The organism is Deltaproteobacteria bacterium HGW-Deltaproteobacteria-18 (assembly GCA_002841885.1).
Classification (GTDB): Bacteria; Desulfobacterota; Desulfovibrionia; order Desulfovibrionales; family Desulfomicrobiaceae; genus Desulfomicrobium.
The window spans coordinates 344,848-402,518 of the sequence record PHBE01000002.1; the positions used below are offsets into that span (position 1 = coordinate 344,848).

The 57,671-nt window shown below is 53.1% G+C and carries 58 protein-coding genes and 1 tRNA gene (2 of these 59 only partly in view); 16 read left to right on the plus strand and 43 right to left on the minus strand.

What is annotated here, in order from left to right:
• On the plus strand, positions 1-185 hold the final stretch of the coding sequence (locus CVU60_02985) for a cysteine--tRNA ligase (GenBank protein ID PKN43335.1). Its footprint begins 1,285 nt before the window's first position; 185 of the gene's 1,470 nt are visible here — the last part of the coding sequence; the start codon falls outside the window, past its left edge; it ends in the stop codon at positions 183-185.
• Between the two features lie 93 nt (positions 186-278).
• On the opposite strand, the gene CVU60_02990 is transcribed toward CVU60_02985, so the two are convergent.
• From CVU60_02990 to CVU60_03030, 9 genes are all read right to left on the minus strand, one after another.
• Positions 279-2,369: a hypothetical protein gene (locus CVU60_02990; GenBank protein PKN43336.1), complete on the minus strand. Its 2,091-nt coding sequence runs from the start codon at positions 2,367-2,369 to the stop codon at positions 279-281.
• Between the two features lie 178 nt (positions 2,370-2,547).
• Complete coding sequence (locus CVU60_02995) at positions 2,548-3,561, minus strand: FAD:protein FMN transferase (protein ID PKN43337.1); 1,014 nt, start codon at positions 3,559-3,561, stop codon at positions 2,548-2,550.
• A 27-nt stretch (positions 3,562-3,588) separates the two neighbouring features.
• Positions 3,589-4,470 (minus strand): ferredoxin, encoded by an 882-nt coding sequence (locus CVU60_03000; GenBank protein PKN43338.1) that lies wholly within the window; start codon positions 4,468-4,470, stop codon positions 3,589-3,591.
• Between the two features lie 15 nt (positions 4,471-4,485).
• A complete protein-coding gene (locus CVU60_03005) occupies positions 4,486-5,061 on the minus strand; it encodes an electron transport complex subunit RsxA (GenBank protein PKN43339.1) in 576 nt (191 codons plus the stop codon).
• Positions 5,062-5,078: 17 nt separating this feature from the next.
• Positions 5,079-5,798, minus strand: a complete 720-nt coding sequence (locus CVU60_03010; GenBank protein PKN43340.1) for an electron transport complex subunit RsxE — start codon at positions 5,796-5,798, stop codon at positions 5,079-5,081.
• A gap of 31 nt (positions 5,799-5,829) precedes the next feature.
• Positions 5,830-6,411, minus strand: a complete 582-nt coding sequence (locus tag CVU60_03015; protein PKN43341.1) for an electron transporter RnfG — start codon at positions 6,409-6,411, stop codon at positions 5,830-5,832.
• A 6-nt stretch (positions 6,412-6,417) separates the two neighbouring features.
• Positions 6,418-7,374, minus strand: coding sequence for an electron transporter RnfD (locus CVU60_03020; protein PKN43342.1), 957 nt, complete (start codon positions 7,372-7,374; stop codon positions 6,418-6,420).
• Between the two features lie 50 nt (positions 7,375-7,424).
• Entirely contained in the window at positions 7,425-8,621 is a 1,197-nt protein-coding gene (locus CVU60_03025) for an NADH:quinone oxidoreductase subunit RnfC (GenBank protein PKN43343.1), read from the minus strand.
• Between the two features lie 7 nt (positions 8,622-8,628).
• The gene (locus CVU60_03030; protein PKN43344.1) at positions 8,629-9,429 is read right to left on the minus strand and encodes a cytochrome C; all 801 of its coding nucleotides are present in this window, start codon (positions 9,427-9,429) and stop codon (positions 8,629-8,631) included.
• 326 nt (positions 9,430-9,755) lie between these two features.
• Between CVU60_03030 and CVU60_03035 the strand changes: the two genes are divergently transcribed.
• Positions 9,756-10,727, plus strand: a complete 972-nt coding sequence (locus CVU60_03035) for a calcium/sodium antiporter (GenBank protein ID PKN43345.1) — start codon at positions 9,756-9,758, stop codon at positions 10,725-10,727.
• Between the two features lie 64 nt (positions 10,728-10,791).
• On the opposite strand, the gene CVU60_03040 is transcribed toward CVU60_03035, so the two are convergent.
• The 3 genes from CVU60_03040 to CVU60_03050 all read right to left on the minus strand — a co-directional run bounded on the left by CVU60_03040 (position 10,792) and on the right by CVU60_03050 (position 13,188).
• Entirely contained in the window at positions 10,792-11,169 is a 378-nt protein-coding gene (locus CVU60_03040) for a hypothetical protein (GenBank protein PKN43346.1), read from the minus strand.
• Positions 11,170-11,252: 83 nt separating this feature from the next.
• On the minus strand, positions 11,253-12,626 hold the full coding sequence (locus CVU60_03045) for a hypothetical protein (GenBank protein PKN43347.1): 1,374 nt from the start codon (positions 12,624-12,626) through the stop codon (positions 11,253-11,255).
• A gap of 10 nt (positions 12,627-12,636) precedes the next feature.
• Positions 12,637-13,188 (minus strand): amino acid-binding protein, encoded by a 552-nt coding sequence (locus CVU60_03050; protein ID PKN43348.1) that lies wholly within the window; start codon positions 13,186-13,188, stop codon positions 12,637-12,639.
• A 145-nt stretch (positions 13,189-13,333) separates the two neighbouring features.
• Here CVU60_03050 and purT point away from each other — a divergent pair, with 145 nt between their 5' ends.
• Positions 13,334-14,515 carry a phosphoribosylglycinamide formyltransferase 2 gene (purT, locus tag CVU60_03055; GenBank protein ID PKN43349.1) on the plus strand — a complete coding sequence of 394 codons (1,182 nt, stop codon included), beginning with the start codon at positions 13,334-13,336 and terminating at the stop codon, positions 14,513-14,515.
• Positions 14,516-14,754: 239 nt separating this feature from the next.
• Positions 14,755-15,285 (plus strand): hypothetical protein, encoded by a 531-nt coding sequence (locus tag CVU60_03060; GenBank protein ID PKN43350.1) that lies wholly within the window; start codon positions 14,755-14,757, stop codon positions 15,283-15,285.
• 63 nt (positions 15,286-15,348) lie between these two features.
• Here CVU60_03060 and CVU60_03065 read toward each other — a convergent pair whose 3' ends face one another.
• The 4 genes from CVU60_03065 to CVU60_03080 all read right to left on the minus strand — a co-directional run bounded on the left by CVU60_03065 (position 15,349) and on the right by CVU60_03080 (position 19,695).
• A complete protein-coding gene (locus CVU60_03065; protein PKN43351.1) occupies positions 15,349-15,816 on the minus strand; it encodes a hydrogenase in 468 nt (155 codons plus the stop codon).
• Positions 15,817-15,929: 113 nt separating this feature from the next.
• Complete coding sequence (locus CVU60_03070) at positions 15,930-17,474, minus strand: nickel-dependent hydrogenase large subunit (GenBank protein ID PKN43352.1); 1,545 nt, start codon at positions 17,472-17,474, stop codon at positions 15,930-15,932.
• 15 nt (positions 17,475-17,489) lie between these two features.
• Positions 17,490-18,437 carry an iron hydrogenase gene (locus CVU60_03075; protein PKN43353.1) on the minus strand — a complete coding sequence of 316 codons (948 nt, stop codon included), beginning with the start codon at positions 18,435-18,437 and terminating at the stop codon, positions 17,490-17,492.
• 349 nt (positions 18,438-18,786) lie between these two features.
• A complete protein-coding gene (locus CVU60_03080; GenBank protein ID PKN43354.1) occupies positions 18,787-19,695 on the minus strand; it encodes a hypothetical protein in 909 nt (302 codons plus the stop codon).
• Between the two features lie 65 nt (positions 19,696-19,760).
• Between CVU60_03080 and CVU60_03085 the strand changes: the two genes are divergently transcribed.
• From CVU60_03085 to CVU60_03095, 3 genes are all read left to right on the plus strand, one after another.
• Positions 19,761-20,744 carry a hypothetical protein gene (locus CVU60_03085; protein ID PKN43355.1) on the plus strand — a complete coding sequence of 328 codons (984 nt, stop codon included), beginning with the start codon at positions 19,761-19,763 and terminating at the stop codon, positions 20,742-20,744.
• A gap of 95 nt (positions 20,745-20,839) precedes the next feature.
• Positions 20,840-21,430: a hypothetical protein gene (locus tag CVU60_03090; protein PKN43356.1), complete on the plus strand. Its 591-nt coding sequence runs from the start codon at positions 20,840-20,842 to the stop codon at positions 21,428-21,430.
• A gap of 408 nt (positions 21,431-21,838) precedes the next feature.
• Positions 21,839-22,447 carry a hypothetical protein gene (locus CVU60_03095; GenBank protein ID PKN43357.1) on the plus strand — a complete coding sequence of 203 codons (609 nt, stop codon included), beginning with the start codon at positions 21,839-21,841 and terminating at the stop codon, positions 22,445-22,447.
• A 15-nt stretch (positions 22,448-22,462) separates the two neighbouring features.
• Here CVU60_03095 and CVU60_03100 read toward each other — a convergent pair whose 3' ends face one another.
• On the minus strand, positions 22,463-22,762 hold the full coding sequence (locus tag CVU60_03100) for a hypothetical protein (GenBank protein ID PKN43358.1): 300 nt from the start codon (positions 22,760-22,762) through the stop codon (positions 22,463-22,465).
• 146 nt (positions 22,763-22,908) lie between these two features.
• Between CVU60_03100 and CVU60_03105 the strand changes: the two genes are divergently transcribed.
• Complete coding sequence (locus CVU60_03105; protein ID PKN43359.1) at positions 22,909-23,607, plus strand: FadR family transcriptional regulator; 699 nt, start codon at positions 22,909-22,911, stop codon at positions 23,605-23,607.
• Between the two features lie 4 nt (positions 23,608-23,611).
• Positions 23,612-24,628: an alpha-hydroxy-acid oxidizing enzyme gene (locus tag CVU60_03110; protein PKN43360.1), complete on the plus strand. Its 1,017-nt coding sequence runs from the start codon at positions 23,612-23,614 to the stop codon at positions 24,626-24,628.
• 23 nt (positions 24,629-24,651) lie between these two features.
• Here CVU60_03110 and CVU60_03115 read toward each other — a convergent pair whose 3' ends face one another.
• Positions 24,652-25,080, minus strand: a complete 429-nt coding sequence (locus CVU60_03115) for a hypothetical protein (protein PKN43361.1) — start codon at positions 25,078-25,080, stop codon at positions 24,652-24,654.
• A gap of 72 nt (positions 25,081-25,152) precedes the next feature.
• On the opposite strand from CVU60_03115, the gene CVU60_03120 reads away from it, so the two are divergent.
• Positions 25,153-25,229 (plus strand) — tRNA-Met (locus tag CVU60_03120).
• A gap of 177 nt (positions 25,230-25,406) precedes the next feature.
• On the opposite strand, the gene CVU60_03125 is transcribed toward CVU60_03120, so the two are convergent.
• From CVU60_03125 to CVU60_03175, 11 genes are all read right to left on the minus strand, one after another.
• The gene (locus tag CVU60_03125) at positions 25,407-25,751 is read right to left on the minus strand and encodes a hypothetical protein (GenBank protein ID PKN43362.1); all 345 of its coding nucleotides are present in this window, start codon (positions 25,749-25,751) and stop codon (positions 25,407-25,409) included.
• A gap of 513 nt (positions 25,752-26,264) precedes the next feature.
• Positions 26,265-26,795: a hypothetical protein gene (locus CVU60_03130; protein PKN43363.1), complete on the minus strand. Its 531-nt coding sequence runs from the start codon at positions 26,793-26,795 to the stop codon at positions 26,265-26,267.
• 384 nt (positions 26,796-27,179) lie between these two features.
• Positions 27,180-29,540: a hypothetical protein gene (locus CVU60_03135; protein PKN43364.1), complete on the minus strand. Its 2,361-nt coding sequence runs from the start codon at positions 29,538-29,540 to the stop codon at positions 27,180-27,182.
• 16 nt (positions 29,541-29,556) lie between these two features.
• The gene (locus CVU60_03140) at positions 29,557-31,068 is read right to left on the minus strand and encodes a sugar transferase (GenBank protein ID PKN43365.1); all 1,512 of its coding nucleotides are present in this window, start codon (positions 31,066-31,068) and stop codon (positions 29,557-29,559) included.
• The gene (locus CVU60_03145; protein ID PKN43366.1) at positions 30,974-32,536 is read right to left on the minus strand and encodes a hypothetical protein; all 1,563 of its coding nucleotides are present in this window, start codon (positions 32,534-32,536) and stop codon (positions 30,974-30,976) included. The genes CVU60_03140 and CVU60_03145 overlap by 95 nt, the downstream gene beginning before the upstream one ends.
• Before the next feature lie 499 nt (positions 32,537-33,035).
• Positions 33,036-34,154: a hypothetical protein gene (locus CVU60_03150; GenBank protein ID PKN43367.1), complete on the minus strand. Its 1,119-nt coding sequence runs from the start codon at positions 34,152-34,154 to the stop codon at positions 33,036-33,038.
• A 173-nt stretch (positions 34,155-34,327) separates the two neighbouring features.
• A complete protein-coding gene (locus tag CVU60_03155) occupies positions 34,328-35,248 on the minus strand; it encodes a capsular biosynthesis protein (GenBank protein ID PKN43368.1) in 921 nt (306 codons plus the stop codon).
• A gap of 280 nt (positions 35,249-35,528) precedes the next feature.
• A complete protein-coding gene (locus CVU60_03160; GenBank protein PKN43369.1) occupies positions 35,529-37,256 on the minus strand; it encodes a lipopolysaccharide biosynthesis protein in 1,728 nt (575 codons plus the stop codon).
• A gap of 163 nt (positions 37,257-37,419) precedes the next feature.
• The gene (locus CVU60_03165; GenBank protein PKN43370.1) at positions 37,420-38,583 is read right to left on the minus strand and encodes a hypothetical protein; all 1,164 of its coding nucleotides are present in this window, start codon (positions 38,581-38,583) and stop codon (positions 37,420-37,422) included.
• A gap of 8 nt (positions 38,584-38,591) precedes the next feature.
• The gene (locus CVU60_03170; GenBank protein ID PKN43371.1) at positions 38,592-39,146 is read right to left on the minus strand and encodes a sugar transporter; all 555 of its coding nucleotides are present in this window, start codon (positions 39,144-39,146) and stop codon (positions 38,592-38,594) included.
• A 160-nt stretch (positions 39,147-39,306) separates the two neighbouring features.
• Positions 39,307-39,801 carry a hypothetical protein gene (locus tag CVU60_03175; GenBank protein ID PKN43372.1) on the minus strand — a complete coding sequence of 165 codons (495 nt, stop codon included), beginning with the start codon at positions 39,799-39,801 and terminating at the stop codon, positions 39,307-39,309.
• A 391-nt stretch (positions 39,802-40,192) separates the two neighbouring features.
• Between CVU60_03175 and CVU60_03180 the strand changes: the two genes are divergently transcribed.
• Both CVU60_03180 and CVU60_03185 read left to right on the plus strand, forming a co-directional pair.
• Positions 40,193-41,899, plus strand: coding sequence for a sigma-54-dependent Fis family transcriptional regulator (locus CVU60_03180; protein ID PKN43373.1), 1,707 nt, complete (start codon positions 40,193-40,195; stop codon positions 41,897-41,899).
• A gap of 186 nt (positions 41,900-42,085) precedes the next feature.
• Positions 42,086-42,775, plus strand: coding sequence for a hypothetical protein (locus CVU60_03185; protein PKN43374.1), 690 nt, complete (start codon positions 42,086-42,088; stop codon positions 42,773-42,775).
• Positions 42,776-43,123: 348 nt separating this feature from the next.
• On the opposite strand, the gene CVU60_03190 is transcribed toward CVU60_03185, so the two are convergent.
• From CVU60_03190 to CVU60_03205, 4 genes are all read right to left on the minus strand, one after another.
• Entirely contained in the window at positions 43,124-43,720 is a 597-nt protein-coding gene (locus CVU60_03190) for a hypothetical protein (GenBank protein PKN43375.1), read from the minus strand.
• Positions 43,721-43,965: 245 nt separating this feature from the next.
• Positions 43,966-44,511 carry a hypothetical protein gene (locus CVU60_03195; protein PKN43376.1) on the minus strand — a complete coding sequence of 182 codons (546 nt, stop codon included), beginning with the start codon at positions 44,509-44,511 and terminating at the stop codon, positions 43,966-43,968.
• 686 nt (positions 44,512-45,197) lie between these two features.
• Positions 45,198-45,560, minus strand: a complete 363-nt coding sequence (locus CVU60_03200; protein ID PKN43377.1) for a type II toxin-antitoxin system mRNA interferase toxin, RelE/StbE family — start codon at positions 45,558-45,560, stop codon at positions 45,198-45,200.
• A complete protein-coding gene (locus CVU60_03205; GenBank protein ID PKN43378.1) occupies positions 45,424-45,669 on the minus strand; it encodes a CopG family transcriptional regulator in 246 nt (81 codons plus the stop codon). Before CVU60_03205 ends, CVU60_03200 begins: the two co-directional genes overlap by 137 nt.
• Positions 45,670-45,959: 290 nt before the next feature.
• Here CVU60_03205 and CVU60_03210 point away from each other — a divergent pair, with 290 nt between their 5' ends.
• The 4 genes from CVU60_03210 to CVU60_03225 all read left to right on the plus strand — a co-directional run bounded on the left by CVU60_03210 (position 45,960) and on the right by CVU60_03225 (position 47,235).
• Positions 45,960-46,133, plus strand: coding sequence for a hypothetical protein (locus CVU60_03210; protein ID PKN43379.1), 174 nt, complete (start codon positions 45,960-45,962; stop codon positions 46,131-46,133).
• A complete protein-coding gene (locus tag CVU60_03215; GenBank protein PKN43380.1) occupies positions 46,090-46,386 on the plus strand; it encodes an integron cassette protein in 297 nt (98 codons plus the stop codon). The genes CVU60_03210 and CVU60_03215 overlap by 44 nt, the downstream gene beginning before the upstream one ends.
• Before the next feature lie 223 nt (positions 46,387-46,609).
• Positions 46,610-46,864: a type II toxin-antitoxin system RelE/ParE family toxin gene (locus CVU60_03220; protein PKN43381.1), complete on the plus strand. Its 255-nt coding sequence runs from the start codon at positions 46,610-46,612 to the stop codon at positions 46,862-46,864.
• A complete protein-coding gene (locus CVU60_03225; GenBank protein PKN43382.1) occupies positions 46,861-47,235 on the plus strand; it encodes an XRE family transcriptional regulator in 375 nt (124 codons plus the stop codon). The genes CVU60_03220 and CVU60_03225 overlap by 4 nt, the downstream gene beginning before the upstream one ends.
• Positions 47,236-47,420: 185 nt before the next feature.
• Here the strand turns inward: CVU60_03225 and CVU60_03230 are convergent, their stop codons facing one another.
• The 10 genes from CVU60_03230 to CVU60_03275 form a co-directional block, all read right to left on the minus strand.
• On the minus strand, positions 47,421-47,813 hold the full coding sequence (locus tag CVU60_03230; protein ID PKN43383.1) for a VapC toxin family PIN domain ribonuclease: 393 nt from the start codon (positions 47,811-47,813) through the stop codon (positions 47,421-47,423).
• Positions 47,810-48,004 (minus strand): DUF2191 domain-containing protein, encoded by a 195-nt coding sequence (locus CVU60_03235; GenBank protein ID PKN43384.1) that lies wholly within the window; start codon positions 48,002-48,004, stop codon positions 47,810-47,812. The genes CVU60_03230 and CVU60_03235 overlap by 4 nt, the downstream gene beginning before the upstream one ends.
• A gap of 362 nt (positions 48,005-48,366) precedes the next feature.
• Positions 48,367-49,101 (minus strand): glycosyltransferase, encoded by a 735-nt coding sequence (locus CVU60_03240; protein PKN43425.1) that lies wholly within the window; start codon positions 49,099-49,101, stop codon positions 48,367-48,369.
• An 82-nt stretch (positions 49,102-49,183) separates the two neighbouring features.
• Positions 49,184-50,302 (minus strand): UDP-N-acetylglucosamine 2-epimerase (non-hydrolyzing), encoded by a 1,119-nt coding sequence (locus CVU60_03245; GenBank protein PKN43385.1) that lies wholly within the window; start codon positions 50,300-50,302, stop codon positions 49,184-49,186.
• 16 nt (positions 50,303-50,318) lie between these two features.
• The gene (locus CVU60_03250; GenBank protein ID PKN43386.1) at positions 50,319-51,470 is read right to left on the minus strand and encodes a hypothetical protein; all 1,152 of its coding nucleotides are present in this window, start codon (positions 51,468-51,470) and stop codon (positions 50,319-50,321) included.
• On the minus strand, positions 51,471-53,636 hold the full coding sequence (locus tag CVU60_03255; GenBank protein PKN43387.1) for an oxidoreductase: 2,166 nt from the start codon (positions 53,634-53,636) through the stop codon (positions 51,471-51,473).
• A 65-nt stretch (positions 53,637-53,701) separates the two neighbouring features.
• Positions 53,702-54,811, minus strand: coding sequence for a hypothetical protein (locus CVU60_03260; GenBank protein PKN43388.1), 1,110 nt, complete (start codon positions 54,809-54,811; stop codon positions 53,702-53,704).
• A 4-nt stretch (positions 54,812-54,815) separates the two neighbouring features.
• Positions 54,816-55,937, minus strand: a complete 1,122-nt coding sequence (locus tag CVU60_03265; protein ID PKN43389.1) for a hypothetical protein — start codon at positions 55,935-55,937, stop codon at positions 54,816-54,818.
• A 3-nt stretch (positions 55,938-55,940) separates the two neighbouring features.
• Positions 55,941-57,176, minus strand: coding sequence for a hypothetical protein (locus CVU60_03270; GenBank protein ID PKN43390.1), 1,236 nt, complete (start codon positions 57,174-57,176; stop codon positions 55,941-55,943).
• Between the two features lie 5 nt (positions 57,177-57,181).
• Positions 57,182-57,671 carry the 3' portion of a hypothetical protein gene (locus CVU60_03275; protein ID PKN43391.1) on the minus strand. It continues 407 nt past the right edge of the window, so only the last 490 of its 897 coding nucleotides appear in the window; the start codon falls outside the window, past its right edge; it ends in the stop codon at positions 57,182-57,184.

Genomic DNA, 57,671 nt, shown 5'->3' on the forward strand with positions numbered 1-57,671 from the left:
GGGTGCTGCGCAAGAAAATTGACACCGACCTGGTCCAGGCCAAGTTGCAGGAACGCAAGGAAGCGCGTGCGGCCAAGGATTTTGCCCGCTCCGACGCCATCCGCGACGAACTACTCACGCTGGGAGTGACCATTCAGGACACGGCCCAGGGCGTTGAGTGGGATGTGGAATGCGCTGAAAAATAAGGCTCTGACTCCCGCTTGCCTTTAAGCCGGACACGTAAAACGACGAAAGGCCGCGCAATGCGGCCTTTCTTTTTTTGCATACGGGAAAGGATGTCATTTGAAGAGGTTCTTGAGGCCCTCCACCCCCTTGTTCAGGCCCGACCCGACGCCTTTTATGACTTCCTGCACTGCCTGACCGCCACGCAAACCCAAATCACGCAGGACCTTTTCCATATCAGGACTGATGGTCGGCTGGCGAACTGGGCCGCTGATCCGCACCGGGACGCTTTTCAAGCCCAGCGAACCTTCGTCAAAGTTACCCTCGCTGCCCGCAAGTTCGATGAGAAGTCTGAAATCCAGTACCTCTCGAACCAGATCCGTCTGTCCGTTGCCGGTGACACGAAATCGTGGTGCGAGCAGGAAAAGATCGGATGTCGTCTCAACACCCCTGATGATGTTCCCGCTGGCTGAAAGAACGGAAAAAACCGTACGCGGGGGTTCCTGCGGTCCTGGAGGCAGACCTTTGACCTTGCGAATTCCATCGCGCAGCAGTTGCGAGACATTCACTCCGCTCAAGGCACCATCGGAGACCTTGAAATCCACTTTGCCCTTCAGATTGCGCCGCAAATCCAGCGTCGTATGCCCGGTCGTTTCGAGATCGGCGGTGCTCTCCATAGAGCCCGAAAGACTTTCCTTACCATGCAGGTCACGCAGCAATGGCCCGATCTGCAGGCCGGTGATGGAATGCGACCAAAAATAAGCCGGAGTCTGTCGGCGCACATCCAGGGCGCCCGAACCCTTCAAGCTACCGTCATAGAGGCTGGATTCGATCTGCGGCATGTCAAACAGCCCGTCCTTGGCTGTCAGGAGAATGCGCGCGCTTGATGCACTCAGATTGCTTACAGTTAATGAATCCACCGCCAATGCGGCACTCAGATTCAGTTTACGCATCATCGTTACAGGCAAAGCGATCCTTTCTTCCGAAGATTTGGAAGAAACCTCTCTGGCTGCGTCCTCGGAGTGGATGCGGTAGCGGTCCAGATTGAGTGTGTCGATATGCAGATCAAGATCGACGAGCTGATCTTGGCGACTTTGGACTGATACACGGCCCTTGAGCGATTGTCGGTCCAGCACAAGTCTCAAGTCCGTGGCCTCGAAAAGCCCACCACCAGCTGTCCACTTGCACGAAAATGCAGCCTCTTCCAGGGCGGCGGGGTCCGTAAAACTCGGAAGGGAAATTCCAAGACGAGCAAAGGCTTCCTTGGGGTTGAAACTCGCCACATCGAGACCACCAGCGCTCCCACCGCCACTGGAAGGCTGCGCTGAAAAACCGACATCAAGTCCCAGTCCCTGCATGCGAGCGTTGTCGATCCGGCCGTCCGTGGAGAAATAATCCGCCGAAAACGATATGATTTCGGGGCTTTTTGGCAGGCTGGTCCCGGACAAAACTGCCTTCATGACCAGATTCTCGGCAATGAGCTGGTCAAGTTCCAGAATCGCACTGGCGGTGAAATCAAGTTCTCCGGTGATCTCATTGCGGCGAGCCATGGCATGGGTATCCACCACAAACGGTTCGCCAAAAGCAAAATCCGAAACATCTAGACGGATTCCGCTGACTTCAAAACTCTCTCCACTTGACTGATCATCCCAAACAATCCGAGCATCGGATATTTGAAGTCCGTCAACAATGAGGCTCGCCAATACCGGTACGCGCTTATCCCTGGCCAAAACGGGAGCGCCTGGAGCGCTGGTTTCGGCCGATTCGGGGGTGGCAAGATCCATCCAGTTGCCCCGCCCGTTTTCATCGCGCGAAAGAAACAGGGACAGCCCATCAATATCTATGGCCAGGACCTCTAGCCTGGAAGCAAGAAGCGGCAGCAGGCGAGCCTTCAAGTGTGCCCCGCTCAGAGTCATGAAGGGTCCGCTGAACCCCTGACTATTCCCAAGTTCGAGATCACTGATGGATACCGACAGGTAGGGAAAGAATTTGAGACCCAGATCCCCGGAGATGAGCAATTCGCGTCCGGTGTTGTCACGCACTGCTTTTATGATCTGAGGCTTGAAATCATTGGGATCCACCGTCAGCAGCAGTATTCCTGCAAGAACCCCGCAAAGCAGAATCAAACCCAACAGAACTCGCACAAACCAAATACGAATATTCATCAAGACTTCCCCTTGCAAATTGTTCAAGCGATGAGTTGCCATGATCGCGGCTCACGACGAAAGCGGGTCGCTCACAAACACCATAGGCACAAAACTCAACGGAATAAAGGGAGTAAATATGTAGGAAGAGCAGGCGGGATAGAATCCGGGCTTGATTATAAAAAGGAAAAGCCGGCTTTTGGCCGGCTTTTCCACTCGTCAAACACAATAATCCGGGATGCTAGCTCCACTCGGGAGAAGTAAGGCGCGCGCCCGTGGAGGTCACCAACAGGCAGGAGTGACCCGGCATGGAAGACGTCAGTCGCAAAGCTTCACGGGGGGACATGAGACTGAGCGCGGTGGCCAGGCCGTCAGCCTGCATGACCGTGGGAGCCTGAACGCTTACGCTCCTGATATACTGCGGGGAGGCGCCCGTCTCGGGATTGATCAGGTGAGTCGATTTGCGGGAAGAATCATAGTAGACTTCATATCCGCCGGAAGTGGCCACCGCACCGGAACGCATTTCGATGACGGCAGGATAATCACCCTGCTTGTCTGGATCTTCGATGGCAATGCGCCACGGACGTCCGTCGCCCTTGGGCGAACCCTGGACTCGGATATCTCCTCCGGCATCAACCATAAAATGGTTCGCACCGACCGACTTCAGCATTTCCGCCGCACTGTCAGCTATGTATCCTTTGGCGATTCCATCAAGAGTCGCGCCCATTCCGGAAGTGGAGAACTTCAAATTCGATCCGGTCTGCCGCAACTGATTCGAATCAACCAGTTTCAATGCCTCTTGAAGTTCCTGCGCGTCAGGTCGCCCCTTGGTTCGTTCCATGAGGTTGACTACAGGTGCAACAGTCATGTCGAAACGTCCCCCGGATTGGCTGTGCAACGTGCGACCGTGTGCCATGACATCCAAGAGTTCCTGCGGAGAACCTGAAAGGCGTCCGTCAACATTAAGGGCGGACAAGGCGGTATTTGAATCAAATCGGCTCAAAATGCCGATCAAACGGTTCATTTCTTCGAAGGCGCGCCCGATGGCTTCCTGCCCCTGATTCTTGCTCGGCGTCATGACGGTCAAGCCGACAATGGTGCCCATTAGCATGCGCTTTTCGGTGGTTGTAACCAGCCCGCCGGCTGCCATGGCAGGAATCACGCGCAATGCAGGAGCCAGGGCTGCTCCTCCGGCGAGCACAGCCAGTTTTTTCAGAAAATCACGGCGGTCTTGAGTGTGGGTCCCATGCTTCATTGTTATGCTCCGATTCTGTGGCGTGGGTTAGGCGTTCAGGTCCGCGACATGTGATTCTTCAGGATAACGCGCGGGCTCGGTGTCGGGCGCAGCCGACATCAACTCGGGATTAAGGCAGCGCAAGATGTTACGAGGACATTTTTCCACACACACTTCCTCGCACGATGGTCCGTAGGCCAAGCAAGCCTTGTGATTGATGAAGATGCGCTCATCAACCAAGGAAATGCACTGGGCCGGACATTTCTTGATACAAGCACCGCAGCTGACACAACCGACTTCACAAACATCCTTAACGGCCTTGCCCTTGTCCTGGGATGAACAGAAAACCATCACTCGTGCGCGCCTGGGAATGAGTTCGAGAATCGAGTTGGGGCAGGTCCGCACGCAAGAGCCGCAACTGGTGCATTTATCCGGAGCGATATGGACCAGATCATTCTCGATCCACATTGCGTCAAAGGGGCATGCACGAACGCAGTCCCCAAAACCGAGACAGGAATACTTGCAGGCGTCAGGGCCATCCTGGACAAGCTTCGCGGCGGCACAACTCTCTATGCCAAAGTAATTAAACTTCTTGGCGACATTGCCTTCGACTTTGATGCAGCGCCGGAAAGCAACCTCGGGATCGGAATCACCTGCAGCCTTGCCAGTGAGTTCCGCCACCTTCGTGGACACATCGGGACCACCGGCGCAACACTTGTTGGGTGGCATGTCAGGGTCATTGATGACCGCGGCAGCGTAAGCTTCGCAACCTGCGAATCCGCAACCGCCACAGTTGGCGCCGGGCAGAGCCTCAGTGACAACCTCGATGCGCGGGTCCTCTTCGACGTACAACACTTTTGACGCAATGGCCAAAATACCAGCCGACGCGAACCCCAAGCTGAAAAGTGTCAAAACGGATACAGTAATCATAAAGAAATCTCCACCTTAGGCTATCATACCCTTGAACGCCATGAATGCCAGCGACATGAGCCCGGCCATGACCAGACCGATGGGAACCCCACGCATTGCCCGAGGAATGCGCGTGACCTCGAAACGCTCGCGAATACCCGCCAGCAAGACAAGAGCGAGCATGAAGCCTGCTCCAGCCGCAACGGCATAGAGTATTGAGGTTACTAAATCATATTCTTTACGCTGCACCAGGATGGCGACACCCAAAACCGCGCAGTTGGTAGTGATGAGAGGCAGGAATATACCCAGAGCTTTGTACAAAGGTGGAACCATTTTCTTGAGAAACATTTCGACAAACTGAACAAGAGCTGCAATAACTAAAATGAAGACAATGGTCTGCAGATATCCCATATTGAACGGATGCAGAACATATTTCTGGATCAAAAAAGTAAACAGCGTTGCCATTATGGTCACAAAAATGACCGCAGCACCCATTCCGATGGAGACGCTCTTCTCTTTGGAACAACCGAGATAAGGACAGTTACCCAGGTATTGTGCCAATACGATGTTGTTTACGAAAATAGCCGAGATGAAAAGCAGAAAAGTATCCATAGCCGTCGCTCCCTATTTTAGCCCTTGGCTGCTTCAAGCCGTTCCAGCTTTTTTTGGTTGACGATTTTTTCCAGGCCCTTGCAGGCAGCGCACCCGGAACAACCAGCATCAAAATTGGGATCCAGTTCAACGCCTTTGCGCTTGGCCTGCCAAACATTGAGATGATTCATTCCGGCCAGAATCAGCCCGAGGCAAACGAAAGCGCCCGGAGCTTGAACCATGAACGTGAAGGGCTGAAAATCCGGTCCGAAAAGCGACATGCCGAACAATGTGCCCGAACCGAAAATTTCACGAAGACTACCAAGAAAAGTGAGTGACAGCGTGAAGCCAATCCCCATGCCAAGCCCGTCAGCCAAAGCGAGGAGAGGAGGATTTTTTGCTGCAAAAGCCTCGGCGCGACCGAGAATGATGCAGTTTACGACAATAAGAGGAACAAAGATGCCCAACTGCTGATAAAGCGGATAGGCGAATGCCTGCATAAGCATTTCAACAGTGACGACCAGAGATGCCGCGATGGCAATGAAGCAAACAATGCGGACTTTCTTAGGAATAATATTTCGCACAAGCGAAATGATGACGTTTGAAAGCGAAAGGACAAAAATAACCGCAGCCCCCATGCCCAACCCGTTATTGGCAGTGGTCGTCACTGCAAGGACAGGACAGAGGCCCAGCACCAGGCGGAACGGTGGAAGTTCATTCCAGAGTCCTTTGGTGAATTCTTTCATCAAACTGGCCATGAAAAATCTCCTTGGGATGATTAACCGCCGGTTACCAGGTGGTCTTGATCGTATCCTTGAGGGCTGCATACCAACTTGCAGCCTGCTTCACCGCGTCAGCGGCGCCAATGGATGAAAACGTCGCGCCGGAAATAGCATCAATATCGCCACCATCCTTTTTCAGCATGGCTTTTGCGGGATCCTTGGCCTTGAACTGCTTTGTAAAGGCTGGCTCCTGAATACGCGAACCAAGCCCCGGCGTTTCCTTATGGGTTGTCACGCTGATCCCGACGAGATTATCCGCTGCAACGTCAAATCCAACGATCACGTTCACGTCGCCGCCATAACCTTTCCCGGCCGCTTCCATGGCAACGGCCTGTAATTTGCCACCCTTCAGGGAGGGGAAGACGATAATGGTTTCGTTTTCATTCCCCGGCATGGGCAATTTCTTGCGATCGGCAATGGGATCATTGTCGCCCTGCAAGAAAATCTCCCTCAAAGCCGGGCCCTGGACATTGGTCAGAACCTGTTCCTCGATGATGGGAGTAGTCCAGACCTTGAGCCCGGACAGGACGAAACCCGCAAGACCGGTGATGGCGGAAAGCACAACCACCATTCGTACAATTTCCATCATACCGTGCTACCTCCCGCCGAAGGGCTTGGGTTGGATAAGATCAAAAAGCGGCGTGCAGAGATTTGCCAGCAGAATCGCAAAGGGGACGCCATCTGGATAGATGCCATACGTACGGATGATGATCACCATCACGCCGCCAAAAAAACCAAACAACAACATGGGCAAGCGCCACGTAGGGGAGGAAGACGGATAAGGCATCAGGAAAAATGCCGCCAGCAGAGTGCTTCCGGAAAGCAGGTGAAAGATCGGAGACGCGTAAAGCTGGGGATCGATGAAATTGTAAACAAAACCAGCCACCAGCACTCCGGCCAAGAAGGACACCGGAATGAACCAACGCACCAGCCCCCTGGACATAAGGTAGGCTCCTCCGATGATGATCATCAGAGTCTGGGATGCACCCAGGGCCCCGAGATTCTCTCCCAGCAGAAGGCTCATGGGAGTGATCGAGGAGATGGCGTCAAGGCCGAAGTACTTGAGTTCGCTCAATGGTTCGACGAGGTCCCACTTGAGTAGCATCCCGTTCAGGTCAACGAGATCCGGCCAGGAGATGGCCATCACGGCCCAGCCCAGAGCGGGAGCGCAGATCGGACTGCCGCCATAGCCGCCAAAAACCATGCGCCCAAGGATGATCATGAACGCGGTCCCGAGGATGACCAACCACGCAGGGGCTGTGGCCGGAAGCAAGAAGGCAAAGAGCAGGCCATCCACCAGTGCGCTGAAATCATCAGAGGTCGGCGCCTGCTTCATGAGCTTTTGCACGACAGCTTCCGTGACCACGGCGGTGAACCCGGCCCAAGCCATGACCACCACCGCATCGTAACCGTAACGGTACACCGCCATCGCCACCACCGGCAAAATTGCCAGCAGCGTATGGAGCATGTTTTTTTGTAGTGTTGATCCGCAATGCCACAGCGGAGCCGAAGCTACGGAATACATTTTCTTTGAAATATCCTGGCTTGCCATGTGTTTTTATCCTTCCTTGTTCATGACTGATTGAAACGACGCGGGAAGCATCAGTCCTGCAATCTGCATGTAGACACTGCTTCGTCCTGAGCTGCCAGCTGCTTCTTGGCAAGAAGCAGATACTGCATCACAGGACGACTGGCCGGACACACGAAAGTACACATGCCACATTCAAAACAGGCTCCGACATGCTGTGATTGAGTACTTTCAAACATATTGAATTCGGCATACCGGGAGAGCATTCCGGGATGAATCCGGGCTGGGCAGACCAGAACACACTCGCCGCAATTGATGCAGGGATTGGGCTGCACCGGAGGATAGAGCCCATCCGGAACCAGGGTCACGGCGGTGCAGGTCGGTGCGATGCCTACGCCAAGATCACTCAAGGCAACACCGCGCATGGGGCCGTTCAAGGCCAGCTTCCAGCCCATTCCGTACGCCACTCCTGTCACATCGAGAAGGTCCTGCACCGTCATGCCTGCGGGCACTCGATAAACCTTCTCGCCAACACTGACGACAGCCTCCATGAGAGGTAACTTGGTCGTGGCCACAAGGCCGATCCTGTAGAGGGTCGAGATGGAAATGACATCGACATTGTCGGGTCTTTCAGCCCCGGTAGCAGCGTACACGACAAGCGGATCGATCGTGGCTGGATAGACGTCACTGGCGTTTACGGTGGTGCAACCGTGAAGGGAGAGCTGTTTGCCGTTGGCAACGACCAGTTTCACGACTCCGGGCTTGATGGCCCGCTCCAGAACCTGCAGGCCTGCTTTCAGAACATCCTGGGCATCCTTGATGAGCTGCTCGCTGACCAGCACCCCGGGTTCGGGATTGAGGCCGTTTATGATCAGGGTTCGCGACGAGTGAAACCTGCTCGTATCCACACCCAACTCCAGCATCTTGCGGCACAGGTCCTCGTTTTCGAGCGAGTCCAGTTCGTTGCAGAGTTCCGGTCGCGGGGGGGACACTGGCTCTTCCCCTTCCTTGGAGGCGGGGATAGGTCCTATGACGATGGCATCGGGCAGAATGTCCTCAACGACACCATCGATGGATGAATGTACAAAGCCGATTCCATAAGCACCCTTGGTGGGATTTTCCGCGATGACCTGACCGCGCCCCAAAATCTGCTTCTTCTTTACAACGGGTTTGTGTTTACTCTCAATGGGAATCCGAACCCGCAAGGGGGTCGGCACTTCCTGCAGAGTGTCCTTGATCTCAACCGAGGTGTTCAGGCGTAATTTCATCATGATGGTCTTACCTGGTATGACAGCGGGTACACGATTTTTCGCCAAAAGGTCCTTTCCCAGCCTCTTCGTGACACGTCATGCACTGATCATGAAACGAGTCCATGCGAAGGGGTAAAGGCGTGGCGTCAGTATCGAAATGGCAGGAATTGCAGGACGGCTGCGGACTTCCGGTCTTGCCGGGAAGCAATTCGTGACATTCGTTACAACCTTCCAATTTCTTCTCATACATCTCGGCATGACAGCTCTCGCACTTGGCGTGAACGGCATCGCGCAGGGCGGGCGTATCACCATCGGCTTTGTCGCCATGACACTGGTTGCACGCACCCGGTTCCGCCTCGATGTCCGTGTCGTGGTGACAGTCGGTGCAGCTCGAAGCGTACTGCTCAGCATGGTCGGCATGGCTGTAGGCAAGCTTGCCCAATTCGGCGTGATGACAACGCGCACAGGCCTCCTCCGGCAATGCGGTCTGGTGATCCGAGGAGAACTTCGCATCAAATTCCGTCGCATGACATGAGCCACACGGCAGTGGGGTCAAACCTGGGTTTTCACTCTCGTGATGGCACTTGGCACAGTCGCCGCCATCTTTTTCAACATACTGCACGTGACGAGAATGGGTGAAGACTACATCGCCGCCCTTGTTGTCCAACCGAAGACGAACTGGCAGCTCTTCCGATGGGGCTGGTGCAAACTGACCACCGAGGGCCAGAAGCGCCAACATACCGCAGACAATGGTGATGGGTACGTAACGTTTTTTCAAGACAGTGTCCTTGTGCTCCGGTTTGACGCAACTAAAGACAGGATGCTTCACTCAAGCATCCATCTCCCACAAAATAATAACGCAAGGCAGCTTTTTCCCGCCAAAAAGCCTGCTTAACCGGAACGCCTATTCAATTATCGATTTTTTGTAAACATAAATCTGAAATGATTTTTAAACTCAACTGTTTTGCTTAGAATATCCCCGAAATACGCCGTTCCCCGAGCATCGCTAAAGTCGTCGAAAATGACGTCTGGACCTCTTCATTTTTTCTCGACATGATTAAAGGCTGCTGTCACGCATCTGGCGGCGTGCATCTCGTCCAACCAACATCCGGGCACTAAAGTGGCCGGATCCAATTTTTGCGAATACGGTGCCATATGTTTATCGCTTTTCTCGCCCTTTGCCTCGGGCTGGCCGTACTTGTCTGGAGCGCGGACCATTTCATCGACGGCGCGGCCAGTGTCGCGCGACATTTTTCCATGCCGCCGCTGCTCATCGGCATGATCGTTGTCGGCTTCGGGACTTCAGCACCGGAGATGGTCGTCTCCGCGCTGGCCGCCCTGAACGGAACTCCAGGCATAGCCTTGGGCAACGCTTTTGGTTCGAACATAACAAATATTGCACTCATCCTCGGTTTCACAGCCCTGCTCAAACCCATCGAGATTCACTCCCAGGTTCTGCGCAAGGAACTGCCCTTGCTCACCGCGATGACCGCAGTGACGGCATACCTCATCCATGAAGGGGCAATTTCCCGGGCTGACGCGATGATCATGCTGGCTTTTTTTGCCGCGGTCATGTTCTGGACCGTGCGTCAGGGCATGCAGACCCAGCCCGACGCCTTCGGCGACGAGATGGGAGAGGAATTGTGCGCAAAGTGCATGCCGCTGGGCCGCGCCTACTTCTGGCTGGTCGCGGGTCTTGTGCTGCTCATCTCCAGCTCCCGCCTTCTGGTGTGGGGCGCGGTGGAGATCGCCCACGCCCTCGGCGTGAGTGATCTTGTCATAGGCCTGACCATCATAGCGCTTGGCACCTCCCTGCCGGAACTGGCGTCCTCGATCATTGCCAGCCGCAAGGGGGAACACGACATCGCCCTCGGCAATGTCCTGGGATCCAATATTTTCAACACCCTGGCCGTAGTGGGCATTGCCGGGGTCATCCGCCCCATGGATGTCGAACCGGAAGTCATCTCGCGCGATCTGCCGGTAATGACTGCCCTGACCCTGTCCCTTTTCATCATCGGTTTCAGATTCAAGCGTCCCGGCCGTATCAACCGCTATGCAGGCGTGGCCCTGCTGACTTGCTACTTCGGCTATACAGCCTTTCTGCTCAAAGCGACCCTGTTCCCTTGATGAGCAACGCAGAGAGGCCCGCAAGCTTTCGCTTGCGGGCCTCTTGTCAGTCATATTTCAAAGTTCACTTCGCTTCGTGAAGATCCGCGCCTATCTCCTGCAACATCAGGCGGATGGCCGCGAGCTTGTCACGATGTTTCCCGTCCAGGCGCTGGTCCAGATCCTCGGTGGCATGAGCCATGGCCTTGACCTGGTTCTCCATGGTCATGAGGGATGTCCGCCTCGGGAGCGTGCCAAGTTCAGTCACCTTGCTATCCAGCGTGGCATGCCGGGCATCGAGTTCCAGCACGGCGCTGTTCAGTGACTTGAGTTCGTCGATCTCCCTGCCAAGCCCGGTCACGTTCTGGTGCAGGGCGTAAAAAAAGACGAAAAGAAGCAGGATGGTGCAGGCGGCAAGGCCTGCGGCCAAGCGATCCTTTCCAAATACGTCTTTTGATTCCATGGTACCTCCCCGAGCAGCAATCACCGCTCAATCTGCCCTTCTCGATCAGCTGGAAATAGCCGAAAAAGGAGTCACGCTCAATATCAGTTGATAAGGGCCTGCAAGGGTGCCGGAATGCCTCCGCCACGATTGATGAATCCTGCGGAAACACCGTTGCTGCGCACGGGCATGATTTCGGCCTCGCCAAGCAGGCCGCCGAAATGAACCCGGTCGCCCGCCTTTTTGCCGGGAACGGGAATGAGGCGACACGCCGTGGTCTTCTTGTTGATCATGCCGATGGCCATTTCGTCGGCTATGATCGCGGACAGGGTTTCGGCCGTGGTATCGCCCGGCAAGGCCACCATGTCGAGGCCCACGGAACACACCGCTGTCATGGCTTCCAGCTTTTCAAGGCAAAGATGCCCGGCTGAGGCTGCGGCCGCAATGTTCAAATCCTCGCTGACGGGGATGAAGGCGCCGCTCAAACCGCCCACGCGAGAACTGGCAAAGGCGCCGCCTTTCTTGACCGCGTCGTTGAGCATGGCCAGCGCTGCCGTGGACCCGGGCACGCCGATGGCGCCCAGACCCAGGGACTGGAATATTTCGCCCACGCTGTCGCCAACATTGGGGGTCGGGGCCAGAGACAGATCGACGATGCCGAACTCAACGGCCAGGATGCGGGCCACTTCGCGGCCGATGATCTCGCCCACGCGGGTGACCTTGTAGGCGGTGCGCTTGATCACGTCCGCCAACTCGCCCAGATGCGCCCCCGGATTGTCCTGCAAGGCGCGGTCGATGGCCTTCTTGACAACACCTGGTCCGCTGACACCGACGTTGATGACGGAACTGGCCTCGCCCACGCCCAGGTAGGCGCCGGCCATGAACGGCACGTCCTCCGGGATGTTTGCGAAGACGACGAGCTTGGCACAGCCAAGGCCGTCGCGGTCGGCCGTCCGCGCGGCGGCGGCCTTGATCGTCCGCCCCATGAGGGCAACTGCATCCATGTTGATGCCGGCACGAGTTGTAGCCACGTTGATGGACGAACACATACGGTGGGTCACATCCAGAGCCTCGGGAATGGCATCGATGAGCGCCAGATCGCCCTTGGCCATCCCTTTTTCGACGAGTGCGCCGAACCCGCCGATGAAATCGACATTGACGTCTTTGGCGGCCTGATCGAGCGTCCTGGCGACTTCGACCATGCCCCGGCTGTCAAAGGGAGCGGCGGCCACGGCGATGGGGCTGACCGAAATGCGCTTGTTGACCACAGGGATGCCGTAACGGTCTCCAACTTCGTCGCACACGGTGACCAGATCCCTGGCCAGGGTGGTAATCCGATTATATATGGTATCGGTAAATCTGGACAGGTCGTGGGAAGCGCAGTCGAGCAGGCTGATGCCTAGAGTGACTGTGCGTACGTCCAGATTCTCGTTCTTGATCATGGACAGGGTGGAAAGAACCTCGCGGTCGTTGAGCATGCCTGGTCTCCTAAACTCTGTGAATCGTTTCAAAAATGTCACGGTGCTGGACCGAGACGGCAAGGCCGAAGGGGGAGCAGGTTTCCTGCATGACCCGCCGCAGATGGCGATGCTCCACTCCTGCGGGGACATCGACCTCGAAGATCATGATCATCTCATCGACGCCGTCTTCCTGGGTGATGATGGCCCTGAAGTGAACCACGTTGCAGGCGAGCGAGGCGATGGCCCCGGTCACGGCGGCGATGGTGCCGGGCTTGTCCACGCCTCTGGTGGTTATGACAAAGGGCTGCGTCGCAGCAGGCTGAACCGATGCCAGCGCCGCCATGGGGCGCAGGTGGGCGCTGAGTTCCATGTCCTCGAGGGCGGCGTTCAGGCTGCTTCCGATTTCATCCAGCGGATGGTCGGACGGATTGAGAACGATGAAGATGGATGCAAACTCGGTTTGCAGGATGGTCTGGCTGACATCTTCGATGTTGCAGCCATGGGTGAAAAGGATGGTCGATATTTTTGCCAGGATGCCCGGCTTGTCTTTGCCGATGACCGACAGCACGAATTTATTCATTGATCCTCCAAATCTTGAGAAAGTCCTGGTCTATTGCTTGGGGCGTGGGCATGCGTCAAGACTTATCCCCACACCGCTCTGGTCAAACAAAAAGAGATAGGCTAGGTGGCTGGCACCTTAATACATCAACCCCACTGAGGAAAAAATGGCACAAATAGGAACCCCCCTCTCACCGTCATCGACCAAAGTGCTCCTGCTCGGTTCCGGCGAATTGGGCAAGGAAGTCGTCATGGAACTGCAGCGGCTCGGCGTGGAAGTCATCGCCGTGGATCGCTATGAAAATGCGCCAGCCATGCAGGTCGCGCATCGCAGCCACACTGTCTCGATGCTGGACGGCCCTGCTCTGCGCAGGATCATCGAGAATGAAAAACCCGATTACATCGTCCCCGAAATCGAAGCCATCGCCACCGACACCCTGGTGGAACTCGAAGCCGAAGGCTACACCGTCATCCCCACCGCCCGTGCGGCGAAGCTGACCATGAACCGTGAAGGCATTCGGCGACTGGCGGCCGAAGAGCTGGGCCTTCCGACCTCGCCCTACCGCTTTGCCGAAACCTACGAAGAGTACCTGGACGCGGTCCGGACCGTAGGCACCCCGTGCGTTGTGAAGCCCATCATGAGCTCCTCGGGCAAGGGCCAATCAGTGGTCAAGACCCCGGCCGATGCCGAGAGTTCCTGGAAATACGCCCAGGAAGGCGGCCGCACCGGCAAGGGCAAGGTCATCGTCGAAGGCTTTGTCGACTTCGACTACGAAATCACGCTTCTCACCGTGCGTCACGTCGGTGGCACATCGTTTTGCGCCCCCATAGGACATTTCCAGAAAGATGGGGACTACCAGCAATCCTGGCAACCGCAGCCCATGAGCGGGGCGGCCCTGGCCGAGGCCAGGCGCATGGCCGAGGCCGTGACCGAAGCTCTGGGCGGACGTGGGATCTTCGGCGTGGAACTGTTCATCAAAGGCGACACCGTCTATTTCAGCGAAGTCTCTCCACGCCCCCACGATACGGGACTGGTCACGCTCATTTCCCAGGATCTCTCGGAATTCGCCCTGCACGCCCGTGCCATCCTCGGGCTGCCCGTGCCGGTCATCCGCCAGCACGGCCCTGCTGCCTCCAGCGTCATCCTGGTGGAAGGCGATTCAAGACAGGTGCTGTTTGGAAACCTTGAAGCGGCCTTGAGCGAACCGGATACGGATTTACGCCTTTTCGGAAAGCCCGAAGTCAGCGGCAAGCGGCGCATGGGCGTGGCCCTGGCCCGTGACGAAAACCTGGAAAAAGCCTTGGAAAAGGCCAAAAAATCCGCGGCGGCAGTGACGATCCAGCTTTAGGCAATGGCACATGACCACAACAGAGTTTTTTGCATCTGCGGCCCTGGTCATGGCTGTTCGAAGACAAGATACGGCTTCGGGCTTTTTCCCATTTTTTCGGCCCTTGTCATCCGGGTTAGCTTGCACTAGAAATTCACGGTTCTGGCGATGTCCGCCATCACATTCTTACGGCTAGATTCCGTCATGCCTCGGTACATCCCTCGCAAACGGGTCGCCTCTCAGTCCGACAAGGAGACAACATGCTGAAAAAATTGACCTTGATTCTTTGTTTTGTACTTGCTTGCAGCACCGCTTACAGCGGCGAAAAAGAACATCGGGCACTGGCCGAAGAACTGATCAAGATCACCGACGGCGATACGGTCATGGAAAAGATGAAGGCCCAAGTGACCATGATCTTCCAGCAGATCGCGTCCCAGATGAACGTTCAGGAAGCCGACAAACCCAAGCTGGAAAAATATTCAGCTCGCTTTGACGCCATCCTGAAGGAAGACATGTCCTGGGAAAAGGTCAAACCCCAGTATCTGGATCTCTACACCTCCGTTTTTACCGAGGAAGAAATCAAAGGACTGGTCGACTTCTACAAATCCGATCTGGGCAAGAAGGTCACCACCAAGATGCCCGAACTCATGCAGCAGAGCATGACCGTGGCCCGCTCCTACATGCAGGGTGTAGTGCCCAAGCTCGAAGAATTGACCGAGGAAATGCGTGTGGATTTCGAAGGCGCGAAAACCGAGACCCCTGCTCCAGTGGCTCCGGCTCCCAAGCAATAGTCCCTTTCTCACAGCTCAGGCGGAAGGCTCCCCGGCATGCCGGTGGAGCCTTTTTTCATGCCTTCAGGACAAAAGAGCGCGGATTTCTCGCCGTGCGGCTTCCAGAAATCGTGGATATCTCTCCTTGACCGGCTCGGACAATTCCATGGACCAGTCGCTGATGGTCAGCGGTTCAATGCCGATGACAATCAGCTCCGGCTTGTTGCCCAGCAATTCGGCCATTTTCAGGGAATCGAGAAGATCGATGTCGTGAAGTGACAGGCGTTGCTGATAATTGTCACGCAGATTGTCTTCCGTGAAGCGATAGACAGTCCCTGGTTCCCGTCCGCCCTTGACGGTGTCCAGGACAATCACCCGTTCATATTCCTGAAAAATGTAAAAAATATCCTGCGTGAAAGTGGCTCCATCCATAAAATCGACCCTTTCCGAATCCCATTCCTCCTCCAGGGCAAGATCCTTGACCGCGTGCACGCCGGCGCCGTCGTCAGTCAGAAGCAGATTGCCCACTCCAAGAACCAAAAGTCGTTTCATGCAATATTCTCCAAATCCAGCGTTCTCGCGGCGATATTCAATATTATGAATTACTCCCGAACCCTAAAAAAAAGGGCCGGTTTCCCGGCCCTTCATGGTTCAATAGATCCGTATCAGTCAATGTTGACGATGTGTTCTTCACCGGTCTCAGCGTGCAGCACGTGCACGGCACAGCCCAGTCACGGGTCGTAGGAGCGCACTAGGCGCCCCACATTAACGGGATTCTTGATATCGGGAACCGGCACACCGATGAGGGCTTCCTCGACGGGACCGCGCTGGCCCATATCGTCCCGCGGGTTGCAGTTCCAAAGGGTCGCGGACACGATCTGGTAGTTGTCGATCTTCTTGTCTTTGATCTTGAGGTAATGCAGCAAAGCGCCGCGGGGTGCTTCCGTGAATCCAGTACCTTCTGCGGCATCCGGAATCTCGGACTTGACGTAGGTCTCTGCACCGGGCTGAACCTGCTTGAGCCACTTCTCAACGGCCACGGCGGTAAGCCAGGTTTCTTCAGCACGAGCCACGTGGCGGCCCATGATGGAGAAAGCCTTGTCACCCAGATCGCGGAAGTTCTTGGCTTCGATGCCGTAAAGTTCCTTGAGCAGTTTCTGTCCGATGGGGCTGAGTTCCGGATTCTGGACCCACATGCGGGCCAGAGGACCGACTTCGCAGGGCTTATCCTTGTAACGGGGGGCCTTGACGAAGCTGTACGCACCGGGTTTGTCCGGGTTGGGATTCGTTTCACCGGCGCTGTAGTGCAGGCCGCCGGGAGCGGAATGGTCAAAGAAGGAATGTCCGACATATTCCTTGATCAGCTTGGAGTCGAATTCCTCGTCCTTGCCGTCGATGTATACGCCGGGCTTGAGCAGGAAGGTCTTGTAATCATCGTCTTCGGGGAAAACGCCGAAGGCGATGACGTTCTTCCAGCCGATTCCGGTCTCGAACAGATCAGTATAAACAGAACCCAGAGTGTAGACCAGAGGCAGGTATTCCTCGATCACGAACTTCTGGACTTCCTTGAAGCGGGCTGCGTATTCGGCAACCTTGTCCGCTGTGGGAATTTCGGTTGCACCGCCCACTACCATGCCCTGAACATGAGGCATGCGACCGCCGAACATGGCGACCATTTCATGGCAGATGCGGCGGATTTCAAGCGCCTTCAGGTACTGATTCAAGCCGTAGGTGTTGGTTGCATCGGCCTTGGCCCCGTCCTTGATGCGATCCGTCAAAAGATCCGCATTGGCGTAACGGGGAACAAAGGGAGATACATCGGGACCCTTGACATAATCCAGGGCGGCCAGGTGATAGAAATGCAGAATGTGAGACTGCAGATAGTTGGCGCCGAAGATCAGGTTACGGGTAATGCGGCCGTTGGTGGTTACTTTGACGCCAAAGGCGTCGTCCTGAGCCATGACGGAAGCCGTGCAGTGCGCCGTGGGACACACGCCGCAGATACGCTGTACGATCTGGGAAGAATCCCTGGGATCGCGGCCGCGCAGAATCTGCTCGAACCCGCGGAACATTCCGCCGGAACACTTGGCATCGACGACCTTGCCGTCCTTAACTTCAACCTCAATCTTGAGATGACCTTCAACCCGGGTCAACGGATCAATGGAAATCTTAACTTTCCCGTCAGCTGCGGGAGTAGCTGCTTGTGACACGTGCCTTCTCCTTGATTATTCCGCTACATAGAAAGGAGACTTTCCGTCCGGAAAGTCCGGTTCCACACAGCCGATACACACGGCGTTCTCGACACACCAGTTGATGCCGTTGTTCCAGCGACGCTTGGCGCAATCGGCATAGGTGGACGGGCCCTTACAGCCAAGTTCGGCCTTGCAACCGGGCTTGGTGAAGGTTTCCGCGAATTCGGAGTTGTCGTATTTTTCAAGATACGGACAGGACTCGTGGATGTTGTCGCCAAAGAAGAGCAACGGACGTCCATCGTCATCCAGTTCGGGCAAGGGATGCTCGGTGGGATTGAGGACATGGCTCCAGGCGGCAACCAGCGTGCCGACCATCCAGTCCGGATGGGGCGGACATCCGGGCACGTTGACCAGCAGTTTTTCGATCTTTTCTTCGGCAAAGAAGTCACGCACGCTCTTGGAGCCGGTGACATTGCCTTCGGCGGCGGGAATGCCACCGTAAGCGGAACAAGTGCCTATGGCCACGGTGGCCAGAGACTTGGGTGCCAGATCCCGGATCAGTTCCATCATGGTGATTTCATGGTGATGCCCTTTGGCATCCAGAGTTTCACCGACAATGCAGTAGCGACCTTCCTTGGCTGTGGGGATGGCACCTTCCACCAGCAAGAAAAAGTTGCCGTTAAACTTTTCAGCAATTTCGTACATGTGCGCCAATGCCATCTCACCTTCACTTGCCATGACGGTTGGATGGAACTCAAGGCTGATCACATCCAGCAGAATCTCCTTGATTCTGGGATGGACTGCATTGAGCAGAGAAACGGAGCAACCAGTACAACCCTGTCCCTGTACCCATATGACCGGAGCTTTTTTGGCTCCTTCGGTCATGGCGTGCACGATGCCCGGATGATAAATCTGGGAAATTCCCAATCCGGCGACACCTGCGGAGCACAGTTTTACGAACTCACGTCTGCTAAGACTCATACCCTCCTCCTTCAAAAAGGTAATAGCGTGCAGAGACTTCGGCCTTTTTTTCACGAGCGATCAGATATCCTTAAATTTCTTGATATGTCAACGCACTTTGGATCGAAAATCATGATCAGGCTGATCTGTGCGTCTCGATTTGTGTAGAGCGACACTATGAAACTGCTTTGGCCAGAAGATACTCAATAAATGTTATTAATTTCATACTCGTGCTACTAAATGATACTATGACACGAAATCGCTTTCCTGAATGCTCCACGCACATGCCAATGATTCTTAAAAGACAATTTCCGGATTATTTTGATCAACAGACGCATCACATCATGAAAGAGTCGAGCAAGGCGAAATATCAGTCGCGGCGGGGAAAATAGGCATGAGTCGAATTGTGCTGCCATAAAAACTGGTGAATATGATACCCGTCGGAAAAAAAGGTCACCGATCCTAGAATGGGTTCGGGAGAATCAGGGCTCTTTCCGTAAACGTAGATAAACCGGTTGAACCGAAAAAGCGGACGCCTGAGGCCCATGGCTTCGGCGTGCAGGATCAGATGCCCGCTGCCCGCACGGTCATCCTCAATCCAGACCTTCCCGGCTTTGCCAAGGGAGTACTCTCCGATATAATTCTCCTCGACAAACTCCTCCGTGGCCACACCATGCATGAATCGCGCTTCCGCGCCATGCTTGAGGGCGTCCTGCCCCGACTCGTTGGCCAGCACAGTCACGCCCTCCCGGGGAACAATCCGTCCTATGGGCACTTCACTTTCAATCTCCTGCCGTGAAACGGGAACTGCATTGTGCGCACTTTCCGGGACAACCACTTCACTCACGCGAGATTCCGGTTTAACGGCGGGCGCCTTTTTTTTCGGCATGGTTTTCTCCGGGGCAGGATTTTTGACTTCGTGATCGGGGGAAACGGGCGTTGATGTCTTTATATCCGAGGGCGGGACCGGGCTTGCCGTCTCAGCCACAGGGGCCTGGACAGGAACAGGCGCCGCAACAGGTTCGATAGATGGGGGCAAAGGCGGCACGACAATATCCAAAAGAATGAGCCTGTCCTGAATCAGATCCTGCACAGGCCGGAGATCAGCCACCCAGCAACCCAGCGCATGCAAGAGCAGCGACAAAACAAAACACGCGAGCAACGCGTGTTTTGTGATTCCAAAAATATGTTCATTCAGCCCAAATCTGTGCTGATTGGTATCAGAAATATCCCTATCGAAGCCAAAAAATGCCGTAAAACTCGTCACGGAAGGAATCATGTTGTTCTTTCCTCCGACCCGTGATAATTTGAAATGGATATCAAAGCGTTCCACGGGAGGCGGATATGCTGAAGCTGGTTTTGACAATGCTCATCGTGTGCACGGCTACAGCCGATGCCACTCAGTTATTAAATATAAGCATCGTTCATAGCTATCACAAGGAGTACGCTTGGGAACAAAACTTGACCAGCGGCCTTTTGGACACCCTGCCAAAAAACGTAATCCTTGACCATTTCTACCTTGATACCAAACGCCTGCCGAAAACCCAACACGAAGAACAAACAAAAGCCGCATTGCTTCACCTGGCTCTGAAGCGCCCAGACCTGATCATCCTCTGCGACGACAACGCGGCCAGATATCTGGGTCCGCAACTCAAGAACGGACCCATTCCTGTCGTTTACGTCGGCCTCAACCGTAACCCCAGAGATTACGGTCTCTTTCCGGCAAACAACATGACCGGAATTCTTGAACGCCCGCTGCTCAAGCGTTCGCTGCACTCCATGTGTCGCTTGGTCAACACGGAAGACACCAAGGTACTCATTCTTTTCGACTCGGACTCAACATCAGACGCCGTCCTGCACGAGGCTTTCAAGGGCGAAACGTATTTCAATCTTGGTAAGGTTCGTGTTGAACTCAAGCAATTCGAACTGCTGGAACATTGGCAAAGTGCGTTGCTAAACGCCAAATCCGACGGCTTCGACACCGTGTATATCGGCCTCTACCATACCTTGCGCAACGGCCAGGGAGAGCATGTACCGGATGAAGAGGTCATAGCTTGGGCCAACGCTCATGCTCCAGTTCCTATTTTCGCTTTTTGGGATTTCGCTGTCGGACAGGGAAAGACCATTGGCGGGCATGTACTCAGCGGACGCGACCAGGGTCTGGCAGGCGGTATAATGGTCTCTGAAGTTCTGAGCGGAATCCCGCCTGCAAAAATCCCCCCCCGCTCCGCAAAAGAGGGTTCCTACCAGTTCAGCATTCATGAGTTGAAACGATTCGGCATCACGCTGCCGCAAAAAATCCGGGAACAGGCAATCCTGGTCCCGTGAACCATGGTCCCGCCGATACCAAGCACGCTTGCCCGAAAAGACCGCCTCGAAGCACTTCTTGACCCGGGGCAGGTCACTCATTACCAAGCTTTTCCATGAGCATAAAAAACGCAGACCAAAAAAAACAGCAGATTCTGGACCATGAATCGAAAATGGCCAATCAACTGGCCCTGCAGGTTCTTGAAAAGCCCAAGCCGCCCATCTGGATGATCTTTGTCCCGATATTTTTTGTCTTCTTCGTGCAGAAGATGAACCAGTACAAGAGCGGGCTCACGGAATTCGTGGACAACTACCTCAGATCACGGCGCTACGCCATGACGGCGGCCCTGGAAGCCGAAGAAACAGGAGGGCCGGCGAACGTGGCTGGACTTGTGGAAAAAGTGGGAAACATTCCGGAACAGGCAAAGCCTCTTTTCGCGGCATGGATGGAAGTTCTGGTCGACCACTACCGTCTGCTGCTGACCTCGCAGGGCAGCAATCATGCCGCACTGGTGCGTGCAGGATATCAAAACAAGACAAACTACCTTTTATTCTGCAATTGCCTGAACAAAGCTGAAAATGCATACAGCATGGCGCTTCTTCCTGAAATGGATGGAGATAATCAAGATCTGCATCACGTTATCCAAAAAATAGATATCTGCGTGACAAACATGCGTCGGCAGGATGCTGATACTATCTTCTCCTAAATACAGAAAAAGTACAAAAATCTCCAAAAACTATTATTTTACACTATCCAATAATTATTAACAATAAATCGGCAATACCACATGACAAACATGTTATTGCCGATTTCTAATTTTGAGACGAATCCTTTATTTCTTACATGTCAAATAATAATATTTACATTCAAGATACAAATGTAATGACCATGAAATATTTGACAGCTCGCAAATACCGCTCAATAAAAAATCAGAGATAGCCACTTTCGCGGCAAGATATTCGACCCTTTTTTGGAATTTTACGCATCATTAGGAGCAAAAGCCGATTTCTGTTGATTCGGGACAAAAACCAATCTAGCATCAATTACCTCCACCAACCTCTTTGCGTCTGGTTCAACGATCATCAAGACGGACGCGCGGGAGTTGACAGGACTGATGGATAGACAGCGAACGGATGAAAAAAAGCGGATTATCCTGGGGCAGGAAATCAAAATGGCCCGGCATCTGGCATTGATGGTTCTGGAAAAACCGGAACCGCCATTCTGGGCCAGCTTCATCCCCATGGTCTTCTTTTTTTATGCCCAAAAGCTGAGGCAGTATTCGTCCGGACTGGAGGAATTCGCCGAAAACTACCTTTTATCCCGAAGGGATGCCTTGGAAGCTGCTACTGTGGCCAAGATTACGAATACAGCAGTTGATGGCGCAAAACTCCTGAGTAAGGCCGGAGGCATGCCTGAGACCGCCAGGCCCATCTACCTGAAATGGATTACCCTGCTCACAAATCACTATCTGGTGCTGCTGAATTCCCACGGATCCTGCCACGAGGAATTGGTGCGCAGCGGATATGATGGCAAAGCCGCCTACCTGGCAAGCTGCGAAGACGTCATTGAAGAGGAACGGGCTTTCAATCTGGCGCTGCTGCCGGATGTAGCGGGGGATACTCAAGACATTATCGAGGTCGTCCAAAAAATGAACATGGCCATAGCCGAGTTGAACTACCAGGAAGCCGACATGATTTTCACCTCGGACGCGCAAAGCCTGTAGCCGGCACTCTACAAATTAAAGCATCTCGTGCATCTGAGTAAAAAAATCCGTGCGTTCGAAAGCCGGAGCATGCACTTTCTCCAGCCGGTCCAGGCTTGCAAGAAATGATTCCCACCCCTCGATTTCCTCAATTTTGTTTTTGTCGCAAAAAATCTTGAACCTCGTTCCTTTGGGGCATTTGGTCATATTTATCTCGAAACTATGTCCACCGGTGTACACAGTCCAATGTGCGGACCAACTGCTCCGGTCTCCTTCGGTCTTCTTGTATTTCTCAAAAAATGCCTCGAAGATCTCGATGATCCGATTCTCATCCATCTTTTACTCCTTTTGACCTTGCATGATTCCTTCAAGTTATCCTGTCCCAAGAGAAAGGCATTTTCCCAAGCCCGCCCCCAACCGGGGGCTTGCCCTTTGACCAGAACCGGGCGTATTGGTAGGACCAATTCCACTGGAGAAAAACTGTGTCAACATCCATACGGCAAAAAAGAACTTACGAAGAGATCACCACGCGCCTGCAGACAATGGTGCAAAACAACGATTTGAAACCAGGTGACCGCCTGCCGCCGGAACGCCAACTCGCGGTAATGTTTGGAGTGTCGCGCAATTCCGTGCGTGAGGCAATCAAAAGCCTGGAGCAGCATGGCATTTTGGTCAGCAAGCCGGGAGCCGGCACTTTCATCGCCGAAAACAGCCAGGCAAATCTGGCCAAGGCCATGGGAGACGCCTTCGCGCGGGAAAGGCACCGTCTGGACGATATCTTTGAACTGCGCATCCTGCTTGAACCTCAGATAGCTCATCTGGCCGCCCAGCGCATCACTGAGCGGGAACTTGAGGAGTTGCAGGATCTTATCATCGCCTACGCAAATAATATGCGGGACGGACTTCCCGTCTATTTCCATGACCAGGCATTCCATGACGCCATTGCAGCCGCCACAGGCAATCAGTCCATTACGATGCTCATGGAACAGATGCACGAACTGCTGCGTGAAAGCCGGGATGAGGCGCTGCAATCAACTGCACGCAGTGCCAAATCACTGGAAGATCATCAAAAAATCCTGGCAGCCTTGAGCATGCACGACCCGGAGCGCACCCGGAAAGCCATGACGGAGCACCTCATGCATACCAGGGAAATTGTTTTCACCTCAACAACGGGAGAATGAATAAATGAAGGAAATACGTAAAACAGCCCGCGATTTGATGACCGGTTTCTGCCGGGTTTGCCCTGTTTGCAACGGCAAGGCCTGTGCCGGAGAAGTTCCGGGCATGGGCGGACTCGGCACCGGTTCGGCCTTCATGACAAACGTGCAGGCCCTGGCCAAAGTCACTTTCAACATGCGTCTGGTGCATGAAATTACCGAACCTGACACCAGCACCAACATCCTTGGCCTTGATTTGTCCATGCCCGTGATGGCGGCTCCCATCGGCGGAGTTTCATTCAATATGGGGGGCAAGCGTACCGAAGAGGAATACATAAACGCCATCATTGACGGCAGCAGGCAGGCTGGCATCATCGGATGCACCGGAGACGGAGTGCCGCCCTTCATCCACGAATCGGGCCTGGCGGCCATATCGGTAGCCGGCGGGCACGGCATCCCCTTTATCAAGCCCTGGGAAGACGCAGAACTCTATGAAAAATTGGCCAAGGCCAAGGACAGTGGCGCCACTATAATAGGAATGGACATCGACGCGGCGGGTCTCATCACACTGCGCAAGATGGGACGTCCGGTCTCTCCCAAATCGGTGGACAAACTGCGGGAAATTATTGCCAGGGCGGGAGTGAAGTTCATCATCAAAGGCATCATGACCCCGCAAGACGCCTCACTGGCTTTGCAGGCAGGAGCCGATGCCATCGTCGTTTCCAACCATGGCGGACGAGTTCTCGATCATACTCCCGGGACGGCCGAAGTACTGCCGACCATTGCCGAGCAAATGAAGGGAAAACTGGGAATAATCGTGGACGGGGGGATACGCGCCGGGGCCGACGTGCTCAAGATGCTCGCGCTTGGGGCTGACGCGGTCATGGTCGGCAGACCTTTCAGCATCGCGGCCATGGGCGGTCTGACCGAAGGCGTTGTCGCCTACAGCGAAACACTTCGCACCGAGCTCATGCAGGCCATGGTCATGACCGGCACTGAATCAGTGGCGAAGATCTCTCCTGCGCTACTCTACCGCAAGGCCTGAAAAAAAGGGCCGGAAAACCGGCCCTATCCTCTATATTTCAGTCCGGTTTCGTAAACCGGCAATCCGCGCTCAGGGATTTCCTTGCTCCAGCAGACAGCCACCGGATAACGATCGAATTCGCCCATGGAGGACTCCGGAGAATAACCCTCCAGGGAAAGCTCAAGCTTGGCGCCCTGCTGAATGGGCGTACGGGTCTTGAGGCACAGCCCGCCATCGCTGTAGTTGATCAAACGGGCATACTGGGTCTTGTTCTGCCCCTCATAGACATAACGGACAGGCACCAGGCAATCTTTTCGAATATGCATGCGCTTGTTTTCAGACATTGAACCCCTCCTCGATTTTTGTCCCGATCCTCGTGAATCAGGAGTGAAACTCCTACATTTTAGACACATCTTTTTAATAGCCGATTCCGGCATAAGAGGCAAATATCCAAATCCGAAAAATTTCTTCAAAAAAAACTTGCCATTTGCAAACCCTCTCTATATTAACCGACTTCGCTTTCGGGGCAACTCAAAAGCAAATACGGCGAGGTAGCTCAGACGGTTAGAGCATGCGGCTCATATCCGCAGTGTCGGGGGTTCAATTCCCTCCCTCGCTACCATAAAAGACAAAGGATTCTAGCTTAATAGCCAGGATCCTTTTTTATTATCCCCACCTTTGTCCCCCATTTGTCCAGTAGCCTTCCCGTAAAACCGGACCTTCGCTCCACTCCCCACCAAAAAAAAACGCCCATCCCCAAAGGGACAGGCGCAACCAAAATAGAAACGCAAGGAAAAAGCTAGTAATTGTACCTACGTGGAGCCTGGCTCGCGAGCTCGACGCCCACTCCGTAGAACCCGCAGCAGCTGCCGTTTTGAGGCGCGCACCAACGGACCATGCCGAGGCACAGGCTCTTGCCGTACAAGCCCGTCTCTTCGGCATCAGGAGCGAACTGGACCTTGATGGTCTCGCCGGGAGACAGGGGGTAGTCCATTTCGAGCATGAAGCCCGTGGCACTAAAATTGATCGTTCGGGACGGAATCTTGCCGTCCTGAGAAAAGCATTTCTCCACCGTACACCGCGTCAAGGATGCCCTTCGCGGCGATTTTCTTGAATCCATCACTTTTTGGCTCCGTCGATGCATTTACCCTCGCCTTCCCCATTCACCACCCTGTCTCTATCGCTGCATTTCCCGCTGACCCGTAGCTCCTCTATCCCTTGCGCAGATAGCACACGCCGCCGCTGTAAAGCATGAGCACACCTCCAAGAGCCAGGCTGGCCGAACTCCCGACGAAACATCCGGCCAAACCCACGGTGCCGACAAATAGAGGAAATGTCTTGTAGATGCAACGGGGGAGCCAGACACGCATTCTGAACCTCGTTTTTGTTGAATGACGTTATTTAACCGACACACTCACACAGCGAGAATATTTAGAGATACACACAAAACAATTTTTGTGCAAAGCATTATATACTAAATTTCAAAAATATAAGTATATTAAGATTTTATTAAAAGAAAAGTATTCAATAAAAAAAATATCTGAATACTAAATATGTAGCATTTTCGTATTAATGATAAAAAAAGACAACAAAAAAAACGGCATGATAGAGGTAATTTTCTTCCATCATGCCGGGATAAATTCAGAAAAGATGCAGCCTAGATGATCTCGCGGCGGCGCAGACCCACAAGACCGAGAAGACCGGAACCGAGGAGGATGGCGGCACCGGGGAGGGGGGTGGGGGTATAGGAAAGATTATCGAATTTAAAAATTGTTGGGCCATTGGTCAGCTTAAAAGAAATATCAGAAAGCAATATTCTTGCAATACTGTTGTCAGCGGCGCTAAACACACCAGAACCTGTCAAGGTATGTTTACCTCCATTTACCATTAATTCGACAACTCCACCAAGTGTCTGTATCTCATAACTAAATGAGACAAGATAAGCTGCAGGCAAAAAAGTGATTGAAGCTTCCGCAAGCGTACCAAAGATTAAACTATCTTGGAGTGTGCCCGTCCCGCCTGAACCCGAAAGAACGCCATCCCAACCGGAAAATTCAACTCCATTTGAGACCCCGTATGCATCAAGATCTGTAACTCCGTCAAAAGTCAGAGTTGTCAAAGCCTGAGCCTGCCCCGCCAGCACCACAAGGCACAGCATCATCCCAAAAAACAATTTCACCGATTTCATATATTCCTCCGAATAGATTTTTGGGGTTCTGCGCCCCGGGACTGCGCTCTTGATGAAAGTTCCGTACCAAGCATGATTTTATATTTAATTTCAAACAAATAGACTCTCGCAAGCCATATCATCCACCCCTCCCGGACCGCCCTGTCCGATGCCGTGAGATAGCCTCTCACCTTCAAGAACTCACTTCGCGGCCTACGCCCTTGCCAGGGTAAGTCACGCAACCCCTCGGGATGTCAGGGCAGCGCTTGCAGCACCGGGTCACCCGGCACCGCGACCGGATGTCAGGGAGCATGATCCAGTCCCAAACTGCCGGATAGTGGCACTCATGAGCTGTCCGGTCCGGCAAGACTGAACCCAAGCGCTCCTTGTCCGGAAAAATCAGATTTATTCAAGCAACGATCTTGCCTGAGCCAGATCCGGGAAATCCTGGGTGCGGGCCAGCAGGGCCTGGAGCAGGGTGCGCGCTTCCCCGGTCTGTCCCAGATCGGCCAGGACCTGGGCCAGGTGATAGGTCACGGCCGGGTCCTCGGGCAGGGACTCGTGGGCCTTGCGCAGGAACTGTAGGGCCGCGTCCTTGTCGCCCAGGCGGTAATGCACCCAGCCCACCGTATCCAGCGCCGAAGGATCGCCGCCCGCACTGGCTCTGGTGGCCAGGGCCAGCGCTTCGGTCATCTGCTCCGTCGTGGGCGCGGCATGCGAGACCAGCAGGTAGGCCAGGTTGTTGGCCGCGGGCAGCAGCCCGGGGTGGCGGGCCAGGAGATTGCGGTAGATGGCCTCGGCCTCAGCCGTTTCCCCGCCCAACTGCAGCAACTGACCCAGCAGCAGGGCCTCGGGCACGGAGTCGGGATTCTTGGTCAACGCGGCGCGGCACTCGGCCACGGCCGTGTCCTTGCGGCCCGTGGACGCATACAGCCCCGCCAGCCGGGCCGAGGGCACGGACCATTCCGGGGCGCGGCGCTGGGCCTCGCGAAATGCCTTCTCCGCCCCATCCGCATCGCCCAGCCGCAGGGCCGTGCGGCCGAGCAAGTCAGCGGCCAGCGGGTCTGCCGGCCGGGATGCGGCCCGCTCACCGGCCCAGGCCATGGCCGCCTCGCCGCGCCCCGCCGCCAGTTCCACGGCCACCACGCCTTCGGCACCTCCGTGGGCGTCCGGGCTGGCCAGCAGCAACTCGTCGAAGGTTTGCCGCGCAGCGTCCCAGTCCTTGCGGATACCGTACATGCTGCCCAGACGAAGCAGCGCGGCGGTTCTGGCATCGCGCTCCCCAGCGGCCAGTCGGTAATGGGTCCGGGCCGCATCAAAATGTTCGCGCCGCGCCTCGATGTCCCCCATGGCCAGCAGCAGCTGGGCGGACATCCTGCCCCCCCGCTCGCCGTCCTGCAGGACGGCGAGGGCCGCATCGGGCTCGCCCGCACGCTGGTGATGCGCGGCCAGTTCCAGACGCACAGGCAGGGCGTCCGGCTTCTTCAGAAGAAAATTGCGTAGCGCCTCGACCCCGGACAGAGTGTTGCCCAGGGCAAACTGGGCCCGGGCCATGAGCACGGCCACGGCCATGTCGTCCGGAACATCGTGCAGGGCGATGCGCAGCTCGGCCAGGGCTTCCTCGAAGCGGTCCTGGAGCATGAAGATGCGCCCGCGTGCGGCGTGGGCGCGGGCATCTGCGGGATTGAGACGCAGCACCTCGTCCACCTCGGCCAGGGCGCCGCTACGGTCGCCACGGCGCAGCTTGAGCTCGGACATCCGCAGGCGAGCCTCGATGCCGGACGGACCGGCCTCGGCATCCTGGGCCAACTGGGTCAGGACGGCCTCGGCTTCGGCCATGTTTCCGCCGGCGGCATGCACCGCAGCCAGGGCCAGCCGCAGTTTGGGCGTGGCTCCGTCCGGGGTTTTCACGACCAGGGCCGCAGCTTCGCCGGTCTTGCCCTGACGTGCCAGAAATTCCACCAGTCGCAGCCGCGCCTCTTCCGAAGCCGGGTCCGCGTCCAGCATGACGGTCAGGATTCCCTCCACGCGCTGTGCGTCGCCCATGCGCTCGTACAGACTGGCCAGGAGGACCATGACGCCGCGATTTTCAGGATCGAGCTCTTTAAGCTTCAACAGATGCTTCTCGGCGTCCGCCATGTCGCCGCTGTCCGCCGCCAGGCTCGCGGCCCTGAAATGCAGCACGCGGCTGTCCGGCCGGGCCTCTATGCCACGGCGCACCACGGCCAGCGCCTCGTCGACGCGCCCGGTCTCGGCATGAATGACCGAGAGGGCTATGAGCGCGTCCTCATTGTCCGGATCCTGTGCAAAGACATCCTTAAGCTGTGCCTCGGCCTCGCCGAACCGCTTGGCCCGGAGCATGGCCCCGGCGCGCAGCAGCCTGCCGTCCCTGGAAGCCGGATCGATGCGCAGCACCTGCCCGGACACCTCCTCGGCCTTGGCCGTGTCCCCCGAAAGCAGGTAGATGCGGCCCACGCCGAGCAGCGCCTCCACGTTCTCGGGCTCGAGCTCCGCCGCGCGCTGAAAGCCCGCATAGGCCTCGCGCCAGTTCTGGTCCGTGAGCGCACAGCGTGCCAGCAGCAGGTAGGCTCCGGCGTGGTTGGGATCGAGCTTGATGATGTTCTTGGCCTCCACCCGCGCCTCGGCAATGCGCCCTTCCTGTTCCAGCTTCAGACCGTTTTGGAACAGCTCCGCCTTGCGCTCGTCCTTGGACGCGCAGGCACAAAACATCAGCCCCACCAGTAAAAGACAAAAAATCCGCCGCATGCATACTCCTCGTTGACTAGGATGCTCCGTCACGGGCCAGCACCACCCGCACGGTCTTCAAAAGTATCTCGATGTCGTGCATGAACCGCCAGCCGTCGATATAGCTCAGGTCCAGCGCCACCACGTCCTGAAAATCCTTGATCCGGTTACGCCCCGAGATCTGCCACAGCCCAGTGATGCCGGGCTTCATGGAGATGCGCCGACGCTGCCAGGGCTCGTAGAGGCCCACCTCGTCCGGGGTCGGGGGCCGCGTGCCCACCAGGCTCATATCCCCGCAGAGCACGTTCAGAAACTGCGGGAACTCGTCCAGGGAGGTCTTGCGCAAAAAACGCCCCACCGGTGTGATGCGCGGGTCGTCCTTCATCTTGAACATGCAGCCCTGCATCTCGTTGTGACACAAGAGCTCCTGCTTGCGGGCCTCCGCGTCGGCGTACATGGTCCTGAACTTGTACAGGGAAAAGTGCCGGTTGTTGCGACCCACGCGGGTCTGCCGGAAAAAGATCGGCCCCGGCGAATCCATCCGTATGGCCAGGGCCACGAAGGGCAGTATGACCAGGAGGATGGCGGAGCCCACCACGCCGCCCAGAATGTCGAGGATACGCTTGTAGAAAAGCCCCGAAGTGCTGATGCGCGAGCCGTAAACGGCCAGGGTCGGCACATTGCCCACATGCTCCACGGTCAGCCCGCGCACGACCTCGTCGGGATCGAACATGCCGGGCACGATACGAGCCGTGATCCCGAGCATGCGGCAGCTCTCGACCTTGTCGCGCAGTTTGACCGGGGCGTCCGGAGGCAGGGCAAAAATGACCTCGTCGAACTCGTCCCGGAGCAGCACCTCGCGCAGGCAGTTGTGGGCACCCAGGTGCGGCACGCACTCGATTTCCTGCTCATCGCCGAAGGACAGCCAGCCCCCCAGCCTGTGCCCCCAGCCCTGCTGGGCCGAGAGGGCGTCCTTCACAGCCTGCACGCGGTCCCGGCTGCCGACCAGCAGCACCCGCTCCACCTGCGGACTGCGTTGCACGCGCTGGCGCACGAAGTTGGTCGCCAGCATCCGCACCATGAGCAGTCCGCAGAACACGATCCAGCCGTAGATGCCGATGAACAGGCGGCTTATGCCCTCCGGTTCGAGCATGAATACGCCAAGAGTCAGCACGGAAAAATCCACGACCACGCCCAGGGTGACCTTGCGCAGGCCTTCCAGGCAGCCCACAGCGAAGCGGTCGCTGTAGAACCCGAAGCGCCCCATGACGAAACTGTTCAGAAACATGAGCGAGAGCACCATGGTCACGAAAACCCAGTGCGACATGCCGAAGTCCCCGCCGGACATCTCCCAGCAGATGTGCCAGGCCGCGTAGGCGCCCGTGATGATGACCAGGCCGTCAGCCAGAAGCAGCAGATTGGTGATGATGAGAATCTGTTCCTTGAACATGGACCTATTCCCTCTTTCCGTCGCCGCGCCCCGGCACGAAGTCCGGCAGCAGCGGGACGATGCGTGAAACCATGTCGTCGACCAGCAACTGGCCTTCATCCACGTCCTGGCCGGGCTTGAGCAGCACCTCGACGCGCACCAGCGCACCGTCGGTGCGGCCCATGGTCAGGGCGTCCCACAACAACAGCCACTTGTTCATGAATTCGTTGGTCACGGCCCGGCCCCGCTGCTCGAACCAGTAATTGGCCACGATGCGGTTGCCGCCCTTCTCCAGCAGGATCTGGCCCACGGGAAAGTCGCGCACCCCGACCCTGGCCGGCAGGTTGGAACGCCCGGTGACGCTCCAGCCGCTGCCGAGCATGCAGGAGGTCGGGGCATGGGCGGAATTGGTGCCGTCCTGGGCCGCGTACCAGGACACCAGAAGATACAGCGGGTTGCCCGACTCCACGTTGCGGTAGGTGGCGTGCACGTAGTCCGACGCGCCAAGACTGCGCAGCACTTCGGGCGCAAGCGTCAGGCCCGAGCCTTCCCAGGCTCCAAGCTGCATGGGAAAGGCGGCGAAGCTCGTGCGCGCGGGCACGGCGCTGTTGGCCGGGGCTGTAACGAAACTCAAGGCAAAAAGAAGCAGCACGGCCGTAAAAAGCCCGGCCGGATGCGGCCTGGGCAGGGTCGGAGCCGTCTTCTCCCCCGCCGGCACCGCGCTCTGCGTCGTGTCCCGAAAAGCCAGCAGGCGGCAGCCGATGAAGAGCACCACAAGGGCGACCACATAAACCAGCCAGCCCGAAAAATCGTGAAAAAAGCCTTCGGCCACCGAAGGCCCGATCAGACGCGCCAGCACCCCGGTGAGCATGATGCGAAACGCGTTGGCAAAGATGGAGACTGGGATGGCCAGCAGCAGGAGCGCCAGACGCAGCCGGTTTCTGGTCAGGAACATCCAGCCCACCAGGAGGGCCATGAGCAGGGCCGGGAAGAGGTAGCGCAGGCCGCTGCAGGCATCGACCACATCGAGGGTGATCAGCCCCAGGTCGATGATGTTGCCCTCCCGGAACACGGGCACGCCCACCAGGCGCAGCATCCGTTCCGCCAGGGCCGACGAGAGCAGCCGCAGCTGGAAGCTGATGGTGTTGTAGAGGAACGGGGGCAGCGGAATGGCGAACAGGGCCACGATGATGGGCATGCGCAGGGCCCTCAGCCCCCCGTTGCCGACCAGAAATCCCGTGAAGGCCACAAGGGCGGCCCAGATGGAGACGAAGACCAGCATCTTGATGGACCCGAACTTACCGGCCACGAAAAGCACGGCGGCGGCCAGGAGCCAGAGCGCCGCTGCCGAGAAGCGCTCGTCGGCCAGCCTGCGCAGACGCTCGCGCAGGGTCCAGCCCAGCCAGACGACCACGGGCGGGACGAACCAGGCGTAGGAATGATCCTCGCCCTGCCAGGAACCGACAAGCATCGGGATGTACGTGCGGTACAGCCAGCCCCAGGCTGCCAAGGCCAGGGCCAGCAGGAACAGGAGCAACAGTGGGCGCGGGATGATCGGCGCTGCGGGCGCGGAGGATGGTGCGTGCATGAAATAGTACCGGGTCGGCTTGTAATTTGTCCGTCGAAAATATGGGCATCGCCATGACTGCAATATGAAAGCCAGTCACGGAGCAAAGGCCGCAGCCCCCGGCCCGGACTGGTTGGGAGCGATAAAGAGTCGGGCTCAACCCTGCCGCGCACCAGCCAAGTCCCGGATAACCGGATAAAAGATACAGCCGCAGGCATTGAGCAATAAGCATTCCCAGTGAGAGTCCGATTGGACAAGACAGGGAAGGGGAATGGTTTTTGGTCAGGCAACGTAGGGCGGTTCCCCGTGGGCGCCCTTCTTCTGCCCGACGTGGCTGCCTGGAAGCACATCGAAATCGGGCAGACACATGGGTCTGCCCCTACGGCGTTCCGCCGTGGTCATGATCGGAAGGAATAGCAGGCAGGACAAAGGCGGTGATGGCAGACGGATGGAACGAGGACAAACGACGGAGCCAGCGATGGCGAATGAGCATTGCCAATCACCATTCACTATTGACCAATCACCCCCACAGCCATTTCAAAAAACCACCGGGCTTCTGCGGCTTCTTTTCCGCAGGCACAGGCTTTTCTTCGACGGGAGCTTCAAGCGGGATGACTGCTTCGGTCTGTGCGGGAACGCGGGCGGCGTCGATTCGCTCCTTCAGCGCCCCAAGCTCCAGGGTCAGGAGCTGCACATCCGTGCCCCAGGCCGCGAAACGCTCTTCCATGACCGTGAGGCGGCGGTCCAGGGCGGACAGGCGCTCCTCCAGATCCGGCGTGACCTCCATTCCGGCCGAGGGCTCGGGGTCCGCCGCGGTCTGGATGCCGTTGGAGTGCAGCATGGGCGCCATGTCCCGGGCCACGTCCTGCACCACTTCGGGGCCGATGACAGGCAGTTCGTCGGCGAAGCCATGCACCAGGGCCGCGTCGCAGAGGATGTTGATCAGGCGCGGCACCCCGGCCGAGACCGTGTGGATGATTTCCATGGCCTCGGGCGTGAACAGGAGCGGGTTTCCCCCGGCCTGCGCCAGGCGAAAACAGATGTAGGCCTTGGCCTCGTCGAGTTCCAGGGAAGGCAGATGAAAAGTGGACGTGATGCGCTGGGCCAACTGGGTCAGGGTCGGATCGGCCAGCTTGCGGCGCAGCTCCGGCTGGCCCACCAGGACCACCTGCAGGAGCGGACGGCTGTTGCCCTGCAGGTTGGAGAGCAGGCGCACCTCCTCCAGGGCGTCGCGGGACAGGTTCTGGGCCTCATCCACGATGACTATGGCGTGCCGCCCCTGGCTGAAGCGGTCGATAAGATACTCGTTGAGCATGGCCAGGTTCGCGGCCTTGTCGCCGCCCGGCTCGCCGGCTTCGAACTCACGGATGATGAGCCGCAGCAGTTCCTCGCCCGTGACATTGGTATTGAAGACCAGGGCCACGTCCACGGCCTTCTCGATGCGGCCCAGCAGATAGCGGATGAGCGTGGTCTTGCCAGTGCCGATGCCACCGGTCAGAACCACAAACCCGCTCCCCTCCCCCAGGCCGTACTTCAGATGCGCAAAAGCCAGCTTGTGCTTCTCGCTCATGTAAAGGTAGGCTGGGTTAGGAACGATAGTGAATGGGCGCTCGCGCAGATTGTAGAAATTTTCGTACATGTTTTTTCTTTTTTTGGCTTTAGATTTCAAGTTTTATGTTTTATTTTTAATACATGAAGCATAATACGTAAAACATCTTCACCTATCAACGCTTCTCAATACGACACAAATCACTGCATGTATTCCCACCCTAAAACTTAAAACCTAACACCAGCATCACAAAACATAACGCATCACGTCTTATTTAATACCACTCCCAACAAATTCCGGCCTTCCAGCATGCCAAGTGCGGTTTTCAACTCATTTTGCGCGGTGTGACCTTCGTCAACCACAAGGACGATGCCGTCCACGTATTCGGCAAAAACCAGAGCGTCAGGGATGCCCAGCAGATGCGGACAGTCGAAGATGACGTAGCGGTCCGGGTAGCGGCTCTTCAGCTCCGCCACGAGATCCTGCATGCCGGGCGAACTGATGATGTCCACCGAATCCTCCTGGGAAGCGCCAGCAGGCAGGACCACGAGCTTGTCGATGCCCGGATTCACGAACAGGCTCTCCACAGACAGGCCGCGCAAAAAATGGTCCGACAGGCCGGGCCGCGAGTCCATGCCCAGACCGCAGGAGATGCCGGGCCAGCGCAGGTTGGCGTCCACCAACAGGGCGGTCTGGCTGGCATCGCGGGCGATGGTGATGGCCAGGTTGGTGGCCACCGTGGTCTTGCCCTCGCTCCGGCCAGGACTGGTGACCATGATCGTGTTCAACCCCTTGGAACGGGTCTGCTGCAGGATCTGCGTGCGCACGACGTTGAAGGCGTCGCGAAGCTCACGCGGAGCGCCCTCGCCCAGGAGCCTGCGCTCCTCCATCTTGTGAAAGCAGGCCTGCTCGATCTTGGTCTGGGCGTAACGCACTTCAACACTGTCCCGTCGCTCCGCGCCCCCGGCCTGCGCCTTCGCCCTGTACACAGGTGCGGCAGGTGCGACCTGTGCGGCAGGTGCGACCTGTGCGGCAGGTGCGGCCTGTGCGACAGCTACGGGCTGCGCGTCAAACGCAACGGACCGGGCAGGAACCGAATCCTGCACAATTATCCCACCCGAACTCCCCGCAGCCAGCCGCTCTGCTTCCTCGGCCTTTTCAAGGGCCTTGATGATCTTGCTCATAGTGCTCCTGTATATTTGAGAGGCAACGGGAAAGGCAGCAGAAAAGGCAGGGGCAGAAAATTACTCGTAGTACCCATGCCTTTGTGTCAGTCCTGTTTCTGCCGTTACCCCTGCCTTATCGTGCCTCACACGTGCCTAGTCCTCGTCTTGCCGCGACCTTTATCGCAGCCTTTCAAATTCTTATTCTTTGGTTTTAAGTGTCACGCGTCTCGTTTCAATCCAAACCCCAAGCAAAGCGCCAACGCACCCCACTTCACGCATCACACATCACGTTCTCTCCCTAAAACCTGTCCAATATCTGATAAAAAATGATGTCCAGCGGGCGCACGTAGACATGGAACAGCCCCGTCAGCACGGCGAGCGCCCCCGCCATGCCTGCCACGGCCATGGTGATCTTGCGTTTGCGCCGGGCCACTTCCGCACCCGTGGCGATGTGAGGGATGGACCCCAGGAGCGGGACGGCGGTCAGGGCGTGCAGGCTGCGCAGGCCGCGCACCGAGCCGTCCATGGCCTCGGCCAGGGCGCCGCAGCCGGCCCCGAAGCCGAGCGACATGACGAAGCCGACCAGCATGAGCAGCATGCGTTTGGGCTTGGAAGGCACTTCAGGGAGCATGGGCGGTTCAATCAGGGTCAGCTTCTCGCCCGCCCGCTCCTCTTCCAGTTCCTTGGAATCCCGCGCGGCCATGAGCTTCTGCGAAGTTTCCTGAAATTTGAGCTGGCCGTTCTGATGGTCGCGCTCCAGTTTGCGGTATTCCTGCTCCACCCGTGGCGTGTTTTCCAGACGGAGGGTCAGGTCATCCTGACGGCGGCGCAGGTCCGCGAGCATGGCCTGCTGGCTCTGCAGATCCATTGCCGTGGCCTGCAACTGGCTCTTGAGGGCCATCCAGGCAGGATTATCCGCGCTCTCGGACACGGAACTGGGTGCCACTCTGGTTGCACCCGCGCCGCTCTTTTCCAGAGCGGTCACACGGCGCTCGGCGGCTTGCACGTCCGGATGCTTCGGGCCGTACTTGGCGCGCAGATCCGCCAAATTGGCGCGCTCCGCCTCCAGTTCTTCGGCCAGATCCACGCTCACGCCGCTGCCCTCCAGGGCCGCGATCTGCTCACGCAGCTTGATGACTTCGGGGTGTTTGTCCGAATGAGTGGCCGTGAGGGATACGTATCTGGTCTTGAGCGCGCGCAGCTCCTCGGCCGGGGGCAGGACGCGCCCGCCGTCGGCCGTGACCAGGGTGCGCTGCGGCGTAACCGTGGCCAGCTGTCCTTCCAGAAAGGCCCGGCGCTCAAGGATGCCGCGAATGTTCTCCTGCACGGCCTGCGCGTCCCGCTCGACGCGGTCCAGGGTCTGCAGGTTGAGCTGGGTCAGCTCCGGCAGGGAGCCCAGGTGCTCCTCCTTGAACCGGGCGATGAGCTCCTCGGACTGGGCCACCTCGTCGCGCAGGGCCACGAGCTGCTTTTCCAGAAAGGAATAGGCTGTGGACGCCTTCTCCTCGCGATTCTTGAGATTCTCTTCCAGAAAAAGGGAGACCAGGGTGTTGGTGGCCTGCAGCACCTTGGCGGGCTCGGTGCCCTCAAAGGCCACAGAGAAAGCGATGGTCGCCGTGGCCGGACGACCCGTGTTGCTCATGACCTCGGCCTGGATGGGCTCCATGGTGATGTCTTTGCGCATCATCTCGACCAGCGCCTCGGAGGTCATGCTCTTGCGCTCGTCCTGATACAGGCCGATGCGGTCGATGATACTCATCAGGTTGGAGCGGTTCAAAACGACCTGGGTGATGGTCTGAAGCCGCTCCTCCACGAATCCAGTCACCGTGGAGCGCACCAGCTCCTGCGGCACCTCCTGCCCCTCGATGAGAATCGTGGCCGAGGATTGATACTTGGCGGGCAACAGGGCCACGACCACGGCAACCACGACAAACACGGCCATGGCCGGCAAAACCATCTGCCAGATGCGACGCCGGATGACGCCGAGCAGATATCCAAGTTCGGTCTCTTCACTGAAACTGGTCATTCAAACTCCTTGATCCGTGACGCGCAATGCGTGACGCGTGATCCGTGGAAACAGACATGGTCACGCATCACGCTTAACCCTTTATGTTTCAAGTTTTACATTTTTGATTAGAAAGACAAGCAACCCGCCATCGCATTACGCCTCACGCATTACACATCACGCATCACAATCCCCACTCCACCGTCACGCCCAGGTACACGCGGTTGCGATCCGTCACCTCGTCCGCTTCGATGTCATCCTCGTGGGTGTACTGATAGCCGCCGTCGAGGGTGGTATCCTCGCTCAGGCGGTAGCGCAGGGTCGGACCGATGCTGTAGGTCTGGGTGTTCTCGTCCTGCACCAGGCCTGCGGTCTTGGACATGTACCAGGCCAACTGCACCCCGAGATAGAGGCGTTCGGTCAGATTGCGGCCAAAAGAGGCGCGCAGGCGGTCACGGGTGATGAGCTCGCCGTAGGTCGAGGGTGATTCGGACCTGTCCGCGCTTAAAGTCAGTCTCCAGATTTCGTCCGTCCAGGTGCCCGAGGCCGAACCCGAAAACGTCATCTGGCTGTTGTTCATGCTCAGGCCCCAATCAAAATCCACGTCCGATTCGGTCTGGCTGACGCCTCCCAGGACCTGGAATTCCAGTGTCTCGGAGGCTTTCCAGGCAAAACCGGCCAAGGCGGAGAGGACCAGCTGCTCCGTCTCGCCGTCGACGCGGTCGAAGCGGTAATTCTGGACCCCGGCCTGGCCGATGATCCGCCATAGGCCATCGCCCAAGGCGTGGCTCCAGGTCGTGGTCAGGCCGCCGGACAGATAATCGGTATACCCCGTTGATTCGTACTGCATAAGCCCCGCGCTGCCCTCCACGGACAATTCGTCCCGCTCGCTCATGCGCAGGGTCAGGCCCGGGGTCGCGGAGTAGTGGTTGCGCGCGGCCTTCTCCGTGGTGATGCCCGATTCGTCGAACTCGCTCTCCACGGTGTGGTCGCGGACCCACTTCGCGCCGAGGCGCAGCACCAGGCGCTCGCTGACGGCGTGAGAGGCCTCGACCCCGAGCTGTGCGTTTTCCCGGCTATAGTCTTCGTGCTCGGCGTACTGAAAGGCGTCCAGGCGTCCCTGCAGCCCGAGACGCGTCACCTCGTCGCCCCCCTCGACCTTAAAGGCCGGCGAGAGCATGAGTTCGGCATCGGTTTCGCCCTTGCCGAGGGTGTTGTCGTCAAAGGCCGCGCGCACGCCGATGGACGGCGTGACCATGGTTTCGCACACGCCGCTCTTCGCGGCCGGGCCAAGGATGAGAATGCCGGCCAGAAGCAAGGCGGCAAGGGGTTTGATGCAATGCGTCATGGGAGCGGTCAGGGGACGATGACGATATCGCCGGGTTCGAGCAGGACGTTCTGCTCCAGGCCCTTGCCACCCGCGACGTGGTCGTAGTCAAAAGGAAGATAGCTCTGCGTGCCTGTCGTGTCCGTGCGCACGACGCGCACCGAACCGGTCGAGGCATACGGGGTCATGCCCCCGGCCATGGCCAGGGCCTGCAGCACGGACATGGGCCCGTCCATGGGAAACACGCCGGACTTCTGCACCTTGCCGACCACGGAAACCTTGGAACTGCGCGACTCGATGAGCATCACGGTCACGGGCGCGCCGTGGATATATTCGCCGATCCTGGTCTCAAGCTCGGCCCGCAGATTCTCGACGCTGACCCCGGCGGCCTGCATGTCTCCAACCAGGGGAAAGGAAATCTTGCCGTCCGGGCGCACCAGAACCTTTCGCGCCAGGCTCTCGTCACCCCATACGGAAATCTCAAGCACGTCTCCACTGCCCAGGGGAAAGGTCGCCCCTTGGCTGGCGTGCACAGGAACGCAAAACAGAAAAAAAAGAATCGAAGCCCGCATGAAAAAACTCATAAATGCTCCATAAAAATGCAAAAAATTAATCATCCTTTTCAATCCAGCCAATCAGGTCAGGATCCAAGACCCAGAAAAATCAAGACGCGCTGGAACTTGGGCCGGAGCCACCCAGCCTTTTTGGGAAAAGGGAATGCGTCCAAGCCATTTCAGACAGCCATCAGCAACTGACTTCAGCCAGTGAGCCCAAGGGATTTTTGAAGACCGCGCCGATTATCACCCCGGCCTCGTCCAGTGCCTTGCGACAGGCGGTGCAGGCCATGTGCAGAGGTTTTCCATGATCCGAGAACTGGAAGAGGACCTCGAATTCACGCCCTTCCTTGAAATTCTCGGGCTCGGTCGCATTCAGATGCAAGCCGATGCCCGTGGTCGAGATGTCGCGCAACTGCGCCACCCGATACCGGCCCTTGAGCCCGTCCGGGTCCAGCGTGTGAACAACGGCAAAGCCGGACAGGAGCTGACGGGTTGCTCTGCGCCGGTCCTGTGCGCTGCCATCGGCAAGGGGGGCGCTCGGGGCAGCCAGGGCCTCACCGCCGGACTCGTCCTGATCCCGCAAATAGCGGTCAAGGTCGGTGTTCAACCATAGGGGGGGGCGTTTTTGTGTCACGGATACTCCCATGCAAATTTTCGCAATCATATGAAAGAATTGTGCCATTTAGAATTCAGCAGACCTTTTCCCTGACATCCGCCCATACCGTACGGTTTCACAGCTCCCCCTCCCCCGCCCAGTCCAACGAAACAGGACTACCACAGCGCCGCGCAAAACAAGCACCAGTTAAGTCCGATCGAATCGGACTTTCATCATATCGAGATGTTATGAAAATATTCACGACAGGACAAATACCGCATTAATACATACTTCACATTCATTATTGTTTCGTGTAGCCCATTTTTCCAGAGGCACAATACAGAATAAAGATGTCTTACATTAACGTCATACACTCATACAAACATCTCTAAGAAAACTTAAATGTCTTACATTGGCGCTATTCATCTCCGACTGCTTCGGTCTACATGGCAAGCATCTTTCAAAGGCAAAGAATAATATGGGCTCAGTACTCATCATTCATGAACGCAGTGATATTTGTCACCTGCTGAGTCCGGCCATCGAAAGCCATGGACATGAATGCTATTCTCTTGCCTCCTGTGCCGATGCCATTCAAACCCTCAAAACCAACGCATTCGACATTGTAATTCTTGATATCGACATCACGGAAAAACCCGGCGAAGCCGTAGCGGCACTGGCCAAATCCGAGTGCAGGCCGCATATCCTGATCATCACAAACGGTTGCAATCCCGGGATACTGGAAGAAGCCATCCACGCCGGGGCATGGGACGTCGTCTGTGCACCGTTCACCCAGGAGGAGCTCGGTCAGGCCATCAATCGCTGCCTGCACCATCGTCGCGCCAGGATGGAGACCAAGAGCCATGGCAACATCAAGCGCGATGCCATTCTCGGGTCCAGCCCCTGCCTGGAACAGTGCCTGGAGCACATCGCCACCGCCGCACAGAGCAATGTCAACATCCTCATCCTGGGCGAGACCGGGACCGGCAAGGAACTCTTCGCCAGCGCCATACATGAGAACAGCACACGCGCGGACAACAGTTTCATCGTCGTGGACTGCACCAACATCCCCAAGACGCTGGCCGAGAGCCTGCTCTTTGGTCATGAGCGCGGCTCGTTCACCGGGGCTGCCGAATCGCGTGACGGCCTCTTCCGGCAGGCCGACGGGGGGACCATTTTTCTTGACGAGATCGGCGATCTGGACATCGAGGTGCAAAAATCGCTGCTGCGGGTCCTGCAGGAACGCCGTTTCAGGCCCTTGAGCTCAAAAAAGGAGATCTCCAGCAATTTCAGGCTGGTCGCGGCCACGAACCGCAACCTTGAAGCCATGGTCAAGCGGGGCGAATTCCGCAAGGATCTCTATCACCGCCTGCGCACCAGCGTGATCCAGCTCCCCCCCTTGCGGGAACGCAAAGAGGACATCCTGCCCATTGCAAACTACCATGTGCGCCAGATCTGCGCTGAACTCGGCTGTGACGAAAAAGAGATCTCCTATGAACTGCACCACGCCCTGACCCTCTACAACTGGCACGGCAACGTCAGGGAGCTGATCAACGTACTGCACGCGACAGTGCAGAACGGCAATGGTGAATGCAGGCTCTACCCGCAGCATCTGCCCGTGGATATCCGCGCCAAGGTACTGCTCAAGCGCTCGGGCAGAGCCCATACCGATGGGTACCTCGTGACCGAGAAGGCAACCGAATGCAGAGCCCAGGGCGATACCTCCGGCTGTCCGCTCCTGCCCCCTGCGCGCGCCGCCATCCCTGACAGGCAACCGGCCCTGTCAGGAACTCGCGCCATGAATCCGCAAGAATGCCCACAGCCCCCCCGCACGACGAACTCCGGCCTCTGCACGGCTCCCTCCCCGGACTCATCCAGGACACCGTCCCAAACACCCGAAGGACTTGTCGGCTCGCTCACGCAGCACCAACCCGGCAACGGCTTCGCGCACATTGAGGGCCCCTACATCGCCCTCCCGCTGCCTCCGGAAAGCACCGCAGACTCGCAACTGCTCCCCTTACGCACAGTCCGTGAACTGGCCATGCAGGAAGTGGAGCTCGCCTACCTGAAACGCCTCGTGACCAGCAGCCAAGGCAATTTCCAACGCGCCCTGACCATCTCCGGCCTCTCCCGCGCCCGCCTCTACGACCTGCTCAGCAAGCACAGCATGAGTATCAGCGGGAGCTGAGGACGCAGGGAATTTCGATGTTCTATGCGTGATGGCGGAGGCGCCTAACGCCCAGCGCGCCATCCCTTGGTTCATTTATTGCTAAAACAGCCCGGAATAATTCATTTGTCCTGCCAAATCAGACAGCTGATATTAATGCACGCAGTGCCCGGCCATGAAGGCCGGAAACCACATACAAGGAAACGTATGCAGACGAAGATGAAGGGAATTGTGCTGGCGATGGTTTTATTTTTGTGCGCCGGAAATGTGTGGGCGTCGGTGTCGCTTACCAGCGCTACGTTCGATGCGGGGTCCGTTTACAAAGCCCAAACAGCATACGACCACCGGAACTACGAGTTCAATTTGTCCTTCAGCTCCCCCGTCGAGGGTGTATCCTCGACTTTTGGGTACTGCGCCGAACTCGGACAGACTTTTTCCGCAGACACGCAATATCAAAGCGCCGAAATATCCGGCAATTACCTGCAGGCTGCGTGGCTCATCGACAAGTACTCCACCTACGAGACAACGGATACCGGGTTCCAGGGCACGACGAACCGCGTCACCATCTCCGCACTGCAGGCAGCCATCTGGAGCGTGCTTGGCCAATCCACGCAGTCCCGTGACTACACTCCGCTCAAGCCGAATTGGCTTGATCGCTGGTGGCTGGGCTGGGATTCGGTCAGAGTTTACAACCTTTACACAGCCATGCTCGATGATGTTTCCTCCATCAGCGACTTTAGCGGCCTTGACCTCGAATCCAGATTCCAGCTGCTGACCGACGGACTCTCCCAGGACCTCATCGTCCGCACCTCCGCCGTCCCCCTCCCCGGCGCGGCCATCCTCTTCGGCTCCGGCCTGCTTGGGCTGGTCGGGTTGCGAAGAAGGAAGATAGCTTGAAAATGTTGCGCAGGGATTCTTCGAAACAGACGCTTCCATCCGCATTTTTGAGAACTACGACATAGACAACGACCTGGTTGTCAACGAGTTTCTTGATCTTCTCGCAGACAGCGAACAGGGTCAGGTACTCGACAATGGAAATGGTTTTGTCCCGAGCCGCCAAAGCTGAAGCAGCCTTAATCACCGAAGGAATAAAATCATTTGAACTCATTACCAACGATTCAACATCCGCCTCGCTAATCACATTGACTTCACGCCCATACATCTTTTTTTTTTACTAAAAACCAAATTCAGGCCAAAAAAAAGCGGGATAAACCCGCTTGAAGCTTTAAAATCAGTACAATCCGATCAGACTATCTCCCGCCTGCGCAGTCCGACCAGCCCTAGCAGGCCGGAGCCAAAGAGGATGGCCGCACCGGGGAGGGGCACGGAGCTGGTTTTTGCGGCAAAGACGAGGTCATCAAAGTCCGCGTCGGGACTGCCTCCGTCGTTGAAGCCGAAAAGATACGATCCGGCTGTCAGAAAGACATTGTTGATGCTGACGTCAGATTTAAGCAAGTAGACATGGATAGCTTCAGACCATGCGTTGATTGCAAACACTTCATTTTTTGTCGACTGCCCTTTGGCAAACAACGTTTCTATATTAAGCGAATAAGAAGTATCGTTGTCATTGCTTTTATTATTAAAAATGACTTTATTACCACTACCGCCAACAAGCTCGATCAACTTATTAGTATCAGCCGCTTCAGAACCGACATAAATAAAATCAAACAATCCGGACAATTTAACATCTGCACTCAAGGCAGCAGGACTCTCAGCAGAGAGAAATGGAGAACTAGGCATCAGAATATCATTTACGGTTGTATACGTGTTAACCGCCGCCTGCGCCTGACCGGCCAGCAGCATGAACAAACCTATCACAAAGACCTTGATCCCCGTTTTCATTCCCTACTCCTGTTGCAGGCATTTATTCGCGTTTCATTGGTAAAAACATCCAAGGCTACTAAGCAATATCCATTCCCAGCGGGAGTCCGAACAGGCAAGACTGGCTGTGAAGAAGACAATAAAAAAAGGCGGGACAAGCCCGCCTAGTGTTTGAAACGGTGAAGATTGGATTGGAGGTGGATAAAGGCAGGGCCAGAAAAAATATCCTCGCCACTGTCGCTGCGCTTACCGCTGCCTCCGTCCTTCTAAACTATCTGCCTTCTGCGCAAACCAACCAGTCCGAGCAGGCCGGACCCGAAGAGGATGGCGGCGCCAGGAAGGGGAGTAGGTGTGAAATTGATGTTGTCTACCAAAAGTGCGCCGGATTTGAGCGTAAAATTTATACTGCTAAGGAAAGCTGTTCCCCAATCAGAAGGCACAGAAAACTGATTATCCAGACCAACCAGCAAGTCAAACGTACCAAGGCGTTTTCCAGCAACATCCAAACCCTCAACAATCGCGGCACCACCATAAACCAATGAATAATCGAAGGCAAAATCTCGCTGATAAACCGGATTCACAGAAAAATTAAAACCAGCTTCGACATTAGCTCCCGAAAAATTCAAAGTCACTATTTCCGGATCGCCAGGTTTGGGATACAGTGTCCAATCACCTATGAATTCAACCCCATATGTCTTACCATAAGCGGTAAGATCGGTAGCCCCGTCAAAGTCAAGTGTTACCGCCATCGCCGATCCTGACAGCAGGTTAAGCAACAGAAAAACAAACAACACTTTTAGAGCAGCTTTCATGACATAACTCCTGAATAATTCTAGGATTGGCGTTTTGATTTATCCAAGGCCGCGATGGAAGATATGTACCAAAAACAATAACATATAATATTATCAGATATTTATAGCAATACGATTACTTTTTAGTCCAAAAAGATCAGACTACAGCACATTGCCCAATTCCCTGCGCTCAGAAACCCATCTCGAAATCACCGCTTCCGCCTGCGCATCCCGCTGCCCCGTCGCTGCGGATGGTGAATAGTGAATGGAAAAGGCCCGGACTCTGTCGCAAAACGCATCACACGTCCCGCTTTAGTCTCTGGTTTTTGGTTTTTAGTTTCTGGTTAAAAAAATTGCCTGCGACATCGCATCACGCGTCACTTGTCACGCATTACGATCCGTTAGATTGGTGCTTGGTGAATAGTGAATGGAAAAGGCACACTGCACTTTCTATGAATTGGCCGCATCACGCGTTACGCGTCACGCATCACGTTCCGCTGGATTGGTGATTAGTGATCGGTGAATAGTTTTTGGTAAGACACGTTGCCTTTCTCGCTGCCTCAGTCGCTACCTTCTTATCGCATCACGCATCACGCCTCACGATCCCCTGCCTCCGTCCCTGCCTCTGTCGCTCTCCCGTCGCTGCCTCTGTCGTTGCCTCTATCGCTGATTCTGTCGCCGCCTCAAGCATCACGCATCACGCATCATTACACCGGCCATTTCTGGCGCGTATGCAGGAGCCGTAAAATTTGGATCGCAAGGCCCTGCTCACGATAGACGAGGACATAGGGCAGACCTGGCACTACAAGTTCCCGAGTGCCCACTGCGGCCCCACTGCGACCCATCTGGGGAAACTGGTCCAAACGTTCGCTGGCTGTCCGGATCGCCTGGGCAACCCGGTGGGCGGCCTCGGCATCATCGGCGGCGATGTATTCAAGTACGATGCCCAGGTCTTTTGCGGCGGGTGTATTCCGGGGAAGCGAACTCGCCTTTATCGGCGGCCGCAATGCCTTTCTGGACCTCCGCCATAAACCAGGCCTGATGCTCCAAGATGTCGTCCAGCGCCTTATTCAGCAGCCAATTGCGGCTTCTGCCCATGGACGCGGCAACAGCGTCGATACGCTCAATTTTGTCTTTTGATGCACGAAAACTGGTGGATACGGTTTCTGCGGCGCTCATAATGATTCCTCCATGTAGTCACAGTAACTACAAGTGACTGCGCTGACAAGCGCTACCCCTGCTTCCCCGCCGCCGTCTCGCTACATCCGCCCCTGCCTCCATCCCTGCCTTTATCCCTGCCTCCATCCCCGCCTCCATCGCGTCACGCGTTACGCATCACGCCTCCCGCTCCCCACTGCCTCCCACTTGTCTGTTAATGACCTGTGCGCTAGAGATAAGCATGACTCCTACAGTCAGTTCTGAGAAAAAACAGCTATCGATTTTTCTTTTTCTCTCGTGAAGAAACAAGGATGCACATTCACGTATCGTCCGAGTCGGGAGAAGCAAAATTCTGGCTCGAGCCCGAACTGGAATTGGCGCACAATCACCGATTTTCGCGCCAAGAGCTAAAATCGATTGAAATAATTTTGGAGGAATTCCATGGCGAGTTCATCAGCGCTTGGCGCAATCACTTCGACGACTGAGGTCACCAACATATCCGGACACGGAATCTGGCTTTTGTCTCACGGGCTAGAAATGTTTCTCTCATATGAAGATTTCCCATGGTTCGCGGAGGTACCGCTGCGCATGGTCACAAATGTCCAGGAACCCTCCCCAGGCCATTATTACTGGCCGGATCTGGATGTAGATCTTTGCCAGGACGCAATACTGTATCCAGACCGATTCCCCAAGAAGGCGAAAACGAATTCCCTGCAAAAATTCGCAAAGAACCCTTAAGCACATCGCCCACTGGGGTGACGCCTGAACGAACGCTTCGTTGCGAGGAAGCCAGCTAATGGCCGCTGGAATGGTGATTGGTGAATGGTGATTGGCAAAGCATATTGCCGCTGCCTCCACCCCTGCCTCCATCCCTGCCTTTATCGCATCACGCATCACGCATCACGTCTAACGTTCCCCCGCCTCCCCTTGCCAAGCAACTAACTCTGAGTTAATTATTTCCATGCCCATCATGTACAGCAAGCAGGCGCTCAAATATTTGCGAAAAATGCCCAAGGCGAAGGCTGAGGACATCATGTCGGCGGTACGCCAAATCGATGAGGACAGATCGGCTTTTCAGGGGAACCTGATCAAGATGACCAACAGCCCATACTTTCGACTGAGGATTGGCGACTACAGAGTGATTTTAGAAATCGATGACGGAAAGCTCATCGTGCTCGTGATGAAGGTAGGAACCAGAGGAGATGTGTACAAATGAACGTCCAAGTCATTGAAAACAATTCCGGAAACCCCGCCTATGCGGTGGTCCCGTGGGATGAGTACAGATCAATGGTAGAACGCCTTGAAGAGCTTCAGGACATTGTGGACGCTGACAAAACCATGGCGGCCATTGCGTCCGGTGAGGAAACCTATCCCCACGATCTCGTAGAGCGACTGCTAGGCAGGGAGAATCCGCTTCGGATCTGGCGCGAATATCGCGGCATATCGACTGCGGCCCTGGCCGCGATGGTCGGGGTCACGCCTTCGGCCATTTCCCAGGTAGAAACCGGCAAGCGTGGATTATCGGTAGATCTGCTCAAGAAACTGTCCGAGGTTCTTCAAGTGGATATGGATGATCTCGTGGATTGATTAAACTGGGCGCGATGGCACTCGACCCCTGACAGGGCAAGATAAGTCAAAACGAGACCTGACCCCCAGCCGTGGATTGATTAAACTGGGCGCGATGGCACTCGACCCTTGGCAGGGCAAGATAAGTCAAAACGAGACCTGACCCCCAGCCTTCTGGGGGGCGTGACATGTGGATTTGCTAGCGGTTACCGCAACACTCTCAACCCCAACAGCTGTTCCATAGGATCGAAATCCCTGTCGTTGTGGATAAGACCAAAGCCGTTCTCAATGCAGAATGTCGCGATAAGGACATCGATGGTCTTGCGCACCGTGATGCCTTGCCTTCGCAAAGCGCGGTAGTTCTGTGCCGCCGCCATCGCCATGTCTCTGCCGACAAAATCCCTGTACTCCAGGCCATCCATGAGCTGTCTTGCAATCTGAAAATCTCTTTCACTGCTGAATCCTTGAAGAATCTCGGCCAGGATCAGATCGCCGATAATGATGCGCGACTCGGAAAGCGCACGATCCAGCAAATCCGTATGTGGAGCGGCGACCCCGCGGAAATAGTCGATCCAGACCGAAGTATCCACGACGATCACGAATCTTTCCTCATGGCGTCAAGATCCCCCTCCCACGTCAGTTTGCCCCGAAACTGCCGGATGGACTCCTGCTTTTTCATAGCGATCAGCAGGCGCAGACCTTCTTCCACCGCCTGCTTCTTTGTCTTGAGCCCAGAAAGCTTCAAGGCCTGATCCATCAACTGGTCATCAACAACAATGTTTGTACGCATGACTCCTCCCGTCCCGTGTGTATAATTTCATATTTTATACACATAATACGCTTCCGTCTACCCGAATTCATGAAGGGGTTTTTAGTGGACTTGAGCCTTGATCATGTCCGAAACGTTCACCAGCAGATCGAAAAAGCCTGATAGTCTGAGGAGTCAAGGAAGATCTTCTCCCGCCTGCGGCCACGGTTCATGATATGGATACCAGGCGCCGGGATATTCAATGCGTAAGGGGCGTGACATGGTGATTTGCTAGATGATTGGGACAGGTAGGTCAAGACGAGACCTGACCCCATGCACTGGCCTCTGGATACGGGGCGATGGAGGCGCAGATGGCGATGCCGCCGTTCTTGGTGATCAAAGAGTTATTTCGAAATTTTCTCTTGTCTCAGAGCACCAGATGATGAAATAAATTCTTTAAATAGCAAGACTAGATACTTAGTATTCGTAACAAGATATCGTTTCCACATCCTGCGCGGTTCTTGAATGACCCTGTAAAGCCACTCCAGACCATATTTCTGCATCCATATAGGAGCACGCCGAGTCTTTCCGGAAACCACATCAAAAGTCCCACCCACGCCCATGACAAACTGAACTCCGAGGCGGTCTTTCCACTTATTGATGAAATTTTCTTTTTTAGGCGAAGAGATTGCAACAAAAATCAAATCAGCTTTCGATTTCTGAATCATGTCTACTACAAATTCTTCATCATCCCAGAAATAGCCATGATGGTATCCAGCCACCTTCAAGCCAGGATATCGCACAGTCATGGTTTGGGCCGTTTTCTCCACTATTTCAGGTTTGGCTCCAAGGAAAAAAACCGAAAAGCCTTTCAAAGCTGATTTTTCAAGAAGCCTCAAAAATAGATCAACACCCGCAACTCGTTCCGGAACCGTATGCCCGCAAAGACGAGCGCCCCAAACGACACCCATACCATCAATGTTGATGATATCGCAGCTATCAACGGATTCCTTGAGTTTTGCATCGCTTTGCATGTTCACAAGTTTGGCGACATTCACCACCACATGCTGAGTAAAATGCCCTCCTGACACACGGTCGGTAATCAATTCCACCGTCTCGTCCATGCTCAAAGCATGCATCCTCTGCCCTAGGAATGTCAGCGGCCTAAGGCCGAAATCAGCACCCAAAAAAGTCATCTGCTTCTCCGTGATTTGGCAAGCATCAAACACCAAGCTCAATCAGTTTCGCAACGATACGTTGCCCGACTTTGCCATCCCATTTTGGCGGAATCCGGTGTTCGCCTATGCCTCCGGCAAGAATTTTACACACTGCCGATTCAATCAGTTGCGGATCATTGCCCACAATAAGATTTGTTCCCATTTCGCACGTGATGGGCCGTTCCGTATTGGGCCGCATGGTCACACATGGAATGCCAAGAACCGTGGTTTCTTCCTGCAATCCGCCGCTATCGGTAAGCACCAACCGCGAATGCATGTTCACATTCAGAAAATCCAGATACCCGAGAGGGTCTGTCACCCACACTCCCGGACCAAGCTTTTTCCCATCTTTGGGGATCGTGCTGACATAATCATCCAGACCAAACTGGCTGATCATTTTGGCGGTCCGGGGATGTATGGGAAAAAAGATGGGAATATCGTGGGACAAACGCTTCAGCACTTCCAGAATGCCCTGGAGCGTGGATTTCTCATCAACGTTGCCGGGTCGGTGCATGGTCATCGCAACATACTGCCCCGGTTCCAATCCAAATCGTTCGAACGTGCCCAGATCCTGGGCTTTGTCCCTATGTTTGAGCAAAGTGTCGATCATGACATTGCCCACAAAGTGAATCTTGTCCTGAGGCACTCCCTCTTGGATCAGATTTTCATCAGCGAAATGATCTGTGGTAAACAGAGCGTCAACAAGCACATCGGTGCAAAGACGATTGATTTCCTCGGGCATTGTCATGTCACGGCTGCGCAACCCCGCCTCAACATGGGCGACTTTGACGTTCAATTTCTTGGCTGTGATGGTGCAGGCCATGGTGGAGTTCACATCACCGACAACAATAACCCAATCGGGCTTATGTTCGAGAAGCACCTGTTCAAATGCGACCATGATTCCGGCAGTCTGAACAGCATGGGAACCAGACCCAACACCGAGATCAATGTCCGGTTTAGGCAGACCAAGATCATCAAAAAAAGCTTGGCTCATCTTTTGGCCATAATGTTGCCCAGTATGCACAAGCAGATGTTCAATTTCTGACCGCAAATTCATAGCATCAATGATTGGAGCAATTTTCATGAAGTTCGGCCTGGCACCAACTACATTGATTACTTTCACAAGACCACCTGTATTTCTAAATTTTTGAATCTGAAGTTTCAGCTTCGATCAAATGAGACAATGCGTAGAGCATCCAAGCCTGAGACCAGCGTATGTAAGGAATTTTATTCGTGTACCATCGTGTCTTCTGATAATAAAAAAAACCTTCCTTATCCTGCATGTTTTCAATAGCCCAGTGTGCAATTTTATGGGCCATATCCATTCTTTGTAGATCTAGCGATGCAAGTTTACAGCAAGTAACAACTCCTTGTGCAGAACAATGAATATCAATCGGATACATGGAATTATTGTAATATTTGGGACAGCCGTTATCTAGCCAAAATGTATTAAGATAATATAAATAACCATTATTAAGTTGATTAGTCCATTCTTTAGATTTTACATAATCCATCCATTCTTTAAGAGCAACTAAATTGAAACCAGTATGAAAATTATCGATAAACTGATGATGATTGCGTTCACCGTATGGCCAAGAATAATCATCTTTCTGTGATTTAACAGAATACTCTATAGCTTTGTAAGAGGCTTCAAGTAGCACGCTTTCGCCTGTAATGGAAAATACGCGACCCAACAACGCGCATCCTAGCATATTTGCATTGTGCACTCGTGTTGTTTCATCTGGGATATAGCCGAAACAGAAGTCGGGCTCCAAGGTCAGGTGCTCAAGAATGAACGAACACGCGCCCCGCGCAGGAGCTAGCCATTTATCATCACCAGTCTTCTGGAAATAATCCAGAAAAGCATGCGCGACGAATACCGTTGTGACCATGTTCGGTTTTCCTTTCGGCACAAAAAAGGCCCTAGCCTGCCAATCAAAATTGTAACCCCAACTCATACCTAGAAACCCGGATGATTTCTGCGTCAGCAAATTAATCAGTAGATTTTCGGCATCTGAGGACCTTCCGAGACGCAGCAATCCCGAGGCAAAAAGCCCCAACCCTTTTGGGTTGTATTCTTTGGGCACTAGTGTCGGAACTCGAAAATTTAGAGGGGATTTCTTGAAAAACTGAATCCAAGCCAGGCGGCAATAACGGGACCTCGCCAAAGGAGTTAGTTGGAAAAGCTGTGAGTTGAGACCATCGAACAAATCCCATCCGCAAAAATCTTCCTCCAGAACCCAGTCTAGAACCCTGTCGCAACTTTGTGCAATAATTTGATTGCTAGACATTTATTTTAACCTGACTGCATGACCAGTACGGATTGATTCCTCTATGGCAAAGCATGTTTCAGATCCTGCAAGAATATCTTCCAAGGCAATAGGGGTTGGTAGCCCCTTTTGAATAGCTTCGATAAAAAGGCGAACTTCTTGGGTTTGGCCTTTATCCTGTACAAGAAGTTTCTTTTTTTCAGGCTTCCCCTTTCCAAAAATGATCGCTTCACGATAATCGTTCATTGTAGCGCTCAAACCATGCGCATGCACTTCAAAATATTCCTTGGGAAAAGACTTGGAGCCGTTCGCAAAGTATTGAATTGTTCCTACTGATCCATTCACAAAACTCAAAGAAACCGTCAAAGTATCATTTAAGCCGAGGGCATCTGGTACGGCATGAGCGCAAACACTGTTTGGCAACGAACCATTCATAAAAATGAGATAGTCTACGAAGTGGCAGACTTCTCCATGAATCCGTCCACCCCCAATCTCACGGTCTTGTATCCATGAGTCAACAGGGATTGAGCCTGCATTCACGCGATACATCATCGCCATAGGGCCAACCCCGATTTTAGATTTAATAAACTCAGTTAGTGGAGAAAATCGGCGATTGAACCCCACCATAACATGAGTGTGTTTCTTGCCTTCGGCTAAGGATCGTATTTGTTCAAGTTCATCCCTTTGCAGACACAAGGGTTTTTCGACAAAAACATGTTGATCATTGCTCAGTGCTTTAATGACAAATTCGCCGTGTGTATTATGTCTTGTGGCTATGAACAATGTTTGAATATTTTGACAGCCAAAAATATCATTCTCTGAAGTCGAACAAAACTCAAACCCAAAACGATCGGCAACAGTCCTGGCACTGGCTGAAGTAGATGTCATTACACCACGCATCGCCGTACCGGATTTAGGAATATTGGGGAGCAGAAAACTCTGTGCGTAAGATCCAGCGCCTATGAAGCCTATGCCCATGACACCAGAAATCTTCTTTGGTTCACGCACAAAGACCGCTGATTGCAATGTTTGTTGGCTTTGATCGTATCGTATTAAAATACCGACGAAAGGTTCACTTTTATCAACAATCATATCGTACGCTTTAGTGCTTTCTTCGAGTGCAAAAATATGTGTGGTTAAATAAGATACGTCAATTTTTCCAGATGCAATAAGTTGTTGAAAAGCGAGCATATTTTTATTTTCAGTCCAGCGGACATACGCTGGAGGGTAGTCAATGCCCTTTTCCTCGTAGGCTGGATCATAACGCCCTGGACCATAAGAACAGGACATCTTGAGAGTTAACTCTTTTCTGTAATAATGAGGCTCACGATCAAACCCTGTCGGGACATCTCCAAGCACAACAACAGTCCCTTTTTTTCTACAAATTGAGCCAGCAAAATTAATTGGGTCAAGGGATGATGTCCCTGCGGCGATAATGACTGCGTCACAACCAAGCTGACAAGTATAATCTGAAATAATATGTTCAATACCCGCAGTATCACGTAACATAGCAAAATCAGCGCATTTTTCATTAGCCAAGGTAACCATATCAGATGAAACATCAATGCCTACAACTCTAACCCCGGACGCTCTTAACAAAAGACAAGCGATCTGACCGAGAAGTCCCAAACCAATGACAGCGCAAGTCTCACCAAGTCTGAGGTCAGCCAAGCGTACAGACTGCAAAGCAATAGACCCAAGAGTATTGTAAGCAGCTGATTGCATGAAAGAATCTTCAGTAAGTTTGTTATTAAAAATCTTAGGCAATTTCACGACTAAATTTCTTGGAGCAGAAACAACTTCTGCATGATAAGCATAATTATTACCTGCACACGCAACCAAGTCTCCAACAGAAATATCGTTAATTCGCTCACCGACAGCCAAAACAACACCGGCACAAGAATAGCCTAGCGGTGAATAAGCTTCGAGTTTTTTTATAACAGCCCGATAAGTTTGAATTGGACCTTGAGTTTTTAATGTATTGAGTACTTGATTTACCTGTTGCGGCCTAGATTTAGCTTTTTCTAAAATATTAGAGCGCGCTGCTTTGGCTGTATTCCCTTCAGTGCCAGCACTAACTAATGAATAATAATTTTTAATGAGTATTGTTGTAGAACCAACTTGCGGCAACGGCGCATCAAGAATTTGCATAAATCCATTTTTTAATTTTTGAGTAAGTTGCTTCATGTTTTTTAAATATAGTTAAACGTTTTGAACACTCAAATTGATATTAAATCATTTTAATAAATAAATTAATTAATATTTAAAATCAAATCAATAGTATTAACTAAGTTATTTTCAAAAATATCAATAGTATAAAAATTATTAAAATGTTTTATAGCGTTATCACCCATTTTATAACGTATTTCAGGAAAATCACATAAATAACAAATTTTATCTGCGATTTCTTCAGAAGTACAATTATCTACGATAAATCCTGTTTCAGAATTAATTACAAATTCAGATATTGCTCCTTCAGAAGTTGTTATAACTGGCAAACCAAATGACATAGCTTCTAAAATAACCAAAGGCCATACTTCTCTTTCATATTGTGAAGGAAAAACAAAAATATCTGATTTAAAAAATAAATTATTTTTTTCGTTATCGTATTTAGGACCAACATATGATACATAAGAATTTAAATTATAAGAACCAATTAGATTAATAAACATACTCGCAGTAATTTCTTTTGTTTCATTTCCAGCAAAAATAGCATTAAACTTATATCCGCGTTTCATAACAATTCGTAATGATTCAAGCAAAAGCAACGGTCCCTTTGAAGGTATTAAATTTGAAAGATACAATATCGTGACATGTGAATTGTTACGACATCTATTATTTAATGCAGCATCACAACTTGAAACACCATTCGGAACGTAATGCATTTGATTAGTTGATACAACATTTTCAATATCTGAATACATAATCGGTGACAAATGAATTACTTCAGAGTTGTTAAAAAACCATTTGTATATTATAAATTTAAAATAATTTTTTGTTTCTTTTATAATACCTTTTCCGTGCAAATGATAGATAATTTTAACTTTAAAAAATTTAATAACAAAAGCAAAAAAACAATCTCTGTAAAAAGCATAACCAGCTACAGCCGGAACAAAATAAACTGCATTTGGCTTATTTAAAATTACAATTTTTATAAGTTGAAATAAATAAATAAACATTAATTTTAATTTGCGTAATGAAAAAACTTTTAAATTTTTATTGCAATAAGAATATTGCATTTGAATAGTTAAAACATGAAATTTACAGTGCAGCATAGATGAATTTAAAACGCACTGATTCATAAAGTTAGATCCATGCATCGGAGGAGGAACGGATATTAAAAGCAAAATTGTTTTTTTCATCAGATCACTCTTTAAAAACACTAATAAAATTACTTACCATGTTCTTAATATTAACTTCATTTATTATTAATTGACGACATTCTCTTTTCATTTTTCCAATTAATTGTGGATTACAATACGCGTTTAATATCCAATCAGCCATATCGTCTAAATTTTTAGCCATGTATCCATTTTTATTATTTTCAAGATAGGATATTTCAGGACTATGCCCTTTCCCTTCAAGTGCTAGAAAGGGAATTCCGTAAATAAAACTATGTACAATTGCTAATCCTACAGTTCCAGTATAAACTGTAAAATCCGTAATAAGCATATACTTAGCTAATTCATTAGGATCTTGAATTGTTCCAGTAAAAAATACACAATCTGTTAAGTTCATTTCTTTAGCACAATTTTCAAGATAAAGTCTTCTATCTCCATCACCAATGATATAGAGTCGCAAATTAGGAATCTTATATTTTAAAATGTTAACTAATTGTAGTAACTTATGAACTTTCTTTGACTCAACAAGTCTACCTACAAATGTTAGGGTCAAAGATGAATTATTATTTTTACTTTTACTATTAACAATATCAGAGTGATCAGAATTCTTTAATGTATTCATAAAACTTTCATATAGTGGCTGTTCATTTAATGCATTATTAAGAACCACTATCTTATTACGATCAACACCCCAAGCAATCAACTCGTCATTTTTATATTTAGTGTACAATAAAACAGCGTAACATTGTTTCATAAGCAATGTTTTTATTATACGATCAATATAAAATCTAAATCCACTATTTATGATATGAACATTATAACCATGTGTCCACCACACTAATTTTGTTTTAGTAAATAACGATAAAAACCAAATGATATAATTTGATAAAATTTTTAATTCCAAACCTAACACAACATATTTTGGTTTTTCTTTTAAAAATTTATAGGCTATAGGTTGATAATATCCAAATGGTGTGTTAATTATTTTTACTAAAATATTGCAAAAATCAAATTTTGTATTTGTAACTAAACTATCAGATTGAAGTATAGACGAATGTATTATAACAACATTTTTTAAAATTGTATTTAATAACACAAAAAAATCTTCTCTATAATGTGGAATTTTTTTTTGAACAATCCATATCATCGATTAAACCTCAGCAGATTTTTTTACTTTAAAAACTAGCAGAGTCCATATGCTTAAGGCAATAAAAAGATCACATATTAGAGTAGACAAAATTGCTCCTTTCCACGAGTACAACGGAATTAATACAAAATTCAAAATTACATTGATTGCAGTAGAAATAACAACGACGCTTAAGCGATGATTTTGCATATTTAGCGCTGTAAGAGCGTCACCACCAAAATATTGAAATATCTTAATAACTGGCAAAAACGACAATAGCCGCATTGCAGTTACAGAAGAAGCATATTTATCTCCTAAAATAAAAGGGACAACAGGAGCGAAAAATAGTATACTAATCGAAATAATTAATCCAAATGGCAAAGCAACTATTGACAATTTAAATGCATAATCAAAAACAGCTTTTATGCTAACTGTACTTTTTTCAAAAAAAATTGCATATGTTGATATTAGCAAAGACAATATCGGTGTAAATGATATGTTAATTAATTTATACGCTGCACCGTATATACCAACAGCAGATTGTCCAACTATTGAAGACAACATAACTTTATCTATATCATTTGAAGCATATACTGCTGAACTTGTCGCAGCAAAACTTAAACCTGAAAATATATTTTTAAAATAATATAAATTTAATATTGGAAGTCCATTACATTTTATTGCAAATATCGTCACAAACAAAGCACCAAAAAAAGATGCAATCAAATTAAATATAGCCCAAGCCTCCGCAGTTAAAGTTGAACTATAATATAAAAAAACAATAACGCTTATTAACCGACAAAAGCTTAATAATATTTTACAAAAACCCATATAATTAATTTTTTGCATTGCTTGAAAAGCATAGCTGTGAATATTGACTATTTGAGCAAATAAACAATCTGAAATAGCAATGAATAATAATAATTTTATATCAATGTTATTTTCAAAAAAATATTTTCCAATTATAACTATTAAAAAAATGACGACTAAACACAATAAAAATAAAGACAGTAATGCGCTTCCCCAGTAAATGTTAAATTTATTACGATTAAGTGAAATATCTCTTATCATGAGACGTTCACTACCGAATGCAGAAAATACCATAAAAAAAGAAACTAATGCTAAAACAGATAAATAAGATCCATAACCTTCAGGAGATAAGGATCGCGCTATAATTATGAAATATACAGCTTGCATAACCATCATAGCAAGCTGTGAACCTTGAGCATAAATAGTGTTAAAAATCACGATTCGAGACATATTGATTATTTATACTCTTTATAACGATAAGGAAAAATTACACTCAACTGGCCTAAATTTGAAGATATCTTCATTAGCCACCACACAAATTTGTGCCGGCCAAAAGGCAATGAAAGCAAAGTTCCTAACATTGCAATAGTCAACAATATCGTTCTATAAAGCAAATGCTGTATTACAATAGGACGAAATACAGAAACTTGCTTTTTATCTGCATCTCCTTGACCACCTCGAAAAGACCTAGCAAGTAGCCATTTTATATTAAGGCGACTTCCATCGACATTTTCGAAGACATGCGCATCCTTGGCCCAATATATAGCGCCACCATCATTTATAATCTTTTTAAATAAATCAGAGTCTTCACCGCCTGTTAGTCCAAACCTTTCATCAAATTCAAACTTATTAAACCACTTTCGTTTCACTAATGCGTTTCCAGTTCTTCCCTGATGCACACGTGAATAGTTCTCATAATTAGGCCTGTCAAAAAAACGTCCCTTA

Excerpts from the sequence above, each read along its gene's own strand:
- CVU60_02990 (PKN43336.1), bottom strand. The coding sequence starts at position 2,369 with ATGGCAACTCATCGCTTGAACAATTTGCAAGGGGAAGTCTTGATGAAT.
- CVU60_02995 (PKN43337.1), bottom strand. The coding sequence starts at position 3,561 with ATGAAGCATGGGACCCACACTCAAGACCGCCGTGATTTTCTGAAAAAA.
- CVU60_03000 (PKN43338.1), bottom strand. The coding sequence starts at position 4,470 with ATGATTACTGTATCCGTTTTGACACTTTTCAGCTTGGGGTTCGCGTCG.
- CVU60_03005 (PKN43339.1), bottom strand. The coding sequence starts at position 5,061 with ATGGATACTTTTCTGCTTTTCATCTCGGCTATTTTCGTAAACAACATC.
- CVU60_03010 (PKN43340.1), bottom strand. The coding sequence starts at position 5,798 with ATGGCCAGTTTGATGAAAGAATTCACCAAAGGACTCTGGAATGAACTT.
- CVU60_03015 (PKN43341.1), bottom strand. The coding sequence starts at position 6,411 with ATGATGGAAATTGTACGAATGGTGGTTGTGCTTTCCGCCATCACCGGT.
- CVU60_03020 (PKN43342.1), bottom strand. The coding sequence starts at position 7,374 with ATGGCAAGCCAGGATATTTCAAAGAAAATGTATTCCGTAGCTTCGGCT.
- CVU60_03025 (PKN43343.1), bottom strand. The coding sequence starts at position 8,621 with ATGATGAAATTACGCCTGAACACCTCGGTTGAGATCAAGGACACTCTG.
- CVU60_03035 (PKN43345.1), top strand. The coding sequence starts at position 9,756 with ATGTTTATCGCTTTTCTCGCCCTTTGCCTCGGGCTGGCCGTACTTGTC.
- CVU60_03040 (PKN43346.1), bottom strand. The coding sequence starts at position 11,169 with ATGGAATCAAAAGACGTATTTGGAAAGGATCGCTTGGCCGCAGGCCTT.
- CVU60_03045 (PKN43347.1), bottom strand. The coding sequence starts at position 12,626 with ATGCTCAACGACCGCGAGGTTCTTTCCACCCTGTCCATGATCAAGAAC.
- CVU60_03050 (PKN43348.1), bottom strand. The coding sequence starts at position 13,188 with ATGAATAAATTCGTGCTGTCGGTCATCGGCAAAGACAAGCCGGGCATC.
- purT (PKN43349.1), top strand. The coding sequence starts at position 13,334 with ATGGCACAAATAGGAACCCCCCTCTCACCGTCATCGACCAAAGTGCTC.
- CVU60_03060 (PKN43350.1), top strand. The coding sequence starts at position 14,755 with ATGCTGAAAAAATTGACCTTGATTCTTTGTTTTGTACTTGCTTGCAGC.
- CVU60_03065 (PKN43351.1), bottom strand. The coding sequence starts at position 15,816 with ATGAAACGACTTTTGGTTCTTGGAGTGGGCAATCTGCTTCTGACTGAC.
- CVU60_03075 (PKN43353.1), bottom strand. The coding sequence starts at position 18,437 with ATGAGTCTTAGCAGACGTGAGTTCGTAAAACTGTGCTCCGCAGGTGTC.
- CVU60_03080 (PKN43354.1), bottom strand. The coding sequence starts at position 19,695 with ATGATTCCTTCCGTGACGAGTTTTACGGCATTTTTTGGCTTCGATAGG.
- CVU60_03085 (PKN43355.1), top strand. The coding sequence starts at position 19,761 with ATGCTGAAGCTGGTTTTGACAATGCTCATCGTGTGCACGGCTACAGCC.
- CVU60_03090 (PKN43356.1), top strand. The coding sequence starts at position 20,840 with ATGAGCATAAAAAACGCAGACCAAAAAAAACAGCAGATTCTGGACCAT.
- CVU60_03095 (PKN43357.1), top strand. The coding sequence starts at position 21,839 with ATGGATAGACAGCGAACGGATGAAAAAAAGCGGATTATCCTGGGGCAG.
- CVU60_03100 (PKN43358.1), bottom strand. The coding sequence starts at position 22,762 with ATGGATGAGAATCGGATCATCGAGATCTTCGAGGCATTTTTTGAGAAA.
- CVU60_03110 (PKN43360.1), top strand. The coding sequence starts at position 23,612 with ATGAAGGAAATACGTAAAACAGCCCGCGATTTGATGACCGGTTTCTGC.
- CVU60_03125 (PKN43362.1), bottom strand. The coding sequence starts at position 25,751 with ATGCATCGACGGAGCCAAAAAGTGATGGATTCAAGAAAATCGCCGCGA.
- CVU60_03130 (PKN43363.1), bottom strand. The coding sequence starts at position 26,795 with ATGAAATCGGTGAAATTGTTTTTTGGGATGATGCTGTGCCTTGTGGTG.
- CVU60_03135 (PKN43364.1), bottom strand. The coding sequence starts at position 29,540 with ATGCGGCGGATTTTTTGTCTTTTACTGGTGGGGCTGATGTTTTGTGCC.
- CVU60_03140 (PKN43365.1), bottom strand. The coding sequence starts at position 31,068 with ATGAAGGCCAGTTGCTGGTCGACGACATGGTTTCACGCATCGTCCCGC.
- CVU60_03145 (PKN43366.1), bottom strand. The coding sequence starts at position 32,536 with ATGCACGCACCATCCTCCGCGCCCGCAGCGCCGATCATCCCGCGCCCA.
- CVU60_03150 (PKN43367.1), bottom strand. The coding sequence starts at position 34,154 with ATGTACGAAAATTTCTACAATCTGCGCGAGCGCCCATTCACTATCGTT.
- CVU60_03155 (PKN43368.1), bottom strand. The coding sequence starts at position 35,248 with ATGAGCAAGATCATCAAGGCCCTTGAAAAGGCCGAGGAAGCAGAGCGG.
- CVU60_03160 (PKN43369.1), bottom strand. The coding sequence starts at position 37,256 with ATGACCAGTTTCAGTGAAGAGACCGAACTTGGATATCTGCTCGGCGTC.
- CVU60_03165 (PKN43370.1), bottom strand. The coding sequence starts at position 38,583 with ATGACGCATTGCATCAAACCCCTTGCCGCCTTGCTTCTGGCCGGCATT.
- CVU60_03170 (PKN43371.1), bottom strand. The coding sequence starts at position 39,146 with ATGAGTTTTTTCATGCGGGCTTCGATTCTTTTTTTTCTGTTTTGCGTT.
- CVU60_03175 (PKN43372.1), bottom strand. The coding sequence starts at position 39,801 with ATGGCACAATTCTTTCATATGATTGCGAAAATTTGCATGGGAGTATCC.
- CVU60_03180 (PKN43373.1), top strand. The coding sequence starts at position 40,193 with ATGGGCTCAGTACTCATCATTCATGAACGCAGTGATATTTGTCACCTG.
- CVU60_03185 (PKN43374.1), top strand. The coding sequence starts at position 42,086 with ATGCAGACGAAGATGAAGGGAATTGTGCTGGCGATGGTTTTATTTTTG.
- CVU60_03190 (PKN43375.1), bottom strand. The coding sequence starts at position 43,720 with ATGAAAACGGGGATCAAGGTCTTTGTGATAGGTTTGTTCATGCTGCTG.
- CVU60_03195 (PKN43376.1), bottom strand. The coding sequence starts at position 44,511 with ATGAAAGCTGCTCTAAAAGTGTTGTTTGTTTTTCTGTTGCTTAACCTG.
- CVU60_03205 (PKN43378.1), bottom strand. The coding sequence starts at position 45,669 with ATGAGCGCCGCAGAAACCGTATCCACCAGTTTTCGTGCATCAAAAGAC.
- CVU60_03210 (PKN43379.1), top strand. The coding sequence starts at position 45,960 with ATGCACATTCACGTATCGTCCGAGTCGGGAGAAGCAAAATTCTGGCTC.
- CVU60_03215 (PKN43380.1), top strand. The coding sequence starts at position 46,090 with ATGGCGAGTTCATCAGCGCTTGGCGCAATCACTTCGACGACTGAGGTC.
- CVU60_03220 (PKN43381.1), top strand. The coding sequence starts at position 46,610 with ATGCCCATCATGTACAGCAAGCAGGCGCTCAAATATTTGCGAAAAATG.
- CVU60_03225 (PKN43382.1), top strand. The coding sequence starts at position 46,861 with ATGAACGTCCAAGTCATTGAAAACAATTCCGGAAACCCCGCCTATGCG.
- CVU60_03235 (PKN43384.1), bottom strand. The coding sequence starts at position 48,004 with ATGCGTACAAACATTGTTGTTGATGACCAGTTGATGGATCAGGCCTTG.
- CVU60_03240 (PKN43425.1), bottom strand. The coding sequence starts at position 49,101 with ATGCATGCTTTGAGCATGGACGAGACGGTGGAATTGATTACCGACCGT.
- CVU60_03250 (PKN43386.1), bottom strand. The coding sequence starts at position 51,470 with ATGTCTAGCAATCAAATTATTGCACAAAGTTGCGACAGGGTTCTAGAC.
- CVU60_03255 (PKN43387.1), bottom strand. The coding sequence starts at position 53,636 with ATGAAGCAACTTACTCAAAAATTAAAAAATGGATTTATGCAAATTCTT.
- CVU60_03260 (PKN43388.1), bottom strand. The coding sequence starts at position 54,811 with ATGAAAAAAACAATTTTGCTTTTAATATCCGTTCCTCCTCCGATGCAT.
- CVU60_03265 (PKN43389.1), bottom strand. The coding sequence starts at position 55,937 with ATGATATGGATTGTTCAAAAAAAAATTCCACATTATAGAGAAGATTTT.
- CVU60_03270 (PKN43390.1), bottom strand. The coding sequence starts at position 57,176 with ATGTCTCGAATCGTGATTTTTAACACTATTTATGCTCAAGGTTCACAG.